The 57,671-nt window shown below is 44.6% G+C and carries 54 protein-coding genes (1 of these 54 running past the window's edge); 32 read left to right on the plus strand and 22 right to left on the minus strand.

Features of this window, described 5'->3' with window-relative positions; genetic code table 11:
* The 3 genes from OH455_RS11970 to OH455_RS11980 form a co-directional block, all read left to right on the plus strand.
* On the plus strand, nt 1-399 hold a 399-nt coding region (locus OH455_RS11970), incomplete at its 5' end, for a phytanoyl-CoA dioxygenase family protein (RefSeq protein WP_269981548.1).
* 16 nt (nt 400-415) lie between these two features.
* On the plus strand, nt 416-1,741 hold the full coding sequence (locus tag OH455_RS11975; RefSeq protein WP_269981549.1) for a serine hydroxymethyltransferase: 1,326 nt from the start codon (nt 416-418) through the stop codon (nt 1,739-1,741).
* Nucleotides 1,738-2,376: a LysE family translocator gene (locus tag OH455_RS11980; RefSeq protein ID WP_269981550.1), complete on the plus strand. Its 639-nt coding sequence runs from the start codon at nt 1,738-1,740 to the stop codon at nt 2,374-2,376. The genes OH455_RS11975 and OH455_RS11980 overlap by 4 nt, the downstream gene beginning before the upstream one ends.
* 132 nt (nt 2,377-2,508) lie before the next feature.
* Here the strand turns inward: OH455_RS11980 and OH455_RS11985 are convergent.
* Nucleotides 2,509-3,668 (minus strand): IS3 family transposase gene (locus tag OH455_RS11985; RefSeq protein ID WP_269981551.1). Its coding sequence is split into 2 segments (ribosomal slippage): nt 2,509-3,401 and nt 3,401-3,668, totalling 1,161 coding nucleotides; the frame shifts between segments, so codons are not numbered across the junction.
* Between the two features lie 508 nt (nt 3,669-4,176).
* Between OH455_RS11985 and OH455_RS11990 the strand changes: the two genes are divergently transcribed.
* The 9 genes from OH455_RS11990 to OH455_RS12030 all read left to right on the plus strand — a co-directional run bounded on the left by OH455_RS11990 (nt 4,177) and on the right by OH455_RS12030 (nt 11,322).
* On the plus strand, nt 4,177-5,220 hold the full coding sequence (locus tag OH455_RS11990) for an NAD(P)H-dependent flavin oxidoreductase (protein ID WP_269981552.1): 1,044 nt from the start codon (nt 4,177-4,179) through the stop codon (nt 5,218-5,220).
* 145 nt (nt 5,221-5,365) lie between these two features.
* Nucleotides 5,366-6,166 (plus strand): hypothetical protein, encoded by an 801-nt coding sequence (locus OH455_RS11995; RefSeq protein WP_045976405.1) that lies wholly within the window; start codon nt 5,366-5,368, stop codon nt 6,164-6,166.
* A gap of 185 nt (nt 6,167-6,351) precedes the next feature.
* Nucleotides 6,352-6,729, plus strand: a complete 378-nt coding sequence (locus OH455_RS12000; RefSeq protein ID WP_045976495.1) for a RidA family protein — start codon at nt 6,352-6,354, stop codon at nt 6,727-6,729.
* Between the two features lie 59 nt (nt 6,730-6,788).
* Entirely contained in the window at nt 6,789-7,235 is a 447-nt protein-coding gene (locus OH455_RS12005; RefSeq protein WP_052707927.1) for a hypothetical protein, read from the plus strand.
* Nucleotide 7,236: 1 nt separating this feature from the next.
* Nucleotides 7,237-7,851, plus strand: coding sequence for a LysE family translocator (locus OH455_RS12010; RefSeq protein WP_269981553.1), 615 nt, complete (start codon nt 7,237-7,239; stop codon nt 7,849-7,851).
* A 262-nt stretch (nt 7,852-8,113) separates the two neighbouring features.
* Complete coding sequence (locus OH455_RS12015; protein WP_269981554.1) at nt 8,114-9,742, plus strand: endonuclease; 1,629 nt, start codon at nt 8,114-8,116, stop codon at nt 9,740-9,742.
* Nucleotides 9,743-9,890: 148 nt separating this feature from the next.
* The gene (locus tag OH455_RS12020; protein WP_269981555.1) at nt 9,891-10,544 is read left to right on the plus strand and encodes a hypothetical protein; all 654 of its coding nucleotides are present in this window, start codon (nt 9,891-9,893) and stop codon (nt 10,542-10,544) included.
* On the plus strand, nt 10,537-10,866 hold the full coding sequence (locus OH455_RS12025) for a hypothetical protein (RefSeq protein WP_269981556.1): 330 nt from the start codon (nt 10,537-10,539) through the stop codon (nt 10,864-10,866). Before OH455_RS12020 ends, OH455_RS12025 begins: the two co-directional genes overlap by 8 nt.
* A gap of 15 nt (nt 10,867-10,881) precedes the next feature.
* Nucleotides 10,882-11,322: a hypothetical protein gene (locus OH455_RS12030; RefSeq protein ID WP_269981557.1), complete on the plus strand. Its 441-nt coding sequence runs from the start codon at nt 10,882-10,884 to the stop codon at nt 11,320-11,322.
* An 80-nt stretch (nt 11,323-11,402) separates the two neighbouring features.
* On the opposite strand, the gene OH455_RS12035 is transcribed toward OH455_RS12030, so the two are convergent.
* The 5 genes from OH455_RS12035 to OH455_RS12055 all read right to left on the minus strand — a co-directional run bounded on the left by OH455_RS12035 (nt 11,403) and on the right by OH455_RS12055 (nt 16,765).
* The gene (locus OH455_RS12035; protein WP_269981558.1) at nt 11,403-12,152 is read right to left on the minus strand and encodes a substrate-binding periplasmic protein; all 750 of its coding nucleotides are present in this window, start codon (nt 12,150-12,152) and stop codon (nt 11,403-11,405) included.
* Nucleotides 12,153-12,304: 152 nt separating this feature from the next.
* Nucleotides 12,305-13,984, minus strand: a complete 1,680-nt coding sequence (locus tag OH455_RS12040) for an RluA family pseudouridine synthase (RefSeq protein ID WP_269981559.1) — start codon at nt 13,982-13,984, stop codon at nt 12,305-12,307.
* A gap of 121 nt (nt 13,985-14,105) precedes the next feature.
* Complete coding sequence (locus OH455_RS12045) at nt 14,106-14,507, minus strand: hypothetical protein (protein WP_269981560.1); 402 nt, start codon at nt 14,505-14,507, stop codon at nt 14,106-14,108.
* 202 nt (nt 14,508-14,709) lie between these two features.
* The gene (gene fghA / locus OH455_RS12050) at nt 14,710-15,549 is read right to left on the minus strand and encodes an S-formylglutathione hydrolase (protein ID WP_269981561.1); all 840 of its coding nucleotides are present in this window, start codon (nt 15,547-15,549) and stop codon (nt 14,710-14,712) included.
* 67 nt (nt 15,550-15,616) lie between these two features.
* Entirely contained in the window at nt 15,617-16,765 is a 1,149-nt protein-coding gene (locus OH455_RS12055) for an S-(hydroxymethyl)glutathione dehydrogenase/class III alcohol dehydrogenase (protein WP_045976415.1), read from the minus strand.
* 193 nt (nt 16,766-16,958) lie between these two features.
* Between OH455_RS12055 and OH455_RS12060 the strand changes: the two genes are divergently transcribed.
* Nucleotides 16,959-17,843 (plus strand): LysR family transcriptional regulator, encoded by an 885-nt coding sequence (locus OH455_RS12060; RefSeq protein ID WP_269981562.1) that lies wholly within the window; start codon nt 16,959-16,961, stop codon nt 17,841-17,843.
* Here OH455_RS12060 and OH455_RS12065 read toward each other — a convergent pair.
* Complete coding sequence (locus tag OH455_RS12065; RefSeq protein ID WP_269981563.1) at nt 17,820-19,649, minus strand: MFS transporter; 1,830 nt, start codon at nt 19,647-19,649, stop codon at nt 17,820-17,822. The genes OH455_RS12060 and OH455_RS12065 overlap by 24 nt on opposite strands.
* 272 nt (nt 19,650-19,921) lie before the next feature.
* Between OH455_RS12065 and OH455_RS12070 the strand changes: the two genes are divergently transcribed.
* Nucleotides 19,922-21,034, plus strand: a complete 1,113-nt coding sequence (locus OH455_RS12070) for a DUF481 domain-containing protein (protein ID WP_269981564.1) — start codon at nt 19,922-19,924, stop codon at nt 21,032-21,034.
* 40 nt (nt 21,035-21,074) lie between these two features.
* Here OH455_RS12070 and OH455_RS12075 read toward each other — a convergent pair whose 3' ends face one another.
* Nucleotides 21,075-21,845: a siderophore-interacting protein gene (locus OH455_RS12075; protein ID WP_269981565.1), complete on the minus strand. Its 771-nt coding sequence runs from the start codon at nt 21,843-21,845 to the stop codon at nt 21,075-21,077.
* 96 nt (nt 21,846-21,941) lie between these two features.
* Nucleotides 21,942-22,526, minus strand: coding sequence for a LysE family translocator (locus tag OH455_RS12080; protein ID WP_269981566.1), 585 nt, complete (start codon nt 22,524-22,526; stop codon nt 21,942-21,944).
* A gap of 146 nt (nt 22,527-22,672) precedes the next feature.
* Here OH455_RS12080 and OH455_RS12085 point away from each other — a divergent pair, with 146 nt between their 5' ends.
* From OH455_RS12085 to OH455_RS12125, 9 genes are all read left to right on the plus strand, one after another.
* Nucleotides 22,673-23,113 (plus strand): Lrp/AsnC family transcriptional regulator, encoded by a 441-nt coding sequence (locus tag OH455_RS12085; protein WP_206371448.1) that lies wholly within the window; start codon nt 22,673-22,675, stop codon nt 23,111-23,113.
* A gap of 276 nt (nt 23,114-23,389) precedes the next feature.
* On the plus strand, nt 23,390-24,994 hold the full coding sequence (locus tag OH455_RS12090) for a methyl-accepting chemotaxis protein (RefSeq protein WP_269981567.1): 1,605 nt from the start codon (nt 23,390-23,392) through the stop codon (nt 24,992-24,994).
* 242 nt (nt 24,995-25,236) lie between these two features.
* Nucleotides 25,237-26,439: a hypothetical protein gene (locus OH455_RS12095; protein ID WP_269981568.1), complete on the plus strand. Its 1,203-nt coding sequence runs from the start codon at nt 25,237-25,239 to the stop codon at nt 26,437-26,439.
* A 230-nt stretch (nt 26,440-26,669) separates the two neighbouring features.
* Entirely contained in the window at nt 26,670-28,598 is a 1,929-nt protein-coding gene (thrS, locus tag OH455_RS12100) for a threonine--tRNA ligase (protein WP_045976424.1), read from the plus strand.
* A gap of 3 nt (nt 28,599-28,601) precedes the next feature.
* Nucleotides 28,602-29,153 (plus strand): translation initiation factor IF-3, encoded by a 552-nt coding sequence (gene infC, locus OH455_RS12105; RefSeq protein ID WP_071881323.1) that lies wholly within the window; start codon nt 28,602-28,604, stop codon nt 29,151-29,153.
* A 105-nt stretch (nt 29,154-29,258) separates the two neighbouring features.
* Nucleotides 29,259-29,453, plus strand: a complete 195-nt coding sequence (rpmI, locus tag OH455_RS12110; RefSeq protein ID WP_019275792.1) for a 50S ribosomal protein L35 — start codon at nt 29,259-29,261, stop codon at nt 29,451-29,453.
* A 41-nt stretch (nt 29,454-29,494) separates the two neighbouring features.
* A complete protein-coding gene (gene rplT / locus OH455_RS12115) occupies nt 29,495-29,848 on the plus strand; it encodes a 50S ribosomal protein L20 (protein WP_004401084.1) in 354 nt (117 codons plus the stop codon).
* A gap of 404 nt (nt 29,849-30,252) precedes the next feature.
* Nucleotides 30,253-30,984 (plus strand): substrate-binding periplasmic protein, encoded by a 732-nt coding sequence (locus OH455_RS12120; protein ID WP_206371451.1) that lies wholly within the window; start codon nt 30,253-30,255, stop codon nt 30,982-30,984.
* Nucleotides 30,985-31,082: 98 nt separating this feature from the next.
* A complete protein-coding gene (locus tag OH455_RS12125; protein WP_269981569.1) occupies nt 31,083-31,820 on the plus strand; it encodes a substrate-binding periplasmic protein in 738 nt (245 codons plus the stop codon).
* 145 nt (nt 31,821-31,965) lie between these two features.
* On the opposite strand, the gene OH455_RS12130 is transcribed toward OH455_RS12125, so the two are convergent.
* Nucleotides 31,966-32,334, minus strand: coding sequence for a cystatin family protein (locus OH455_RS12130; protein WP_269981570.1), 369 nt, complete (start codon nt 32,332-32,334; stop codon nt 31,966-31,968).
* Between the two features lie 335 nt (nt 32,335-32,669).
* Here OH455_RS12130 and OH455_RS12135 point away from each other — a divergent pair, with 335 nt between their 5' ends.
* The gene (locus tag OH455_RS12135) at nt 32,670-33,500 is read left to right on the plus strand and encodes a DUF6279 family lipoprotein (RefSeq protein ID WP_269981571.1); all 831 of its coding nucleotides are present in this window, start codon (nt 32,670-32,672) and stop codon (nt 33,498-33,500) included.
* A 113-nt stretch (nt 33,501-33,613) separates the two neighbouring features.
* Entirely contained in the window at nt 33,614-34,381 is a 768-nt protein-coding gene (locus OH455_RS12140) for a sulfite exporter TauE/SafE family protein (RefSeq protein ID WP_269981572.1), read from the plus strand.
* Between the two features lie 28 nt (nt 34,382-34,409).
* Here OH455_RS12140 and OH455_RS12145 read toward each other — a convergent pair whose 3' ends face one another.
* Entirely contained in the window at nt 34,410-34,568 is a 159-nt protein-coding gene (locus tag OH455_RS12145; RefSeq protein WP_269981573.1) for a hypothetical protein, read from the minus strand.
* A gap of 86 nt (nt 34,569-34,654) precedes the next feature.
* Nucleotides 34,655-36,175, minus strand: a complete 1,521-nt coding sequence (exaC, locus tag OH455_RS12150; protein WP_269981574.1) for an acetaldehyde dehydrogenase ExaC — start codon at nt 36,173-36,175, stop codon at nt 34,655-34,657.
* Between the two features lie 256 nt (nt 36,176-36,431).
* Between exaC and OH455_RS12155 the strand changes: the two genes are divergently transcribed.
* A complete protein-coding gene (locus OH455_RS12155; protein WP_269981575.1) occupies nt 36,432-38,195 on the plus strand; it encodes a sigma-54-dependent Fis family transcriptional regulator in 1,764 nt (587 codons plus the stop codon).
* Nucleotides 38,196-38,421: 226 nt separating this feature from the next.
* On the opposite strand, the gene OH455_RS12160 is transcribed toward OH455_RS12155, so the two are convergent.
* The 5 genes from OH455_RS12160 to OH455_RS12180 form a co-directional block, all read right to left on the minus strand.
* Nucleotides 38,422-38,559 carry a hypothetical protein gene (locus OH455_RS12160; protein WP_206371459.1) on the minus strand — a complete coding sequence of 46 codons (138 nt, stop codon included), beginning with the start codon at nt 38,557-38,559 and terminating at the stop codon, nt 38,422-38,424.
* A gap of 200 nt (nt 38,560-38,759) precedes the next feature.
* On the minus strand, nt 38,760-40,208 hold the full coding sequence (gene gnd / locus OH455_RS12165; protein WP_269981576.1) for a decarboxylating NADP(+)-dependent phosphogluconate dehydrogenase: 1,449 nt from the start codon (nt 40,206-40,208) through the stop codon (nt 38,760-38,762).
* A gap of 37 nt (nt 40,209-40,245) precedes the next feature.
* Nucleotides 40,246-40,962 (minus strand): 6-phosphogluconolactonase, encoded by a 717-nt coding sequence (gene pgl, locus OH455_RS12170; protein WP_269981577.1) that lies wholly within the window; start codon nt 40,960-40,962, stop codon nt 40,246-40,248.
* Nucleotides 40,959-42,461 carry a glucose-6-phosphate dehydrogenase gene (gene zwf, locus OH455_RS12175; protein WP_269981578.1) on the minus strand — a complete coding sequence of 501 codons (1,503 nt, stop codon included), beginning with the start codon at nt 42,459-42,461 and terminating at the stop codon, nt 40,959-40,961. The genes pgl and zwf overlap by 4 nt, the downstream gene beginning before the upstream one ends.
* Before the next feature lie 343 nt (nt 42,462-42,804).
* Complete coding sequence (locus tag OH455_RS12180; protein WP_269981579.1) at nt 42,805-45,681, minus strand: HD domain-containing phosphohydrolase; 2,877 nt, start codon at nt 45,679-45,681, stop codon at nt 42,805-42,807.
* Nucleotides 45,682-45,847: 166 nt separating this feature from the next.
* On the opposite strand from OH455_RS12180, the gene OH455_RS12185 reads away from it, so the two are divergent.
* From OH455_RS12185 to OH455_RS12195, 3 genes are all read left to right on the plus strand, one after another.
* Nucleotides 45,848-46,297, plus strand: coding sequence for an SRPBCC family protein (locus OH455_RS12185; RefSeq protein ID WP_269981580.1), 450 nt, complete (start codon nt 45,848-45,850; stop codon nt 46,295-46,297).
* A gap of 50 nt (nt 46,298-46,347) precedes the next feature.
* A complete protein-coding gene (locus OH455_RS12190) occupies nt 46,348-47,091 on the plus strand; it encodes a phosphatase (protein WP_269981581.1) in 744 nt (247 codons plus the stop codon).
* 79 nt (nt 47,092-47,170) lie between these two features.
* Nucleotides 47,171-47,554 carry a cytochrome b562 gene (locus OH455_RS12195; RefSeq protein ID WP_269981582.1) on the plus strand — a complete coding sequence of 128 codons (384 nt, stop codon included), beginning with the start codon at nt 47,171-47,173 and terminating at the stop codon, nt 47,552-47,554.
* Here OH455_RS12195 and OH455_RS12200 read toward each other — a convergent pair.
* The 4 genes from OH455_RS12200 to uhpT form a co-directional block, all read right to left on the minus strand.
* Nucleotides 47,551-48,870, minus strand: a complete 1,320-nt coding sequence (locus tag OH455_RS12200; RefSeq protein WP_269981583.1) for an MFS transporter — start codon at nt 48,868-48,870, stop codon at nt 47,551-47,553. The two genes, OH455_RS12195 and OH455_RS12200, sit on opposite strands and share 4 nt — an antisense overlap.
* Before the next feature lie 10 nt (nt 48,871-48,880).
* Entirely contained in the window at nt 48,881-50,392 is a 1,512-nt protein-coding gene (uhpB, locus tag OH455_RS12205) for a signal transduction histidine-protein kinase/phosphatase UhpB (protein WP_269981584.1), read from the minus strand.
* On the minus strand, nt 50,392-51,003 hold the full coding sequence (gene uhpA, locus OH455_RS12210; protein WP_269981585.1) for a transcriptional regulator UhpA: 612 nt from the start codon (nt 51,001-51,003) through the stop codon (nt 50,392-50,394). The genes uhpB and uhpA overlap by 1 nt, the downstream gene beginning before the upstream one ends.
* Before the next feature lie 145 nt (nt 51,004-51,148).
* On the minus strand, nt 51,149-52,540 hold the full coding sequence (gene uhpT / locus OH455_RS12215; RefSeq protein WP_269981586.1) for a hexose-6-phosphate:phosphate antiporter: 1,392 nt from the start codon (nt 52,538-52,540) through the stop codon (nt 51,149-51,151).
* Nucleotides 52,541-52,880: 340 nt separating this feature from the next.
* On the opposite strand from uhpT, the gene OH455_RS12220 reads away from it, so the two are divergent.
* Nucleotides 52,881-53,234: a hypothetical protein gene (locus tag OH455_RS12220; RefSeq protein ID WP_269981587.1), complete on the plus strand. Its 354-nt coding sequence runs from the start codon at nt 52,881-52,883 to the stop codon at nt 53,232-53,234.
* A 129-nt stretch (nt 53,235-53,363) separates the two neighbouring features.
* Nucleotides 53,364-54,818: a PepSY-associated TM helix domain-containing protein gene (locus OH455_RS12225; protein WP_269981588.1), complete on the plus strand. Its 1,455-nt coding sequence runs from the start codon at nt 53,364-53,366 to the stop codon at nt 54,816-54,818.
* A gap of 52 nt (nt 54,819-54,870) precedes the next feature.
* On the opposite strand, the gene pyrC is transcribed toward OH455_RS12225, so the two are convergent.
* Nucleotides 54,871-55,899 carry a dihydroorotase gene (pyrC, locus tag OH455_RS12230; RefSeq protein ID WP_269981589.1) on the minus strand — a complete coding sequence of 343 codons (1,029 nt, stop codon included), beginning with the start codon at nt 55,897-55,899 and terminating at the stop codon, nt 54,871-54,873.
* A 356-nt stretch (nt 55,900-56,255) separates the two neighbouring features.
* Here pyrC and OH455_RS12235 point away from each other — a divergent pair, with 356 nt between their 5' ends.
* On the plus strand, nt 56,256-57,671 hold the 5' portion of the coding sequence (locus tag OH455_RS12235) for a hybrid-cluster NAD(P)-dependent oxidoreductase (protein WP_269981590.1). The gene runs 402 nt beyond the window's last position; 1,416 of the gene's 1,818 nt are visible here — the first part of the coding sequence; the start codon lies at nt 56,256-56,258; its stop codon lies beyond the right edge, outside the window.

Below are 57,671 nucleotides of genomic sequence, written 5' to 3' on the forward strand. Positions count from 1 at the left end.
TTAGTGTTAGACGTTGATACCAGTAGGCTCTTTGAAAATTATCAAATTAGTGGAAAATCATTCGAGGATGTTAAAGCCTATGTTCGAGCTGAAATTAAAAAACTGCCTGCAAAAAAAACATTGGGTGTCGACGAGAGTCAAGAAGACATAGTGACGATCTCCATGAAAAAGGGAGAATTTGTTATTTTCACAGAAAGAACTATGCATGGCTCTCTTACTAATACATCTGCTAATGACCGCTTTGCTATTAATTTTAGAGTAACGACAACAGATACGGAGATTTACCCCTTTCGATATTTGGGCGACTTTATTGACGGTTCAAACATAGATATCACAAGACATTCGAGTTTACTGCTCTCTGGTAAGGACCTTTCCAACGCACGTAACATTTATACGTGAGAATGGTGGTTAGCAAGTGATTATCAACAAACAAATGCATGATGTGAACATTCTGAATGATGCTTCTGTCTTACTTGGGGGCTCGACTTCTAAAGAGCTCTATCAAAAATTAAGAGATCTTATAGAACAACACGATACCTTGAGAGTGAAGACCGGAATAAACCTTGTTGCAGCAGAAGGCCCTATGAGTTTACAAGCTCGGCGACTACTAAGTTGTGATTTGGGATCTAGAGCCTCAGGCGGTTCTATTGGACGAAATAACCGATTTTTTACAGGGCTTGATCAAGCCGATGAAATAGAAGCGCTTTGCATCGTATTGATTAAGGAATTATTTGAATGTAATCATGCAGATCCTAGGCTTTTAGGAGGACTCCATGCTAATACGGTTGTCTACGCAGTTCTCAAAAACTATTTCAAAATATCAGACATGTTTACCCTCAATACATTCTATGGCGGTAACTCTAGCAACCATAGCTTAGGCCCCCCAGGGATCTTAAACTACTGCATTTCAGACCTTCCCGTGGACCCGAATACCCTCGAAATTGACTTAAATGCCTTTGAAGACATAGCGAAGTTTAGACAACCGAAATTAGTGAGTTTAGGCGCAGGTCTCAACCTTTTTCCTTTCCCTGTAAAAGAGATAAAAGACATTATTTCTCGTTGGGGAGGGATGCTACTTTTTGATGGCTCACACCAAGCTGGGTTGATTGCTGGTGGCGTTTATCCAAATCCCCTATCTCTGGGAGCTGATATTTACACTGCATCGACAGGAAAGACATTTAGTGGTCCTCAGGGAGGAGTAATTTGTTGGAGTTTGGAAAAGTTCTCTTCTCCGGTTAATACAACCATATTCCCAATGTTAACTGGTTCACATCAACTTAATCGAATTGCTGCCTTGACGGTCTCATGCATAGAATTAAAAGAGTATGGCCTCGAATATATGGCTCAAGGAATACGAAATGCTAGGCAACTTGCTAGTTATTTACAGGCATACGGATTGGATGTGCTCTGCTCTGATAAGGGCTTTACTGAAACTCATCAAGTTGTAGTGAAATGGACTCAAGGAGAAGGTGCTCGTTCAGCATGCTATCGTCTAGCTGATGTTGGGATTTTTGCTAATGCAGTCCCACTTCCTGAAGACAGGGAGTTGTTATCGGGGATACGTTTTGGTGCAACAGAAATTACTCGATTAGGGATCACACAAAGTCAAATAGTTGTGTTAGCTGAGATAATCGCAGGCGTTCTACAAGGCAATTATAATTTGAAGGAGGCAAGAAATTTCGTATGTGATTTAGCTTCAACATTGTCTGACTTTAAATATAGCCTTGAGAGTGGACAATGATTTCAACTACAGAATGGTTTACCTACTTATTTGTTACGCTGTTATATGCGTTTATGCCTGGTCCTGCAATGCTTTATAGTATTGCTCAAGCAGTCTCAGGTGGCAAAAAAGTAGGAATTATGGCAGTTTTCGGCCTTCATGTAGGGGGCTATTTTCATGTGCTGTTAGCTGTATTAGGTTTGTCTTCAGTGCTTTTAGCTAATCCTTCTCTCTATTCCGCTATTCAAAAACTGGGCGCTCTCTATCTTATTTGGTTGGGCTTTCAACGTATCTATCTGACAAAAAAAATACACATTACTTCTTGTGAAAGCCATCTTACTTCTCCTAAAAGAACGTTCTTTGATAGTGTCGTTGTAGATGTTCTGAACCCTAAAGCCGCAATTTTTTATCTTGCTTTTCTTCCACAGTTTGTGAATGAAGCAGGAAGCGTTGCTGTTTGGCTCCAACTACTTATTTTGGGTGTTGTTACGAATTTAATGTTTAGTAGCGCTGATCTTTTAAGTGTTTTGATGGCGAGTCATCTGCAGAGAAAGTTTCAAGCAAGAAGCAACTGGGTCGATTTTGTCTCAAGGTGGTCTGGTAGTATTTTTATACTGCTAGGTGTGATGGCCTTGGTAAACTCCTCGCAAAATTAGGCAGGAGGGATGCACTTCTCTGATTTTTAACTCAAGTTGAGTTTTTAGGTTAGGTGGTAGCATCGCTTATTACTTAATTTGGTATTATCGGCCACTCATGTTTCGAGGAGCTCTAATAATATGGTGTAGTGGTCAACAAATTCCGGACACAGATTTAAGCCGATTCTCGGCATCCACTGGCGATATCCCATCATTTGTTTGATGGGGCCGTTGCCTATTGTAGTAGTCCATCAGGTAATAGCTGATGTCTCTCTTGGCCTGAATTTGGGTCATGTAACCAGTCGCTGGGACCCATTCGGTTTTTAAACTTCTAAATAGCCTTTCCATTGGAGCATTGTCCCAACAATTTCCACGACGGCTCATACTTTGAGTTATACGGTATCGCCAAAGCCTTTGACGGTATTTACGGCTGCTATATTGGCACCCTTGATCTGAGTGGAACATGACGTGGCTAGGTCGTCCTCGTTGCTCCCAAGCCATATCCAAGGCTTTACAAGTCAGATCAGCATTTGGTTTATCTGATAGTGCCCATCCCACTACGCGTCGACTAAATAGGTCTAGCACGACGGCCAGATAACTCCATTTTGAGCCTGACCAGATATAAGTAATATCGCCACACCAAACTTCATTGGGTCCAACAACGGAGAACTCACGCTTCAGCAGGTTCGGAATATCTGGTCGCTCTAACTTGGCTTGCTTATACCGATGCGAGCCTGGTTGTTTGCTCATCATCCCCGCTTCTTGCATAAGCTTTCGTACTTTGAATCGACCAACTTCGAAGCCCTCAGAGCGCAACATAGAAACAAGAGTTCGACTGCCAGCTGCGCCGCGACTCATGTTAAAGAGCTCCTTAATTCGGCTAGCTAACCGAATGCGATAGGCATCCGGCTTACGTTGCTTAAACTCGTAGTAACAGGAAGATGCGACATCGAACAACCCACAAAGTACTTTGACCGTTTCGTGCTCCCTCAACTGGTCAATTAGTGAGAACGTTCGAGTTCGTCCGACATTAAGAGAGCTGTAGCTTTTTTTAGTATGGATTTTTCTCTTTCTAAGCGATTAATCCTAGCTTCTAACTCTTGGATCTTCTGCTGTTCTGGCGTCAGAGCTTTAACCGTTGGTGTTTCTCCGCCACGCTCAATCTTTAGTTGTTCGACCCAGCGTCGTAAGGCTGTATCACCGATGTCTAGAGAGCGTGCCGCCTCAGATATTGAGTAACCTTGATCAAGAACCAAGCTTGCAGCTTCTACTTTGAATTCAGAAGAAAATGTACGTCGTTGTCGTTTTGTCATTGAACACCTCATGTATGGTGGAGACTTTACCACCTAATTTGGTGTCCGGGATCATTAAACCACTACATGGATTATACGCTTAAAGGAGCATGTCAGTGTGTGCACGTGACCTACGACTTTTATGCAAAACCTCTAATTCTCTTCAACTGAAGGGACAGCCACTCTCAGAAACGACAAGTCGTTGAGTGGTCGCATAGGCAGAGTATCTGTCCTGCCCACTTTCCTTCAAATCCACTTTCTTCACACTTTTTAAGGTCAATTCGGTACGAGTGCTATCGGTTGCTTATTCTGAGATCCTCACACTCATTGAGCATGGCTATGTTTGTTATATTTCATGCTTTTCAGTAGCTTGCTAAAGTGTCTGTCCCATCAACGTTTTGACGTTTCATCAACGTTTTGACGTTTCATCAACGTTTTGACGTTTCATCAACGTTTTGACGTTTCATCAACGTTTTGTAAGATAACCCCAACACTTGGCCTTACAACTCAAATTCAGTAAAGGATGACGATGAATAGAGATTTCAAACAACTTCTAGGTACCGAGCTGCCGATCATTCAGGCCCCTATGGCAGGAGTGCAAGGGAGTGCTCTTGCCATTGCGGTAAGTGAGGCTGGTGGATTAGGTTCACTCCCTTGCGGTATGCTGACTATTGAAGATATTGTCAGCGAAATGGAATTAATCAAGGCATCTACGAGTAAGCCTTTTAATCTCAACTTTTTCTGCCATGATCCTAAGCCTTACGATGAAGATCGCCAGATAATATGGCGAGACACACTTCAGCCTTACTTTGACGAGTTGGGACTACAAGTGGAGTCTTCTGCTAGTGGCAGTCGAGTGCCTTTTAGCCATGATATCGCTGATGCAATTGAACCCTTCTTACCTGAGTTCATTAGCTTTCATTTTGGTCTTCCAGACAAACACTTATTACAGCGTGTGAAACGCTGGGGAACCAAAGTTGTCTCATCGGCTACCACAGTAGAAGAAGCGCTTTGGCTGGAGTCACATGGTGTCGATGGCATTATTGCTCAAGGAGTAGAAGCGGGAGGGCACAGAGGCATGTTCCTATCCAGTGATATCTCGACCCAAATGGGGCTAGTACCACTGGTATCGCAAGTGGTTAATCGCGTCAAGGTCCCCGTTATTGCTGCGGGTGGGATGAGTGACCGCCATTCAGTATTGGCTTGCATGCAATTAGGTGCGTCGGCGGTACAGCTTGGTACGGCCTATCTGTTGTGCACGGAAGCTAATACATCAGAAGTTCACAAACAGGCAATACAGAGTACTAAGTCTTCGCATACCGCGTTAACGAACCTCTTTTCGGGTAAACCCGCCAGAGGGATTATGAACCGCGTTATGAGTGAACTGGGTTGTATGACAGCGCGAGCGCCAGAGTTTCCATACGCTTCAATAGAAATATCTCAATTGCGTCGCCGTGCCGAAAAGCAGGGTCTTGATGACTTTTCACCTCTATGGTGTGGTCAAAATACTCAAGGATGCAAACAGATTTCAGCGAGAGATCTCACATTGCAGCTAGCTGGCAAATCAGACTAGACACACTTGGCGTTTTACCAACAGTGTGCTGCTCCGTCTCAAGAAACGAAAATTCACACACACGTGATCTGGGCAAGCGATAGAAGTGGGCAAGCTTGCTGGTTGACTGGCTGTGGTTTGTCGCTGTTTTAACAAGGAACTTTTAATGAAAGAAGTAGCGTTAATAACATTACATGGAATGGGGAAGGTAAAACTAAATTATTATGATGAGCTAGAGAAAGCACTCAAAAAGGAACTGGGCTCTGAATGGGTGAAGGTGTCATTTCACAATGTTCAGTACGCGCCTATTTTACAGCAACCACAAGATGATCTGTGGAAAGCCATGATGTCAGAGCCGAGCAATGATTTACATGCCACACGATTGAGGCAGTTTTTTCTTTATGGGTTTGGCGATGCGGGTTCGCTCGAGCACAGCTCACACAGGCGAAAAGATAAGTATCTCGCTGTGCAAGAAGAAATCTTCAAAACGCTTGAATGCGCATATGCTGATATTGGCGAGAATGAAAACAGACCAGTGATCATTGTTGCTCATTCGCTCGGTTGCCAGGTTATCTCAAATTATTTATGGGACGCAGAACATGGTCTCAATATGTTTGAGAATTATGTTGATAGTGACAACAAAGAATCCTTCATGAAATTAAAAACTTGTGAGAACCTCATCACTACAGGGTGTAACATTCCTTTGTTTAATGCAGGATTGCAAGAGAGGCACTGTTTCACTAAGCCTCATCCTTCGTTCAGATGGGATAATTACTATGATCCAGATGATGTCCTTGGCTGGCCATTAAGGCAACTCGATGATTCATACCATGCTATCGTTGAGGATCACCCCATTAATGCTGGAAGTCTGATCGCATCATGGAACCCATTTAGCCATGGCCAATATTGGAGTGATAAAGACGTGATCAAACCGTTAGTCAGTATAATTCGATCAAAACTTAGCTGACTGGTTAAGCCAAACGTTGACACTCCCTTATTCTGGCGTTTTTTATATCAACTGCTGGCGATAGAGCGTTGGTATTTTTAGAGATTTAACTCACAACGCTGAGCGTGTTGAGTGTCAAAAGGTATGACGGTTTACCTATGTACTCATACTTTCCCTTTAAGCCAATCACTCAGGATTTTCTTTTTATGACACAAAAACTAAACTACGATTTTCTACCCGCAATTTCAGGGCCCTACGTCCATGCGGCCAAACACAATAAGACGCTATATATTTCTGGACTGACGGCCTTTGGTACTGAAGCACAAACGAGAGGTTTGGTGGAGCAAAGTGCTGAAGTCTTAAACCAGATTGGTCGGATACTGGATCATGAGCGGTGTACGAAGAGCGATTTAATTAAGCTGACGATTTTCGTCACTGACATCAATTTACTCCCTGCAATTCGTGAGCAGCTCTTTGTTTTCTATGCCGGACAACTGCCCGCCTGCTCACTGATTGAAGTCTCTAAACTGATTCATGCCGATTTGAAGATAGAGATCGAAGCCACAGTTGCGTTAAGTGATTAAGATTGTGTATTTAACGCCTGCTTAATCAGAAGTAATTCAAAGCTTAATAAGGATCTGAAATGAGCGAGAAGAGCAGCAGAGGAAACTTGAAATTGTATGCCCCTGAAAGCTACTGGGTGGCAACACCTGATGAGCGAGAACTCATTGTCAATGGATGTGGTACGTCTGGTTGGAAAGGAAAGTTAGTACCGGAAAGTTTATATGGGCTCTCAGTATCAGAAAGCTGCAACATTCATGACTGGATGTACCATCATGGTAAGGATATTAACGATAAAAACACAGCGGACAGAGTCTTTCTGAATAATATGATTCGTACTATCGAACATAAGGGCGGGTTCTGTCTTCTTCGCAAGCTTCGTTTACGCCGCGCAAGATTGTATTATCGTGCAGTAGAGAACTTTGGTGGCCCGGCATTTTGGGCGAATAAGAATAAACCAGAACAATTTAGACCTTCTCGTTATGCACATATGTCGAGCGTATGGACGAGTAAACTGGAACAAACATAATATGGAACTGCTGAAATTAGCCCTGTTTATCCCTACGTGCTTTGCTCTCAATATGACGCCAGGCCCAAATAATTTGTTGTCGATGAACAATGCTCGCTGTTACGGATTTAAAACTGCATTGGTCGCTGGGTTGGGACGCATTGTCGCTTTTGCTTGTATGATTGCACTGGCTGCGTCTGGATTGGCTGTTGTTCTCTATACCTCTGAAGTGTTGTTTTTTACAATCAAGCTAGTGGGCGCACTCTATCTACTATGGATTGCGTTTAACCTCTGGCGCTCTCAATCCAGCCCAGTGGCAGAGTTGGATAAGACTCGCAACCACTTTGGGCTCGTGAAGCAAGAGTTTGCGCTCGCCGCGGGCAATCCCAAAGCGATTCTAATCTTTACCGCGTTTTTGCCTCAGTTTGTTGATGTGACGGCGAACGTGGATCAGCAGTTCTTGACGTTAGGAGTGACGTTCTTAGCACTTGAACTGGCGGCGATCAGTCTCTATGCACTGTTCGGTCTCTATCTGAGACATTGGTTCTTGAGGCCTGAGATGGCGAAGCGATTTAATCGAGCATGTGCTGCCTTTCTTGCTGTTTCGGGGGCCAATTTGTTGATAAGCAGGCAGTAGCCACTTTTCCTGTCACCAACAATAAAACCATCTGCATTGTACAGGTGGTTTTATTGTTCTGTTTAAAAAAGGTTAGTCATACATTTTTTTGTGATTAACCTCTCAATTATTTTTATTGTTAAATCTGTTGGAATTGAGCGGAATATTAAACTTTCTTGAATTCTTATTGATTCTATTGCTTAAAATTGCGACTCAGGTTTTAGTAATTCAATGAATAAAACTTAATCTATATTTCGGACTTATAAAATAAAAAGGAAACAAGATGAGTTCTCCGTTGAATAAAAGCGTCTTACTGGCGTCTCTATTTCTAACCCCTACACTTGCTCTAGCTGAAATGACCAATGGTGATTTCGAACAATGGAGCAGTTCCTCTCCAAGAGGGTGGAACACAATAGACAGTGGCATCTCGGTGTCACAGGAAACCAGCATTGTCAAAAGTGGTAACAGTGCCGCAAAAGTGACGGTCAATACTGGTACCCAAAGCAATACGGACTTTCAGCAGTCTGTGAACGTGGTATCGGGGCAGACATATCGCTTCTCTGTGTCTGTTTACCATACTCAAGGCAATGTTAAAGCCCGCCTGTATGTGGATGGATACCAAAACTACAGCGTGCCTAGCCAAACGGGTCAGTGGCAGGACATTGCGTATTCGTATACGGCGAGTAGTACCAAGAGCATTAACGTTGGGCTGCGCTTCTATGATGAATCTGGTTTTGACGGTTCAGAGGTTGTCTACATAGATAACTTCCAGCCATTTGATGGTGCAGTAACGCCACCTCCAGCCACTTGTAGTCATCATGACCTTTCTTTCAAGCTGACGACTGACAGTTATGGTTCTGAAACAAGCTGGACGCTGAAAAACAGCAATAATCAGACGTTGTTCTCTGGCTCTAACTACGGCAATAACGCCAGCTATGAGAAGGCGATGTGTGTTGAGTCAGGGGCGTATGTGTTTGAAATCCTTGATTCCTATGGCGATGGTATCTGTTGTGGCTCTGGAAATGGGTCTTACACGCTAGCGTCTAACGGTCAAACACTGGCCTCTGGCGGAGAGTTTACCAACGCTTCCCAGCATGCCTTTACGCTTGGTAGTGGCAACCCTGATCCAGAGCCACCAGCCCCCGGTGACTACTACAAATCAGCCGAAGGTAAGACAGGATATGCGTTGAAAACGGCTCTCTACAACATCATCAATAACCATAATTCTCAAGGCTACTCTGCCGTCTGGAATTTGGTTAAAACCGCTGATATCGATAACTACTATGAGAAGGATGGAACGATTCTCGATATCTATTCGGAGAAGATCTCTGGCGGCGATTCGATTCAATTTACTAAAGTAACAGACCAATGTGGCCAGTATCGTAAAGAGGGCGATTGTTACAACCGCGAACACTCTTTCCCTAAGAGTTGGTTCGGCGGCAAAGTGGAGCCAATGAACTCAGATGGTCACCACTTGTACGCCACAGATGGTTATGTGAATGCAAAACGCAGCAACTGGCCATTCGGTGAAGTGGGCAGTGCCACTTACACGTCTTCGAACGGTTCAAAAGTCGGTTCTGCCGTGTCTAGCCTAGGGTACACTGGTACGGTGTTTGAACCGATTGATGCGTTCAAAGGTGATTTGGCCCGTACGTATTTCTACATGGCGACGCGCTACGAAAACGAGATCGCTAATTGGGAAGGGAACAGCGATAACTCTAACGCTGTGCTTAATGGTACTAACACGACAGTATTTGAACCTTGGGTGTTAGCGATGCTAAAACGCTGGCATGCCAATGACCCTGTCGATCAGAAGGAGATTGATCGCAACAACGCGGTGTACAATTTCCAAGGTAACCGCAACCCGTATGTTGACCACCCAGAATTTGTCAACATGGTCTGGGGAGACTAACCAAAATGCCCAAAAGGCCTAACGTATGTTAGGCCTTTTGGGTTTGTGCTCACAGAGCAAAAGGCAGCTAGTTTTTCGATAACATTGTTATTTGTTGATGGCTTTGATATAAAGCATTCCAAATTCTTATGCTTTAACGACAGTACACATGAAAAGGCTTTTGCTTGAAAGCTATTATTTCCTAAAAAACAATTTCAGCTCAATCTTCATTATTACTGCCCCTTTCATATTTCTGATGGCTGCACTCTCTGTGGCTCATGAGTTGAATCAAGAATCTCAAGTGTTTTTCGTTATGTATGTGGCTGTATTTATTTTTGCGCATGCTTACACATTTTGTAGATTGATTAAATACATGGCGGCAGTCGTTACCGGCGGTACTCGAGACTTATCTGTAACGCTTACCGAGTGTTTCAGACTTTCAATTCTGTACCTCGTGTATGGTACTGCTATTGTTTTAGGTCTTATTGCGTTGGTCATCCCCGGACTGTATTTAATAGCGAAATATGCTTTTGCCGACTTTGAGTTTGTTCTTAATAAGCGGTCGACTTTTCAGTCTATGAGCGAGAGTTGGAGTATCACATCCGATGTTGTATTAACACTGATACTGGGTGGCATCGCTATTAATGCGCCATTGTTTATACTGGAAGTTTTGATTGCGCTGTTAGAACCATCAAATTCGATAGCCTATTTTGTTTCTATAGGGTTTTCAGAAGTCCTTTCTTTGACTGGATTGATTTTTAGCAGCATTTTCCATTTCCGTGTCTATACGAAAGTACTTGAAGAAAGAGAAGCGAATGACTAAGCGTTTATTGAAATTAAGTTTACTATTTCTATGTGTAATTGGGCTGTTGGGGTGTCAATCCACCCGGGATTATGACTATCAAGGCCAATATGAATATAGCGAAGAAGATGGGCATTACATTTTGCTTCGTGAAGATAACTCATTTGAGCTTTTCCAAAAGGGAGTGCTAACGGTTGGGACATATAAGGTCAAACTAAGCACTATCAATCTCTATGTTGACGGAAAATGGCTTGCCCAAGGGAAAATAAGAAACGGCTACCTCACTGATTCACATGGTGAGAGGTGGGTTAAAAAAAGTAACAACGAATTATCAAACAAATAAAGGAACCAAAGCTCGATGGAAAACACTCTCCTGAATAGAGATGAACCAAAAGGTAAGCCAGTAAAGGCCATCATTGTTTCCATCCTAATTGATATCATTGGAACAACTGTACTAGCATTTGTTGCTATTTTGGGATACGCCGGTTATCTAGTCAAAACTGGCGGGAATGCCAATCAGCTTGCAGTTGCCCTGTTGCAATTAGATTCCCAATCTCCCGTTCTGTGGGTACTTCTCACCTTGGCTGGCTTGATATCCTGCTATGCAGGTTATTACTGCGCTAAAACGTCTCGAGTTAACATCTATAGGAATGTAGCGATTTCGGCGGTTATCGTGACGTGTATAACGGTATTTTTAAACGCTGGTACAGTTTCTACTGCTCATAGCTTTGGTTTATCCGTAGCAACGATTCTGTGCTATTTCGTTGGTGCCTATCTTTGGATCCGAAAGACGGCTTAATAGATATTGAATGAGTCAAAAAAGGGATGGCATTTGCCATCCCTTTATTGATATAACATCGTTGGCCTAGTCAACGGGCGTTATTTGTACTCGCCGCGAATCGACGCTTCCCGATACGCATCCAGTTTTCCTTCCGCTTTGAGTTTCGCCAGTCCTCGGTTGAAGGCATCGACCAGCTCTTGCGAACGAGGTGATTTTTTGGAAATGATCACGAAGTATTGTCTCGAAGACAGCGTTTTCTCATTAGGCTCAATTTTGTCGGTTAAATTGAGTTTAGTGATGGTCTCCATCCCCACATCCATATCTTCTAATACGATGTCGAGTCGGCCAGCGCTGAGTTTCTTGTAGTTGTTTTCAGCACTAGCGATGCGCTGTATATTGAGTTGACCTGCCTTTTCCATATCTTCGACACCATAGGCGTACCCAGTGACACCACCGATTTTGAAGTTCTTGAGGTCTTCTTTACTGCTCCAGCTTACTGGTTTACTTTTTTGTTGGAATAGCGCGGTACTTAATGTGATAACAGAGTCGGTGTAATTGAAAAACTGTTCCCTGTCAGGGTTTTTACTCCAAATCAGCGAGCCATCAAAATTCCCCGCTTTGGACTCTTCGAAGCCACGTTTCCAAGGCATATAAGTAAACTCAACCTGATAGCCTTCTGCTTCAAAGGCTTCTCTCACTATTTGAGTGATGAAACCTCCATCCTTAAGTGATTTGGATTGATATGGAGCCCATTCACCGTTGGCAAGTTTGACGGTGTTAGCTTGAGCTAGGGTGGCAAAGAGCAGAGAAACGGCCAGAGACAAAAAGGTTTTGGTTAAGCTGCGCATTTTTTCTTCCTTAAACATGCAAATAGATTCAATAAAAGAATAGTTGCTGATAAGGATATCACCAAAAAGTTTAAGGGCGATTGAGGCGATACTCGACTAGAAACCGCCATGTGGTGATTCAAAAAGCACCGTTTATGTGACTTTTATCAGGGTTAGAATTCGCTATCAGCTTCGAAAGTCATGGGTTGTTTGGTGTAAGGGTGTTCGATCTTTAATCGCTGTGCGTGTAAGTGCAATCTATCGGCACGTTGGCCATAGAGACCATCGCCAACCATAGGCAAATTAAGCCCGAGATGATGAGCACAGTGCACTCTGAGCTGATGGGTGCGACCAGTTTTGGGGTAAAGGTACAGCTTGGAGCGATTATCTCGCGTTTCAATTAGTTCCCAATAAGTTTCGGCAGGTTTCCCATGCTCAAAGCAGATGAGCTGTCTAGGGCGATCATCAGGATCGCCACGCATTGGCAACGTTATTTGGCCACTGGTTTGACTGACTGCTCCTTCAAGCAGCGCAATATAGCGCTTTTGCACTGAGCGTGAAATGAATTGTTTCTGTAGGCTCTTGTTCGCGCGCTTTGTCAGAGCAAAAACCAGCAGTCCTGATGTCGCCATATCCAGCCGATGAATCACGAAGGGGCCTTCAACATCTGGGTAGCGCTGTTGCAAGCGTGTGTATGCTGAGTCCTTGATGGTTTTTCCGGGCACTGATAGTAGCCCTGAAGGCTTGTTGACGACAACCATGGCTTCATCTTCAAATAAGATCTCAAGTTCTTTGTCTTCAGCCCAGTTTTCTTCGAGCGGATTGTCATCAACGTCCATCCCCTCGAGCATATGACCCAAAATGGGGAAGCACTTACTTTGGCACGAAGGGTAGAACTTTCCATGCTGGCGAACTTCTGATTTAGGCGACACACCCCACCAGAACTCGGCTAATGCGAGCGGCTTAAAACCATGTTTAAAGGCAAAGTGCAGCAGTTTTGGTGCAGCACATTCGCCAGCGCCTGCTGGTGGTACAGGGGCATTGGTCGGTTTGAAAATCGCATTGAGGGATTTCTCTTCCCCTCTGATATTTAGAAAGCGGTAGTTATCAAACAGCCTGTTTTGCAATGTGTTAGACAGGTTTTTGCGTTCCTCTTTCAATGCATTTAAGTTGATGTTTAATTCATCTAGTTCGTGTTGTAAAACGGCAATTTTGTCATCCCACTCCAGCTTGAGGTATTTGAGCACGTTTTTTTCCGCGACGCTTTGTTTCGCCAGTTCATCAAGCCTGTTTTGCAGTGCTTCTCCAGCGAATGAGGATTCAGCCAGTTTACGTTGTGCTTTGCGTTCAGCTCGGCCTGCAATCATTAACTCACGCTGTAACTGCTCTTGCTGCTGATACTCAGAGGTGAGTTGTTTTATCTTAGAAGTCAGCTCGGCAATGCGAGGGTTGCTTTTTAATTGATTGAACTTCTTATTCGCCGTCATGATTTCAGCGGTTTCTGCCCGAAAGAAACTCTCTTCTGCCAGCATATCGAAAACAGGTGGAACAAAGCCTGGGAGTATGTTCTTGTCTGCTATCTTGCCTGAAAAGGCTGAAAGATAACCGATCTTGCCCTCAAGTGACTCTACCAGCAGTACCCCAAACATTTTGCCTGTCCCGCTTTGGCTGCCATCGATGCCAAAGTTATGCTGCCAGTATGTTTGCTCAACTAGGTGCTGTTGCAATTCTTGTGCTGCTAGTTCGCACAGGGGATGCGGCTGATAGAAAAACGGGAAGGTAAACTTGTCGGGTAAGCGATATCCATCAATGGGGGCATTGAACGGAGTAAACAAATTTTCAGGTTGATGCATGTCAACTTACCATCGAGACGAATAAATAGGAGGCGAGATTGTACCTATTTGGGGTGTGATTACCAGTATGAAAGGGAAGGGGCTTCAGCCCAACTCGGGCTGGAGCCTAAACACGAAAAGACTATCGAATGTACTTAATGTTGGCGCTTATTAACCAGTGATGTGCGGTACCGTCCGTTTTGGTGATCCATAAGTCGCTATTGAAGGTTGTTACTCGGCCAGTGATGGTGATGTATAGTTTATTGTCGACAACACTTTCCACGCGAATAAAAGGATCAGACGTAACAAGAAAGGGCTGGGCCTCTTTTGCCGATTGCCCTTGAGCTAGCAGAAAATAATGATTGAGCTTGCCATCTTTGGGATCGGTAGATGTCGCTTTGTACCCGACCAGCTGAACACCTTCGGCGATGGGGCGGTTGACGATCTCTTGCCCAAGGCGAACATGTGTTGGGATAAAAACGTAAGCAAGGAGCAAGCTCAGAGCCGAAATGAATATGATGATTATAAGTTTGGCTTTAGACATGGTGTTATTCGCTACCTAATTTGAGGGGATAGTTTACCACAACTCCTACTAAGGAACGGACCGTCGACCGAGACGCTACTTTATTGTATTGATATCGATTGAACAAAACAGGCCAGCATTCGAAGTTTGTCGATATCGTTATTTGACCGGAAAAATCCCCACAACAGAAAGCATTGAGAGGATTTTCTTCGGTGAATAGTGTTTATTTGAACACGTGTTTCGCGTGGAACATCAGGTGTTCATCAATAAAACTAGCGATGAAATAGTAGCTGTGGTCATACCCGGTCTGCATGCGTAGCTCTAAATCGGAGCCGTGGGTTTCCGCTGTGGCTATCAGAGTTTCAGGCTTTAGCTGCTCAACAAGAAAGTTATCGGCATCACCTTGATCGACGAGAATAGGTAAAGGTGACTTGGCTAGTTTGAGAAGTTCGCTAGAGTCATATTCTTTCCAGCTTTCAAAGTCGTTCCCCAAATAAGCATTGAAGGCTTTCTGACCCCATGGGCATTGCATTGGATTACAAATTGGACTGAAGGCAGAAATTGACGTGAATTGCCCAGCGTTTTTCAGACCAATGGTGAGCGCGCCATGCCCACCCATGCTATGGCCAGAAATGGCTTTGACCGTAGAGATTGGGAAGTTAGCTTCGATTACCTTAGGGAGCTCTTGAGCGATGTAATCGTACATATGGTAGTGCGTAGACCATGGCTCTTGAGTTGCATTGAGGTAGAATCCCGCGCCTTTGCCCAGATCATAGCCTTCGTCGTCAGCAACGTCTTCACCACGTGGGCTGGTGTCAGGTGCCACGATTGCCATGCCAAGTTCGGCGGCCTTTTTAAACGCCCCTGCTTTTTGCATGAAGTTCTCATCGCTACAGGTCAACCCAGACAACCAGTACAACACGGGAACTGGAGACTCTTTGCTTGCATTTGGTGGGAGGAAGATAGCAAAACGCATCGTGCAATTTAGCACGGCAGAATCATGGGTATATTGCTTGTGCCAACCGCCTGCGACTTTATTCTGACTGATGTTGGATAAACTCATTGATATTCTCTCAGATAAAGTCGCCGCATCAGGTGATGTGGCGACTTATTAACGACTAAATCTAGGCTCACTGATCCATATGGATAACAGTACGGATGCTCTTACCTTCGTGCATTAGGTCAAAGGCTTCATTGACTGCGTCAAGGCCCATAGTGTGGGTAATGAATTCTTGAAGACCAAATTCACCCGCCATGTAGCGTTCAACAATCTCTGGAAGCTCAGAGCGACCCTTAACCCCACCAAACGCACTACCACGCCATACACGGCCAGTGACGAGTTGGAATGGACGAGTTGAGATCTCTTGGCCTGCGCCCGCAACACCGATGATTACCGACTCGCCCCAACCTTTGTGACAACATTCAAGCGCTTGACGCATAACATTGACGTTACCGATACACTCGAATGAGTAATCTACACCTCCATCGGTCATTTCAACAATGACTTCCTGAATTGGTTTCTCGAATTTCTGGGGGTTGATGACGTCTGTCGCGCCAAGTTGTTTTGCTAGGTCAAACTTACTCTCGTTGATATCGATGCCTATGATGCGGCTGGCACCAGCCATACGTGCACCAATGATTGCAGATAAGCCGATACCGCCTAGGCCGAAGATAGCAACCGTGTCGCCTTTTTGTACTTTAGCCGTGTTCAGTACTGCGCCCATACCAGTTGTGACACCACAACCTAGAAGACAGACTTCTTCAAGTGGTGCTTCTTTATTCACTTTTGCCAATGAGATTTCTGGAAGAACCGTGTACTCAGAGAAAGTGGAACAACCCATGTAGTGGAAAATGGTTTCACCGTTGATAGAGAAGCGGCTTGTACCATCTGGCATCAGGCCTTTACCCTGAGTTTCACGTACTGCCTGACATAGGTTAGTTTTACCTGAAGTACAGAATTTACACTCACCACACTCAGCAGTGTATAAGGGAATAACGTGGTCGCCAACTTCAACGCTGGTGACGCCTTCACCAACCATTTCAACAATACCGCCACCTTCGTGACCAAGAATGGAAGGGAAGATACCCTCAGGATCATCACCAGAAAGCGTAAAAGCATCAGTGTGACAAACACCAGTTGCAACGATGCGAATCAACACTTCACCTTTTTTAGGCAGTTGTACATCGACTTCTTCCATTTTTAGCGGTTCACCTGCAGCCCAAGCTACGGCTGCTTTTGATTTGATAAACTCTTGACCCGGTTTGATCTCTAGTGCCATTGGATTTTCCTTGATATTTAATTGTTTTTTATGACGTTGTAAGCGTAGACGAGGAAGTCTTCGCTCGCAGCTTCGTTTGCTAGAGGCTATTTTATATATTTCTTTAATGAAGATAATCCCGATTAAATGAAAATGATTTTTACATATTTGTAATAATGATAAACTTGCTGTCCGACTTTTTGGGAGAATTATTATGGCTAATTGGGATGGCGTGAGTGAATTTGTCGCTGTCGCAGAAACGCAGTCATTTACTACGGCAGCGAAGAGACTCGATACTTCTGTCGCACAGATCAGCAGGCGCGTTTCTGCGTTGGAAGAAAGACTTGCTGTTAAGCTGCTTAATCGTACAACTCGGAGAGTCTCTATAACTGAAGCGGGGCAGGTATATTACCAACAGTGCAAACATTTGGTTGAAGGACTAGAGTTAGCCGAGCTTGCCGTGACTCAAATGCAATCCACTCCCAAAGGGTTACTCAAAGTGACTGCACCGGTAACCTATGGTGAAACACACCTGGCACCACTATTGTTCGATTTTCTTGAGTCTTACCCTCAGGTTGACTTAGAGCTTAACTTAACAAACCAAAAAGTCGATTTGATTGAAATGGGAGTGGATGTGGCGATTAGGTTGGGTCGTTTACAGGATTCCAGCCTAGTAGCGAAACGATTATCTAGCCGTCAACTTTATGTATGCGGTAGCCCTGAGTATTTAGCACGCTATGGTGAACCGCATACTTTATCTGAACTGGAGAATCACCAATGTTTGGTTGGCTCTATTGATTATTGGCGCTTTAAAGAGAGCAAACGGGAAAAATCGCTGCGTGTTTCCGGACGTATTCATTGTAACTCTGGGTCGGCTTTGTTGGATGCGGCAAAGCGCGGGTTAGGTTTGGTACAACTGCCTGATTATTATGTGAGAGAAGGGCTGGATTGTGGTGAGCTGATTGAAGTATTGTCTGACTATCGTGACAACAGGGAAGGCATTTGGGCACTTTACCCTCAGAACAGAAACTTGTCCCCTAAAGTTCGACTTTTGATTGATTTTCTAGCGGATAAACTAGGAGGAAGCATGGGAGTCTAAATCTGCTTCCTGAATCGATTGCTCGACTATTTCCGCGATCTCTTCAGCTCGTTCTGGTGCGGTGTCTGAGACAGCATTGACCCATTCCTCGACGGATTCAGTCAGGTTACTTTCTTCGCGGTCAGCAGGCCGTAAATTGCTATTGGTTTCCACCAGATTTGCTACCAGTTCCTGACTAACTTCGACAAGCTTGTCAGGGTCATGCTCTGCGAGTGTTTCAATCACTTTGATTGGTGTATTGTCCATAGACTCGGTAATCGCCGCTAGGACAGACATCGCATTCTCGGGCTCTTTTTCCACCAACCATTCAACGAGTTCTTCTATCTGGTTATCGTCAGATTCCGCTAAACGCTTCGCTATGTCTACGGACAGCTCTGGATTGGTCAAAGTGATAGCTCTGAAAAGCAGAACAGTATCAATATTGTCGAGCTGCGCTGCTCGCTCCGCAATAGACACCGCCCATTCCGGTTGTTTGCTAGCAAGACGACGAATAAAAGTAATAGCATTGGATGGGTGTGATGCCGCTAGCGCTTCGACTTTCTCTAGAGCCTCTTGAACGTAAATCGAACTTTCCTGATATTCAGTTCGTGGGTCTAGGTCTCCGTGAATGGAGGCAGGGGTGTGCATAACAAAACTTTCCTGTTCTTCCACTGGTAGTGCCTCGCGGACTGACATTCGATAAATGGTAAATATGATCAGCCCTAAATCCACCATGATGAGAAACGTAAACAGTGCGCTATCACCTAGTCGCTCCATTAATACTGAAGCAGTGTAAGGGCCTATAATTGACCCGAGTGCGTAAACACACAGTAAGCCGGATAAAACTGAGACCAGTTGTGATTTTATCGCACGGTCAAACGTCTCTGAAATGCTTAGAGGATAAAGACAGGCGATCAACCCCATTGTCATTGCAACCAGAAGTAGTGGTGTGAATGTCCATTGCCATTCAATCGAAACGGGCAAAGCAAAGCTGACCACTGCGAGTGCAAAACAGCCTCCAAGTATGACTTTACGTCGCTCAAACCGGTCAGATAAATATCCCATGGGTAATTGCAGCAAGATGCCGCCAGCCGTGGCTGCCCCCATAAAAACGGAGAGCTGGAAGCCTGTAATACCAATGCCGTCGGCGTAAATGGGCAGCATGTTAGCAACGGTCGAGTATAGGATGCCACACACGAAACAGGTGACAAACCCTAGCGGAGAAAGCAGATAAATGGACTTGAGAGGGATGGAATCTGATTGCTCGATTTCTGGCTCGAACTGAGAAATGAACACCACAGGGGTAACAGAAATACTAAAAAGTACGCCGCATAGAATAAAAAGCGTGGTTTCATTTGGCGGAGCGATGGCGAGACCAAACTGACCGAGCGTAATCGCACTGAGGATAACGACTTGATTAACCGCGAGAATTTTTCCACGATTGGATTCAGTCGACACACTATTAAACCAAGTATCTAAAGTGGTTGTTGCACAAGCAATACAAAAGCCCATCACTGCACGCATTATTGCCCATATCCAGACGTCGGAATTCAATCCCATGATAAGAATCGCACTGGCTCCAAGACTGCCGCACATAGCAAAAGTTCGCACTAAGCCGATGTTGCGCAGAATGCGTTTGGCTAGGATCGCTCCCAGCAGAAATCCGACAGAGTACATGGAGAGGACGAAGCCAATCGACTGGATAGTGATATTAGCCTCTGTAAGCGAAACAGGGAGTAGGATACCGCTCAAGCCATGGCTACCCATCAGCAAAAATGAGCTGATGAAGAGTAGTGTTAGTGGTCTGAGTGTTGCTGCAATAGTCATAACCTTTGATTTAAAAGCAAAAAAAAGCTATTTACAAGCGAGTTGTAAATATATTGTTATCATTTGGTTTGTAGAGAGATCCTGATATCGGTTCGGTGGCTACTGGGTTGATGTGTCATGGCGAGATGAAATAGCTTCGTTTTTCTATGATCTTGCTTAAGCATCGTGGCCAATAACATTGACAATCGCTTGTCTCGCTTCTGACATTGAAATTCAGTTGTCTCATTATCTTGTGCGCATTGAGATGCGTTCCCACAGACAGAAAGGTGCAGATGAAACGTAAACTAACGGCTTTTTGTATAACCGCCGCAGTTGCCCAGCCTCATGTTGTTGCAGCGGAAGAGCTGGTCAAAGCGCTTAATAGTCAGACGGTTTACATCGACGCAAGCGATGACTGGATAAAGCTGAAGTCTGGCGAGGTACTGAAAGGTGAGTTGACAGGGACAGTAAAGAAGGAATCAAACTCTTACGATCAAGAAATCGAGTTCGACAGTGATGATCTTGGCGATCAGGAAATTGAACTCGAAGATGTATCTGTGCTTGAAACGGCAAGTTATTTCACTATTCGTACAGCTCAAGGTGATATTCACGATGGTTATCTGTCTATTCGAGACAACAAACTCTATCTAAAAAAAGGCGATCAGGAGCAGTCTTTCCCAGTAGCTCAAGTGGTTTCCATTTATCGAGGGGCTGAAAAGGACTCTGACTATTGGAACGCTGACTTGTTCCTTGGCCTAGATATTAGCAAAGGTAACACTGATGAGTTTTCAATGCTGGGTGAAGTCGAGGCTGAGCGAAATACGGTCGAATCTAGAACCAAGCTTAATGCACGTCATGAGGTGTCGGAATCCAACAAAGAAAAAACGGCTCAGAAGAGCCAGTTTGACGGCTCTTACGATATTTATATCAACAACCGACTTTTTTTCAGACCAATCAAGTTTTCAGCACTGAGTGACGAATTTCAAAACTTGGCATATCAAGTCAATGCTTCAATGCAAGTGGGCTATTTTTTTGTTGCTAACTCGGATGCAGAATGGGACGTATCGATTGGCCCAGGTATGCAATACAATGAGTTCTCGACCGTAGCAGCCGGAGAGGAAGACAGCGCCAGTAGTACGATTTTAACCTTGGAATCGAACTTTGAATATGAATTGACTAAGGACATCGATTTCAACTATACCTATAACCTTGACTGGGCAAGTAATGATGCGGGTGGCATGCGCCATAAAAATGATCTTGGGTTTGATATCGACGTGGTAGGTGACCTAGAGTTTAGTATCAAAGCTAGCTGGGAACACGTATCTCAAACCAAGGCAGATTCAGACGGTGTCGTACCAGAAAACGATGACTATAAAATCAATTTTGGTCTGAGTTATGAAATCTAATCAAACCAAAAAGCGAAGCTAGGTCGCTTCGCTTTTTTGATTATTGATTCTCGTCTGCGTCTTGCCGTTTGATGACTTTATGGCCGTCTTCTGATACGCCCTTTTTCCAATAGCTACTGATGTAGATATTTTCACGCTCTACTTCCTTTTCATTGCGGAAGTACTGTCTTAGTTGGCGCATTGAATCAAATTCACATGCACACCACACAGATGCTTCGCCTTCCAGCCAAGGCAAGCCTTGGATTTGTTCAGCAATAGACTGTGAGGCATCAAGCCAAATAATCTTGATGTTTTCTGGTGCATTAATCAGCTGGCGGTCTTGTTCTGAATCGACTTGAATAACCGCATAACCGATAGCCTGTTCAGGTAGACTTTGAATTTTAACGCTCAAAGCTGGCAAAGCGGTCATATCGGCGACCATAAAGAACCAGTCAGCCTCAAGGTTCATCGTAGAGATCGAACCAGGCCCCGCGATAGAAATGACATCACCAACCTGAGCGCTCATTGCCCAACGTGCGGCAAAACCACACTGCAAATCTTCCGTGATGTGGCGAACAAAGTCGACTTCAAGGGTACAGGATACAGGGTCAAACTGACGAATAGTGTAAGTTCGCATTACTGGACGTTGTTCTTCGCCTAGTTGAGTTAAATCGGTACCACCTTGTTGATTAAACAAGAGTTTGATGTAGCCGCCGATACAGTCGACTGGAAATTCAGCTAACTCGGAGCCATGCAACGTAATCCGTTGCATGTTTGGCGTAATAGTCTGTGTTGACTGGACGGTGAGTTGTTTTGCTGATGGCTTATTCATATTTCTACTCGATAACTATTCTCTTTCGCATTTAGACTAACAGCTCTTTCATCGGCGAGACAGTATCTTTAACAATATTTACATTGGAATGCCTGCTTACAGCATCGGTAAGGTTGAACCAACCAATAGTGCAGCCATCAGCATATTAAAACTTCTCACTCTTATATTGCTTGTTAACCAGCGCTGGAGCTCACGCCCAGCAATGATCCAGAAGCTTCCCGATGGGAAATTGACCAATAAGAAGGTGGAGGCGATGATAGACAGCTCCAGCCAACCGCCTCCGTTACTGTACAAAGTGACGGAGCTGAGTGCCATGGACCAACCTTTGGGGTTCACCCACTGAAAACTGGCAGCGGCCAAAAAAGTCATTGGCTTAAAGTTTTCGACGTCCTTTGCTTTGCCGCTCAGGGCGATTTTGATCGCCAGATAACCTAGGTATGTTAGGCTGACATACTTAAGAATTTGGTGAGTAACAGGGTAGGCTTCAAAAATACCAGTCAACCCAATACCGACCAACATCACCATGAAGGCAAACCCAAAAGCCACCCCTGACATATGGGGTAACGTTCGTTTATAGCCCACATTTGCGCCTGATGTCATCAGCATGATGTTGTTAGGTCCCGGAGTGAAGGTCGAGACAAAGGCAAAGAGCACCAGAGCGTTCAGTTGTTCTAATTCCATAATAATATCCCTTAATTTATTGGGTGGAAAAGATTGCTCAATTAAATAAATTGTCTGACCGGTCAAGTTCTATAATAGGTGGAATAGAACGCAATTTTGTGCTTTTATTCGAAGCGTAGGCGTAAATTGCACAATAGAGAGGCGTTATGGACAAGTTTGACGAAAGAATATTGCTTGAGCTTAAAAGTGACGGGAAAATAGCCAATGTGACACTTGCTGAAAGAATTGGTTTATCTGCTTCGGCGACATTAAGACGGGTACAAGAACTCGAACGGCAGGGGATGATTAAAGGCTACCGAGCTGTTCTTGACCGAACCCAGATGGGGGTTGGTTTTATCGCATATGTGTCGGTCGGGTTAGCGAGCCATCGTCGGCAAGCCCAGCTCGAGTTTGAGCAGCATGTTCGGTTTGTCGATCAAGTTGTTGAATGCCACAATATCACGGGTGCAAATGAATACTTGTTGCGGGTTGAAACCGAAGATCTAACCAGTTATAAAAAATTCCATGCCGATGTATTAGGTGAGTGCGCTCAGGTCAATGCAATTACGACTATGGTGGTCATGGATTCTCCAAAAGATCAAAGATAATTAAACAGGCGTATGATTTAATATTCTGAGTTGATTGTAAAACATATTGACAACAAGGAATGTCATCTATCTTTATGAAAGACTTGTTGTCTAAACAATGAAATAGATTCGACGTTCTATTTTAAATGTTGATGGGTAAAGACACTTTTAGTGTGCAGTACCTTTCTGATAAATAAGTATAAAATATCTATAAATTAGTCAAACCTGTCATTGTGCCGATAGTTATTAGTCTATAAAGAGCGATATTATATTAATTCCTCATAAGGGACCGAAACAGTGACTCCGCTCTTAAACAACATGTCTATTCGTGCTCAGGTTCTCTCCCCTGTCATACTGGCAGCGATTTTATTATTGCTCTCTTTTGGGGTGACCAACAATAATTTGGCCAATGTGCAGAAAAACTCAGCAGTGAATACTCAATCTTTGCTTTTCTATAAAGATACCTTATCCCAAATTAATGATGAAATTTACTCATTGCGTATACTGCCTATTGACGCCGATAACCAGATTCAAGTCGAAGAGAGGATAGCGCAGATAGAAGCTCATCTCTCCATGATGATGGAGCGAAAAACGTTTGCTGAGGATATTGAGAAGATCCGTGAAACCTTAGCTCGCTATGTCGCACTATCAACCCAATTCTTTGACGTCGTGAGGCAGGGGGAAAGTGGCACTGACGATGAACCACAGCAACAGACTTTCATTACTCAGCTCGGCGCTAATGTTGATGAGATGACAAAATTGCTCAAGGAGATGTCGAAAAAGATTGGACACTTCTCAGAGGTGATGACAGCAGAGAACCAGACTAACTACCAAGCAGTTCAAAAGACGGCATCCATCATGGTATTTACTCTGTTGGTCGTGTCTCTACTTTTAGCTTGGTGGTTGTCGGGCATTATTGTGAAGCCGATATTGACGCTGCGCATGGCGGTAAGCGATGTCGCGGAAGGCGATCTGAATGTGTCTTTAGACGTTAAGGGACGTAATGAAATTGCCCAATTGAGTCAAGATGTTAACAAAACAGTCAGTCGGTTACATTCGACCGTGCAAGCGCTGCGACAGATAAGTGAAGAAGTGTCTATTGCCTCCACACAATTGACTTCTGCTGTCGGCAAAACCGAAAACAATGCCCAGTTAGAGTTGAAGGAGATGGAGGATGTTGTGACCGCAATCGCTCAATTGACCGGCGCTTCTCAGCATTTAAGCGGTAATGTGCAATTAGCAGATACCACTGCTCAGCAAGCGGATCAATTGGCTCAGTCAGGGTTGAATGTGTTTCAACAAAGTCATCAAGTGAATCAACAGATGAGTAAATCGCTTGGCAATGCAGCAGAGGTGATACTCATACTGAAAAAAGAATCAGAAAATATTAATGTTGTGGTGGAGGTGATAAAGAATGTCTCAGAACAAACCAACTTATTAGCACTGAATGCCGCCATTGAGGCGGCGAGAGCTGGCGAACTTGGTCGCGGGTTCGCTGTAGTTGCAGATGAAGTTCGGATGCTGGCTGGGCGCACTCAGGAATCAACTACTAAGATTCAAAGCATCATAGAAGATATCCAGCACCAAGCTAATTTGGCCAACGAACGTATGCAGAGCAGCCTAGATTTGCTAGCCAGTAGTAACAGTCATTCACATCAAGTCAGTGAAGCTTTGATGGGCATAACGCAATCAGTGTCCGACATCAAGCAACTCAACCTGAAAGTTTCCACTGCGACTGAACAGAACTCTCTGGTGGCTCAGAATATTAACGATAACATTACAACGATGCTATCTCTGGTTTGCGAAAACGTAGAAGCAACGAGCCAAAGTACTAACGCTAGCACGACCTTATCTAAATTGGTGGAGAAACAGAAAACTAAACTCGAATTCTTTAAGCTTTAAATGTGTTGTCTATTGGCTTTATTTGCGATTGAGTGGGAAGTAATGATTTCACGTATGGTTTATTTTGTGATTATGTGTTTTTTGAATATAATGTAATTATTGAATGATTTCTATTGTGTTAAATTTGAATGAATGTTTATAAATAACAGTAATAGGCCTTCAATACTAAGAGAAATATGATTTTTTCTTGACCAAGAAAACCATCGTTCTAGTATTAGCGGTTACTATGGATAGGACGGTAAATGAAGATGAAATATATATGGGTACTGTTGTTGTCGCTATTTTTATCGGCTTGCGGTGGCGATGATGGGGATGGTGGCAGTGACAGTGGTGAAACGACTCAACCATCCAGTTCGGCCTCAACGTTAACTTATCGCTCGTCAAATCAGGGGCGTGCCTTGATTAATGTAAATGGACTCAGAGAAACCACATTAACTATAGAGAACAATGGCTCAGAGCAATTGGATCTAACGGTAGAAACGTCTGGATTGGCAGTGGGATTTTCGGTGACGGATAATCAATGTCAGGGAGTAGAACTCGCCGCGTCGCAGACATGCCAAATGACAGTTCAATATCTAAGAGATGAAAACTCTCAGGGTAGTATTACCGTCAGTGGTGTCGCTCAAAGTGATGGTCGTCGGACGGTATTGGATTTGCCAGTTTTTGGTATTAAAGATCCATTCGATGCAAATACCGATCAATACATTGGGCACATTAATACCAGTGACTTTTGTAACGCTATTAGCCTTTCTCTAATGGGGTGCGATTTATATAAGTTGGGTGAAGTAACGTCACCAGCTTCGGGTTCTTGGCACTCAGGAGCTGGGTCCTACACTTTCGCATTTAACGGGCCATTGATACAGACATACTACCCTGATTCTTTTCTTTTTATGACTCCATTGGTTGCGCGGCGTTCCTGTACTGCAGGAGAGTTTTATTATGTCGCTCAGTATGGCTTCACGACGTCAGGAACAATCAATACATCCAGTAATCAAGATAATGTCTTTATCAAGTATCATCCACTGATGTCAGATGGCATAGCCAATGGTGTTACAGGGCACACAGTTAATTTTTCTGGTCGGCTAAGTCTCACCACCAATCAGAATGACCAGTTTGCGGGCAATATCGCTCAGTCAGCTCATGACAGCGTTTGGTCCGGGCCAAGTAATGTACCAGCGTTACAGCAACTGCTTAATACAAATAGTAACGCCTATGTTAGCTCATCCTATACAGATACCAATAGTGGGCGAACTATATACGCTGTCAACAGCCTACTAAATAGGGATTATCTGCGAGCTTTACTGGAGTATTTACAACTGAACCCCGACCCACATGAAATTGATACCCCTTCAGATGCCCCTGGTTTGCAAGACCCTGTTTTTCAGGCCAGCGTGCTTCAGTATCGGCAAATGGTTGCTCAGCATTGTCAGACTGGCTTCAACTGATTTATTTTGCTGACGATTTTGAGTGATATTCAGTTGCTGGTGTCTTTTTAGCTCAGAATGTTTTAGTATGCCCAACTTGGTTCATTGAGAGGTTCATCTGTATTTGTACCTAAAAGTGAGCCAAGTTTGTATGCCTACATCTTTATGTTTTTTATAACTGTTTGTTATATAAAGATATTTCTACAATCAAGTGTTGCTTGGTGTGCAACACCACTGTAAAGGATAGTTAAATGCCTATTATTACTCTTCCTGACGGCAGTCAGCGTCAATTTGACAACCCTGTTTCTACTCTTGATGTCGCACAATCTATCGGTCCTGGTCTTGCTAAAGCAACCATCGCTGGTCGTGTTGATGGTAACCGTGTTGATGCTTGTGATCTTATCGAACAAGATGCGAGCCTAGAAATCATCACAGTTAAAGATGAAGTAGATGGTCTAGAAATCGTTCGCCACTCATGTGCTCACCTACTTGGTCACGCGATCAAGCAGCTTTTCCCGGAAGCGAAAATGGCGATTGGTCCAACTATCGATAATGGTTTCTACTACGATATCGACCTTGAGCACTCTCTAACGCAAGAAGATCTAGAAAAGATTGAAAAGCGTATGAAAGAGCTTGCTAAGACCAAATACCAAGTCATCAAGAAAAAGGTTAGCTGGCAGGAAGCTCGCGATGCATTTGAAGCTCGCGGTGAAACATACAAGATGGAAATCCTAGACGAGAACGTTTCTCGTGATGATCGTCCAGGTCTTTACCATCATGAAGAATACATCGATATGTGTCGTGGTCCACACGTACCACATATGGGTTTCTGTCAGCACTTCACGCTACTTAACGTAGCAGGTGCTTACTGGCGTGGTAACAGTGACAACAAGATGCTACAACGTATCTACGGTACTGCTTTCCATGACAAAAAAGCGCTTAAAGCGCACCTTACTCGCTTAGAAGAAGCAGCGAAGCGTGACCACCGTAAAATCGGTAAGCAGCTAGACCTATTCCACATGCAGCAAGAAGCTCCGGGTATGGTCTTCTGGCATCACAACGGCTGGTCTATCTTCCGAGATCTTGAAGTATTCGTTCGTGAAAAACTGACTGAATACGGCTATCAGGAAGTTAAAGGTCCACTAATCATGGACCGTGTTTTATGGGAACGCTCTGGGCACTGGGACAAGTACGCAGAAGCCATGTTTACAACGGCTTCTGAAAACCGTGACTATGCACTTAAGCCAATGAATTGTCCTGGCCACGTTCAGATCTTCAACCAAGGACTTAAGTCTTACCGTGATCTACCGCTACGTATGGCGGAATTTGGCTCTTGTCACCGAAACGAACCTTCTGGTGCGCTACACGGTATCATGCGTGTTCGGGGCTTTACTCAGGATGATGCGCATATTTTCTGTACTGAAAGTCAGATTCAAGACGAAGTCACTAGCTGTATCAAGATGGTTTACGATACATATCAGACATTTGGTTTTGATAATATCGTCGTTAAACTATCTACTCGCCCAGAAAAGCGTGTGGGTTCAGATGAAATCTGGGATCAGTCTGAAGAAGCGTTGAAACAGTCTCTTGAAGCGATGGATATTCCATACGAGATTCAAGAAGGCGAGGGTGCTTTCTACGGCCCTAAAATTGAATTTACGCTGCACGACTGCTTAGACCGTGCATGGCAGTGTGGTACGGTTCAGCTAGACTTCAACCTACCAGGTCGTTTGGGTGCGACCTACGTCGATGAAAACAACGAACGTCAAGTTCCTGTCATGATTCATCGCGCTATCCTAGGTTCATTAGAACGATTCATTGGTATTCTGATTGAAGAATATTTCGGTTTCTTCCCGACTTGGCTGTCTCCGGAGCAAGCAGTAATTATGAATATTACTGATAAGCAATCGGATTATGCTCAGGAAGTGGCCCAAAAACTACAAAAATGTGGAATTAGAGCTAAAGCGGACTTGAGAAATGAGAAGATAGGCTTTAAAATCCGCGAACACACTTTGAAGCGTGTACCGTATATGCTGGTTTGTGGCGACCAAGAGATGGAAGCCGGAGAGATTGCAGTACGTACTCGTAAAGGTAAGGATCTCGGCAAGTTTAAAGTGGATGACTTTATTTCTTACATCCAAGACGAGATCTCAAGCCGTAAGCTCAATCTGGAGGAATAAACTATTAAAGGCGGAAGACGCGGCCAAGTACCGGCCAAACAAAATGCTCATCGTTTAAACGGTGAAATTCGTGGCGTTCGTGAAGTTCGTTTGACTGGCGCTGATGGTGAATCAGTTGGCGTTGTTTCTATTCAAGAAGCGGTTGCAGCAGCTGAAGAAGCGGGTATGGACTTGGTAGAAATTAGTCCAAACGCTGAGCCACCAGTATGTCGAGTAATGGACTACGGTAAATTCCTCTTTGAGAAGAGCAAGTCTGCTAAAGAGCAGAAGAAGAAGCAAAAACAGGTTCAGATTAAGGAAGTTAAATTCCGTCCTGGAACTGATATTGGAGACTATCAGGTAAAACTACGCAACCTGACGCGTTTCCTTGAAGAAGGCAACAAAGTGAAGGTAACAATTCGCTTCCGTGGCCGAGAAATGGCACACCAAGAGATCGGTGTTGATGTTCTAAATCGTCTTAAGGAAGACACTGTTGATTTAGCAGTAGTGGAATCTTTCCCTAAGAAGATCGAAGGGCGTCAGATGATCATGGTGCTTGCCCCTAAGAAGAAGTAATTAACGGCTTACAAGTAATTAAACCCTGCCGTTTTTCAAAGCGGCGGGGCTTTATTCGCCCTGATTACATGTTTATTAAACTACTACAATGCGGAGTTATTCATCATGCCTAAGATGAAAACCAACAAAGGTGCTGCTAAGCGTTTCAAGAAAACTGCTGGTGGTATTAAGTTTAAGCACGCTACTAAACGTCACATCCTGACTAAGCGTACTACTAAGAACAAGCGTCAACTACGTCCAAACGCAATCCTTCCAAAATGTGAAGTGGCTGCAGTTGTTCGTATGATGCCATACGCTTAATTCTTTTTAGTTTATTTATCGTTTAGTTTAGGAGAAGCATAATGCCTCGCGTAAAACGTGGTGTACAAGCTCGTGCACGTCATAAGAAAGTTCTAAAACAAGCTAAAGGTTACTACGGTGCACGTTCACGTGTTTACCGCGTAGCTTTCCAAGCAGTTACTAAAGCTGGTCAATACGCTTACCGTGACCGTCGCAACAAGAAGCGTCAATTCCGTCAACTATGGATTGCACGTATCAACGCGGCATCTCGTCAAAATGGTCTATCTTACAGCCGTTTCATCAATGGTCTTAAGAAAGCATCTATCGAGATCGATCGTAAGATCCTTGCTGACATCGCGGTATTCGACAAGGCTGCATTCGCAGTTCTAGTTGAGAAAGCGAAAGCTGCTCTTTAATTAGAGTTAGTGATTAGGATTAAGAAAAGGAGGGCTTCGGCTCTCCTTTTTTGTTGCTATCATTCCCACACTTCATTCAATATCGCCAATCCCGTCGGTATTACTGTTCATCCATCGACAAGATGTTTTAATGTTGCCTATTTTCCCCCAATCAGTGATAGCTATATTTAACTCCCCAGACTGAATCTGGTTGATTGAGCGCAGATATTGCTACGACCTAGACAGAATTTGGTGGGTAAAGTCCTTACTCGTTTAATACCTATGTCGCTACTCGAACGCATCAATGGGTGGGTCTAGGTAGGCGTTCTGATCAAGCAACGAGGTGAGAGCCACACCATACCAGTCGAACAATCTTACGCAACATCGACTACACTCTCTAGAAGTGTATTTGACGAGATCAGATCATGATTGTGCGAATTATTATTGGGTTTACATTGTACTTATTGTTTGCCCAAGTAACGGTAAGTGCGAAGGTCGTCTGGGCTATTCAGGACGAGTGGCCACCCTATGTGATTGATTCACATGATGTCAAAGGGCTGGCACATGAGATTGTAGAAGAAGCGTTTGCTGTGCAAGGCTACAATATGAAGTATACGATTAAGCCATGGAGCCGTGCCTTACGAGAAGTGGCAACCCAACGCTATGATATTGCACTCACGGTGTGGAAAAGCAGTGAGCGATTGGAGTACCTCTACTATAGTGATGCTTACTTAACCAACTCACTGATTTTTGTGACGCTTAAGAGCAATACGTTCGATTACGACAATTTAAAAAGTCTGAATGGTAAACGAATAGGTGTCATTCGGGGTTATGCCTACGATGATGCTTTTATGCATTCTAATGACTTTGACCGTTTAGATGCAGACAATTTAGCGACTAACGTTAAGAAACTTAAAACCGGAAGAATTGATGCGCTAGTGGCAGACAAGATCTTTTTTCGCTGGTTTGTAAGGAATAGCGACATGGAGATTGATGAGTTTGCTCTTATTGAGAATCCGTTAGCTGCAAATCCCTTATACATAGCGACGAGTCGCGATCACCCCAAAAAAGAGCAGATTATTTCGGCTTTTAATTCAGGTCTGAAAGTGCTCCAACAGTCGGGGCGGATCTCCGCCATTTTTGAAAAGTACGAATAGTGTGCATTTCCAACCTGAATACGATTAGGGTGACATTATGGGCCGAAACAAAATGTCGCAACATCATCCACTCATACTGGTCTTTGAGGAACTTTGTCATGTACTTTAAGTGGTCACACTTCACCCTTACCTTGTTGTTGTTTTGGAGCCAGACGGTGACGGCTACCACATTGAAAGTATCTCAGGATTTGTGGCCACCTTACATTATGAATTCTGTGCAAGGCAGTGGTGTTGCCCATGATATTGTTGCCGATGCATTGCTGTCAGCCGGATACGAGCTAGAGTTCTCAATAAAGCCTTGGACTAGGGTACTCAAGGAGACCATGACTGGTCAAAATGACGTTATTGTTTCCCTATGGAAAACTGAAAAGAGAGAAAAATACCTTCTCTTTAGCGAGCCTTATACGAATAATGATATGGTCTTTATCTCTCGCAGCGAGGCACCATTTGAGTATCAATCAACCGATAGTTTGCGAGGAATGAGAATTGCACTAATTAATGATTATGCATACGCCAACAACTTGCGAGAGTACAAAGATATCATTCCTGTCCACACCTTAGATTTACCCAATAGCATCCGCTACCTAATGGCTAACAAAGTCGATGTGCTCGTGGCTGACGAAGCGGTGGGAAGGTGGACAGCCCATGGAATGAGGATACCAAAAGATAAACTCTACTTTAGTAAAGCCTATTTTGACTCAACCCCACTCCACGCTGCGGTTAGAAAAGATCACCCCGAAGCAGAAAAGATCATCTCGATTCTAAATAACTACTTTAAGAATCATGCGGAAGGTAAACTGGAAGCTCTGCACGTACTGTATGGATTAAAGGACTAAGTTGCAAGATAGAAAATGGGTCTCACTTTATGAGTTCATCTGCATAACAAGAGGCTGAGTAAAGCCTCGCCCCATCCATCTGTTTATTGTTCACTGCAAGCGGAGTCGATATATGACTCTCTAATATGCGGTCCGTACCGTAGTGTTATGGGCAGAGAGGCCCAGGCTTGGCAATTCGTTCAATCATATAGTCACCCCGAAGGTTACGATTGACCATCGCATGCCACGTTGCGCCGTTTTCGAGCGTAAATTCAATAGCATAGTTTATCCCACTGACCACTTGAGTTTTTACTTGGTTGATTTGCTTGACTGATGACTCGTTGTTCATTTGACCAAGAATGGTATCCATCGCTCTCATGACTTCAGGCGTTATGCCTGAGGGGGACCATCCACCAGGTAACCCTTTTTCCATGCACGCTGGACTTTTAGCCTGTTCTTGCTCAGGCTGCGATTGTTTAGCACAGCCTACAAGTACCAGCACAGATATGACTGACGAAGCAAAAATTCTGTTCATTATAATTATACCTTGATGTTAAGAGTGTAAGCGAAGCTTAGGTCAATCTATTACTAGAGTGAGTGGCTTCAATCATAGAGATTTAGATGTTCTACAAGTTAAATTTAGGTCAGAGTTGAGGATGAGGAAAGGGATTGCCGCTTCTCAGCATAGCAAAACGCAGTACTGAGGTGATATACGCTTTGTTCCAGTGGTTTCTATGGAATTTCAGCCAGCTAAAGGGTGTTTAAAATTCTGGTATTTAATTTGCTGGTCATTAAATAAGTACACACTCTCTTCAGGTGTGAGAGCTACACTTACAATGTCCTCAACAGTGTTGGGCAGAGGAATGGATAATGAAAAAATGGGGTTTGTTAACTACGCTCTGTTTTGCTTTAACTGGCTGTAGTACCAAGTTTGTGTATAACAATATGGATTGGTTGTTGGTTGAGTATCTGGAAGATTTTGTTGAATTGAATGACGAGCAAGAAGAGCTAGTCAGTGAAAAAATTGAAGTGCTTAGTGATTGGCATCGACGAGAAGAAATTCCCAATTACATTCAGCATTTAGATCAGCTCATTGCGCTTGACCCTAAATCGTTTACTGAAGAAGACTTAAAGCAGCAAGAAGTGCAATTCCAGAACCATACTCAAAGACTGGTCAGTCAGATAGCGCCAGAAATGTTTGCTTTAGCCAGTGAGCTGTCGGATGAACAAGCGGAAGAACTGATGAACAATATTCGTGTTCGACATACACGTTATAAAAAGAAATATCAGAAGCTCTCTGAAGACGAAATTCGTGAAAACTATGAAGAAAAGATCACTGAGAATTTTGATGATTGGCTGGGTTCTGTGACGCCAGAACAAGAAAGAATGATCTGGGAATGGACCTCTCAACTCTATGTAACCTCATATGACTGGATTGATCATCAAACCAAAATGCGAGTTGAAGTGAATGCTTTACTGACTAATCGCATGCAGGTGGAATACTTTAAACCCCGTTTCCAGCAGCTGATGTTTAACCCTGCCAGCTTCTATTCTACAGAGCTTGAAGAAAAAATTGGTCACAACAAAGCGATAGCAAACAAATATCTGGTTAGAATTATTAACTCAGTAACAGACAAGCAAACCGCTCATTATCGCCAAGAGCTACGAGATTGGAGAAGCGTTGCAATGGATATTCAATAGCCGATTTGTGCGGTAGAAGCTTGGTGAAGTACGCGAATTTAGTCGTCACTTTAGTTTACCTCTCTCATCAACACCGTTACATTAGTCTGACAACTCCCAACTGAATCAAAAAGATGGAATGGATTCTATTGTTTGTAGCCGGAGTGCTTGGCGGAATTCTTAACAGCGTTGCCGGTGGTGGAAGTTTTATCACATTTCCGAGTTTACTGTTTGTTGGTGTGTCTCCTGTTGTAGCCAATGCAACCAACACTTTTGCCGCCTGTGCTGGTTACGTCAGTGGTGCTTATGGGTTTCGACAAGACATAGCTAAACACCCTAAACCCATTTTGTTTACCGTCATCCTTAGCTTAGTCGGTGGCGCTTTAGGGGCTTACTTACTATTAAGTGTTTCTGAATCTCTGTTTCTAGAAGCTATTCCTTGGTTGTTATTATTTGCGACGGTGCTGTTCTTATTCGGCAGTACAATCAGCGAGTGGCCTAGAAAACTGATTCGTACTGGCTCTTTAAAGCCAGTTTGGTTGAACATCATACTATCCGTGGTTTTGGTGTTGGTCTCTGCCTATGGGGGCTTCTTTAATGCTGGGCTAGGGGTTATCGTATTGAGTTACTTGGTTCTTGCTGGGTACAAAGACATTAATCAAATGAATGGCCTCAAGCTTTTGGTGTCATCGTGTGTTTCGCTGACAGCCATCTTAGTGTTTGTTGTGGAGGGTTCTATTGACTGGCCCAAAGGTTTTATCGTGATGCTGGGGACATTGTCGGGGGGCTACGCTGCTGCACGGGTGTCACGTGACGTGCCTCAGCGATATGTCAAAGGCTTTGTGGCAGTATCGAGCATTTTGATGACCACATATTTCTTCTACGATGTTTATTGGGCGTGAATGAGATGATAGATCATGGTGAGTCATGCTATGTCTCAGCAATAACCATATAAGCCATCGTGAAATTCTGAGCTTGCTTGAAGTTTAGGTAAGGTGTTATTGAATATTTGATACGCTGAGCTTCAATACCGAAATACATGCCAGCTTTGTTCACCGTTTCAGTGGTCGCTTTGATCGCCAGTGACATGTTGTTTTGGAATGACAAGCGTAAAAAAAGCGATAAATACGAACAAGCCTGACAGCAAAAAGAGCGCCCTAAGGCGCTCTTCGTGTTTAGAAGAAACCGAGTGGGTTAACATCGTAGCTGATAAGTAAGTTTTTGGTGTTCTGGTAGTGGTCTAGCATCATCTTGTGGGTTTCACGGCCAATACCTGACTTCTTATAGCCACCGAAAGCAGCGTGTGCAGGGTAGGCGTGGTAACAGTTCACCCAAATACGACCCGCTTCGATGTTGCGACCCATGCGGTAGGCGAGATTAGCATCTCGCGTCCAAACACCTGCGCCTAAGCCGTATTCAGTATCGTTCGCAATAGCCAGTGCTTCAGCTTCGTCCTTAAACTTAGTAATAGCGATCACTGGGCCAAAGATCTCCTCCTGGAAGACGCGCATCTTATTGTTACCCTCAAGAAGTGTTGGTTGAATGTAGTAACCCGACTCGATGCCGTCTTTTTGCTGAGCAACTTCACCACCAAAAACTACTTTCGCGCCTTCTTGGCGACCTATTTCTAGGTAGCTCAGGATCTTGTCAAATTGTTCCTGAGAAGCTTGTGCACCCACCTGAGTGTCAGTATCGAGCGGGTTACCTTGCTGGATGCTCTTTGCGCGTTCGGCCACTTTGGCGATGAACTTGTCATAAACAGACTCATGCACTAACACGCGTGAAGGGCAGGTACAGACTTCGCCTTGGTTGAAGAAGGCCAATAGCGTACCTTCAATACACTTCTCCAAGTACTCGTCTTCATGGTCGAATATGTCTGGGAAATAGATGTTAGGCGACTTACCGCCCAGTTCCACTGTTGAAGGAATCAGGTTATCGGCTGCACATTTAAGAATGTGGTTTCCGACTTGTGTTGAGCCCGTGAAAGCGATTTTGGCAATACGGTTACTGGTGGCGAGCGCTTGACCCGCTTCACTACCAAATCCATTGACGACGTTTACCACGCCTGCTGGAATCAGATCACCGATCTTTTCCATCAAAAGCAAGATAGAAGTTGGGGTTTGCTCAGCAGGTTTCAAAATCACACAACAACCTGCCGCGAGCGCTGGAGCCAGTTTCCATGCGGCCATCAGCATAGGGAAGTTCCATGGAATGATCTGGCCGACAACACCAATAGGTTCAGGGAAATGGTAGCTCGCGGTATTCACATCAAGCTCGGCTGCGCTGCCTTCTTGAGCGCGGATACAGCCCGCAAAGTAGCGGAAATGGTCGACTACAAGAGGAAGATCTGCCGCAAGAGTTTCACGCACTGGTTTGCCGTTTTCCCATGTTTCAGCTACTGCTAATTCTTCAAGGTGCTGCTCAATGCGATCGGCAATCTTGAGGAGAATATTGGAACGCTCTGTTACGCTCGTGGCTGCCCAACTTGCTCTGACATTATGAGCCGCATCAAGTGCCAGGTTGATATCTGCCTCACCTGAACGAGCCACTTTACAGTAAGCTTGCCCATTGACTGGTGAAGTGTTGTCAAAGTATTCGCCAGACACAGGCTTCACCCATTCTCCACCAATGTAGTTGTCGTAATGGGTTTTGAAGTTAACCACAGAATCCTGACTGCCTGGTTGTGCGTAAATCATAGAAATATCCTTATTATTTTCTCGTTCAAGTTATTTTTGAAGCTGCCACTAACCGGTGAACACTTCAGTTACCATTCATCTAACTAACGCAAATCACAGACCAATTGTTAAAAACTTGTTGTGACTTTGTTCTGGCGCTAGAGTGTTTAAGGCTTAGACTGTGTTGTTTTAAACGCATGGAGATGGAATTGGGTGTTAACAAAATGTTCACCTGTTCCAAAATGGCACACCCCAAATGCTCAAGAGTGGAACAGGTATGGAACTACAAACCCATCAACCAGACAGTTGGCTCATGTCCTCATGGCAGAGAAGTACTAATGCGGGCCTCAAACAGGTAAAGAAACCTGAAGACATTAATGTGTCTAATGCGCTGCTTAAAGAGCGACGTTATAAAGCTCAAGGCGTGATTGAGGCTGTGGAGCAGTGCGCTTTGCCTTTGTTTAATCAAGTTCTTTCTCGAACAGATAGCCGGTTGATTTTGACGGATGATGAAGGGGTCATTCTTGCGAGTTGGGGGCAGGAAAGATTCCGAGAAAAGTTGATGTCGATAGCGCTGGATTCAGGCAGTTGCTGGCAGGAAAGGCTGAAAGGGACGAATGCGATTGGAACGGCACTGTTCGAAAAGAAAGCAGTGTCTATTATTGGGGAGCAGCACTTTATCAAACAGCATCGCTTCATTAGTTGCTCGGCGAGCCCGTTATTTAACCATCGTGGTGAGCTGGTTGGTATTCTCGATATAACCAGTGAGCAAAGCAAACATGATGTGACTACGCAGCTGTTGGTCCAGAACATGGTGCAGCTGATTGAAAACTACCTGTTGACGCAAATCCCTGAGGGAGTATTGCAAATCAACCTTGCGCACAATGAATCAGTTTTGAAGAGTGGCTGGCAAGGCATAGTGATTGCTGATGAAAATGGTCAGGTGGTGGCACACAATCAGGTCGCCACTCAATTTATCCCTAAGGCAGCACTTGTTGGAGAGCATGTCGAGAGCCTTCTCAAGCAACCAGAGCAGAGCCCGCAGTTCGTCTTCGAAAAACGGACCTTAGGCCAGAAGCCAGTCCAGAAAAAATGGCTCAGCGTATCGAGTGAACTTCACTATGGTGATCACCAAGTTGAACAAGCGTGGCAACAGGCAAATAAAGTGTTGGGCTGTGATATTAGTCTGTTAATTCTCGGAGAAACTGGGGTTGGTAAAGGCGAATTCGTCAAAGCGCTACACAAACACAGTGCTCGATGTAAACAGTCGCTTGTCACCGTTAATTGCGGGGCACTACCTAAAGATTTAATTGAATCCGAGCTATTTGGTCATGCGTCTGGAGCGTTCACTGGAGCGAGTAAGCACGGCTACTCAGGGCGGATTAGACAAGCGGATAAAGGTATCTTATTTCTGGATGAAATCGGAGAAATGCCGCTTGATGCGCAGTGCCGTTTGCTGTCTGTCCTGCAAGACAAAGTGGTTATGCCTGTGGGTTCGGCTCAATCCTATCAAGTGGACATTCAGGTGATTGCCGCAACGCATCAGGATTTAAACCAACTGGTCGCCCAGGGGCGCTTTAGGCAGGATCTTTACTATCGATTGAATGGCTTAGTGATCACTTTACCTTCACTATATCAGCGCGAGGACAAAGCGGCGCTGATCCGTGCTATTCACGCAAAACACCAACAAAACTCTCAGCAAATCTCGGCGTCGCTAATGCCGTTATTGCTCAATTATCGTTGGCCAGGCAATCTGAGAGAGTTGGATAACCTTCTTAAAGTCACAAGCTTGATTGCTAGTGATGTGGAAGAAATCAGTATTGAGCATGTGCCTACTCACTTTGCCCAGCCATTGTTAGAAAACACTCTGGTAGAAAGTGAAGTGGTAGAACAGGATTTGAAATCAACGCTTGATAGCACATTGGTCGACACCTACCATGCACACAATGGCAATGTCAGCAAGGTGTCCCGAGTATTGAGAATCAGCCGGAACACCGTTTATCGAAAGCTCAAAGCATTGGGGGTTATCAAAGCAAAATGAGAGACGAGCGTGGGCATTATGATTGGACATTCATGCCAGTGAAACGAGCTCATTGACGCAGGTATATTGACGGCATTTGATGATTCGTCATCTGCACTTTACCTCCTGATTATGTAGCTTCAATGGAGTCGCGAGAGTACATCGCTGATCTTCTTAAATACGGTACAAGACAAAAGTAAAAAAAGAGCGCCCCAGAAGGCGCTTTTTATATAGTGAAACCTAGCCTTTACAGTCCGCCTTGTTGCTGCGCCTGTTTTACTAATGCCTGACGTTGAGCTTCCTTAGTTTTTACCACTTCACTTTCCTTTTCCGCTTTGCTTTCTTCAATAGAAGGAACAAAGACAAAGTACTTATTAATAGTCATCTCAAGAACCTCAATTTAGATTGTTATAAACCGTCCAGGTTAAGCTATTCACCAATGCCGCGTTAAAGGTTCACGCGACTCCTTGTGGTAGGTTTCAAAAAATAGAGGATGTCAGCTAGGCTAACATCCTCCATAACGTATTAATTGTAGTAGGAGTGTGGGGTATTATAAAATACCGTACTAATCCCCTTTAAACTGATTTATACGTCGTAAGTCGTCGACGCTGTGTCACCGCCTGTACCAGTCCAGTTCGTGTGGAAGAACTCACCACGTGGACGGTCAGTACGCTCGTAAGTGTGAGCACCGAAGTAGTCACGTTGAGCTTGGAGTAGGTTAGCTGGTAGACGCGCTGTAGTGTAACCGTCTAGGAACGACAAGGCCGAGATGGTACAAGGCATTGGGATGCCAGCTTCTAGCGACTTAGCCGCGACTTTGCGCCATGCGCTGAGGCTGTTTTGTAGAATGCCTTTAAAGTAGTCATCTGAACCTAGGAATGCGATATCTGGGTTCGCTTCGTACGCATCACGGATGTTACCTAGGAAAGCAGAGCGGATGATACAACCACCACGCCACATTAGAGCGACATTACCGTAGTTTAGGTCCCAAGCGTTCTCGTTAGATGCTTCGCGCATTAGCATAAAGCCTTGAGCGTAAGAGATGATCTTAGAAGCCAGTAGAGCTTGACGAAGTGCATCAACCCACTCTTGCTTGTCACCTTCAACTGGTGTGATTGTCTTGCCGAATAGAGATTCAGCTTCAACACGTTGGTCTTTAAGAGCAGATAGGCAACGAGAGAATACAGACTCAGAGATCAGCGTCAGTGGAATACCTAGGTCTAGCGCGTTGATACCTGTCCATTTACCAGTACCTTTTTGGCCAGCAGTATCTAGGATCTTCTCTACTAGTGGTTCACCGTCTTGATCTTTGTAACCAAGGATGTCCGCTGTGATTTCGACTAGGTAGCTGTCTAGCTCAGTCTTGTTCCAGTCAGCGAAGACTGCTTGCATCTCGTCAGCAGACATACCAAGGCCATCTTTCATGAACTGGTATGCTTCAGTGATCAGCTGCATGTCGCCGTATTCGATGCCGTTGTGAACCATCTTAACGAAGTGGCCAGCACCGTCGTTACCAACCCAGTCACAACAAGGTTCGCCAGCGTCAGTTTTTGCAGAGATACCTTGGAAGATAGGCTTAACCGCTTCCCAAGCTTCCGCTGCGCCACCTGGCATGATAGAAGGACCAAAACGCGCGCCTTCTTCGCCACCAGAAACACCCGAACCGATGAAGTGGATGCCTTTCTCACGAAGAGCAGCCACACGACGGTTTGTGTCTGGGTAGTTAGTGTTACCACCATCGATGATGATGTCGCCTTTGTCTAACAGAGGCACAAGTGCTTCGATGAACTTGTCAACGACGTCGCCCGCGCGAACCATTAGCATCACTTTACGTGGCGCCTCTAGCTTCTCAACTAGCTCTTCTAGAGAGTACGCACCGAAGATGTTAGTGCCTTTTGCTGGGCCCTCTAGGAATTCGTCTACTTTCGCAGCAGTACGGTTGTGAGCAACCACTTTAAAGCCGTGATCGTTCATGTTCAGGATAAGGTTTTGACCCATTACTGCTAGGCCAATGACACCGATATCACCTTTCATTATTTCTCTCCAATTTCTCTAAAAATGGACGCTCGCATTACGCGATTTTTGCTGCTGCGTCTGAATCTAAGTACCACTCGGTCTCGCCAGCTTTAGACTGGATTTTCGCCGCTGGATACGGCAGCTCGCTTGCCGGAGTAGTATGAATTTCGTTTACGATTCCAACTTTGCCTGCACCAAGTACAAGATAGCTGATACGCTTAGCGGCTTCTAAAACTTTCGCTGTTTTAGAAACACGAATCTGGCCTGATTCAGGGTGAGAAGCCAATACTGATAGGTTCTCATCTTGATAGTCAGTTTGGCCTGGGAACAGTGATGCTGTGTGGCCATCTGCACCAACGCCTAGCAGAATCCAATCGAAAACAGGTGTGCCGTTTTCAGTCGGAATTACATCTGCCATCTCTTGTGCGAATCGCTCAGCTTCCGCTTTTGGTTCTTCTTCGCCACGGATGCGATGGATGTTTTCAGCTGGTAGGTTCACTTGGCTAAATAGCAATGTGTTCGCTTCACCGTAGTTGCTTTCTGTATCGTCAGGTGCCACACAGCGCTCGTCACCCCACCAGAAGTGCAGGTTGTTCCACTGGATGGATGTAGCGTATTTGTCGGTTGATAGTAGCTTAAACAGCATTTTAGGTGTGCTACCACCAGACAGTGAAATATGAACAGGTCGACCTAGTTCGCTGAACGCTTTCATGTCGTTCGCTAAGCTTTCTACCACCTGTTCTGCTGTTGGGAAGATCTTATGGTTGATCATAGTTCGCAGTAGTCCGTGTCTGTTAGGTTTTTACATGGGAAGCGCCAAGCGCGGTCAGCGCGTTGAAGTAGATCGTCTGCTTCTTTTGGCCCCCATGTACCACAGGCGTAACCAAATAGCGCTTGTGGGTCTTGTTTGAAATCGAGTATTGGCTGAACGTACTTCCAGCAAGCTTCTACGGCATCAGTACGCGCGAATAGAGTAGCATCGCCATTCAAAGCATCAAGTAGTAAACGCTCATACGCAGTCAGCATCTGAGTCTCTTCCAAATCATTGTAAGAGAAGTTCATCTTCACTTCTTTAGCTTTAAAGCCAGCACCTGGTTCTTTAAGGCCAAAACTCATCTGAATGCCTTCGTCCGGTTGGATACGAATGATGAGTTTGTTTTCAGGTGCGTTCTGACCAAACACTGGGTGCGGTGTGTTCTTAAAGTGGATAACCACTTCTGTTACGCGTGTCGGCAGTCGCTTTCCAGTACGAACGTAGAATGGTACCCCGTTCCAACGCCAGTTGTTGATGTAGGCTTTTAGACCAATGTAGGTTTCAGTACGTGAATCTTCGGCGACACCGTTTTCTTCACGGTAGCCCAGTAAGTGCTCTCCGCGAACTTCAGATGCGGTGTATTGGCCGAGAACAAGGTCTTTACGCAGAGATTCTTCGTCTAGAGGTTTCAAACACTGTAGAACTTTAACCACTTCGTCACGCATTGAATCGGCGTTGATTTGTGCTGGTGGCTCCATCCCAACCATAGCAAGAACCTGTAGTAGGTGGTTTTGGAACATGTCACGTACCGCACCAGAGCCATCGTAATAGCCGCCACGCTCTTCAACACCGAGGAATTCAGCACCGGTGATCTCAACGTATTCAATAAAGTTGCGATTCCAAAGCGGCTCAAACATCGCATTTGAGAAACGCAGAACCAGTAGATTCTGTACAGTTTCTTTACCAAGGTAATGGTCGATACGGTAGATTTGGTGCTCTTGGAAGTGTTCGTGAATCTCTTTATCGAGCTTTTGAGCAGACTCAAGATCGTAGCCGAACGGCTTTTCGATGATGAGTCGTTTCCAACCATCCTCTTCGTTACTTAGACCATGTGTAGCAAGGCTAGCAGGAATGATACTGTATAGGCTTGGTGGAGTAGCTAAGTAGAATAGTGTGTTACGTTGCTCGAAGTGGTACTGTTCGGACAGTTGGTCAAGACGGGTAACCAGTTTGCTGTAGTCTGCGGTATCAGAGGTGTTGATCGCTTGGTAGTGCAAGTGATTAATGAATGCATCTAGCGTTGCAGGCTCAGTTTTTTCCATTTCCTGAAGTGAGTACTTCAATTTCTCGCGGTAAGACTCGTCGCTGTATTCCGTGCGGCTGACACCTAGAATGGCGAAGTTTTGTGGAAGCTGCTTACTCGCATAAAGGTGGTATAAAGCAGGGATTAACTTACGATACGTTAAGTCTCCCGAAGCACCAAAAATAACGATGCTGCTGTTTTCTGGTATTACCATCATCTTTCCCTTAGAAACGAGGTAGTTATCATGTGCCGTCAATGCTGGCCTTTGGAAGTGCCAACCCTATCAACGGGACTTCAAAATTGATAATCGGTGATGCCTATTACTTTGATAGCCAAAACCTTAATCTTCTTGAGCTATAGAGATAAATCTCAGTTCGGCAGCGTATTGTCTATGAGTATTTGATATACATCAACCTTTGTGAAGGCAATCGATTAAATATTGACTAGCCAAATAGTCAGATTATTGATTTTTATAGGTTTATAGAGAGGTTGGATAGATGAGTATAAATGGAGTTAAAACTCTATTTGTTTACATGATTGAAACGTTTTATACGGATCTAGAATGAAATCCTCAGGTGCTCTTTGATGGTTTGAATATGCGTTTCTCTTTCGACAGGAACGATTTGCTGAGGCGTTAAGAACATCTCAGCGTATTTCTGATCAATTTCGTATTCTAAGAAGAGTAAGTAAAGCTTAGGATCGATATGACCTGAAGTGGCCATGTGGGTCATGATGTTAAGTGATTCCTCTAGGTTCTTCGCTTTTTTATAAGGTCTGTCACTGGAAGTGAGTGCTTCAAATATATCCGCAATGGCCATAACTCTGGCCGGGATAGAAAGTTGGTCTTCATTCAACCCTCTTGGGTACCCTTTACCATCCAAGCGTTCATGGTGTCCACCTGCAATTTCTGGGATATTTTTCAAATGTTCAGGGTAAGGAAGGCAGCCAAGCATCGCAATCGTCTGGATGATGTGATCGTTGATGATGAAGCGTTCTTCATTATTCAGGGTTCCGTAGCGAATGGAGAGGTTGTATAGTTCGCCACGATTGTATTTGAGGTCGCTTGGTTGCAGCACGAAACTCTCTTTCCAGACATCTTGTGGGCTTTCGCCCTGTTCCCATGGTATTTGGTGGACTTGTTTGTCGCTCAGTAAAGGCTCCATTACGGGCAATGTTTCAGTTCTACCAGCGCGTTGTTTTTCTACCCAAGATACACCAGCTTGATCATCCAAAGTTCTCTTCCACTGTCTTTTTGCTATGTTATTGAGCCGTTCAATGGCAGATTGTTCCATTTGCTCACTACCGATATTACACAGAGCGATAAACTGAAATTCTTCATCTAACGTTTTGTGTGTGTCTTGCAGGGTGCGTTTTAATTCGGGCGCGCTACCTCCTTGGTAAAGCCCTTGCCAGTATTCCACTTCAGCTTGTGCTTTGAGCAATTCAAAACGCATTCGGACTTCATGGATGCGATCGTAAATGGTTTCTAGTTTTGTTGCTTTATCTATCACGTATTCCGGTGTGGTTATCTTGCCACAGTCGTGCAGCCATGCCGCTAGGTGAAGTTCTTCCCACTTTTCCTTGTTCATCTTAAACTGAGGGAAGTGGATGTTGTCATCTTGTGCGACCTGAGTGAGCATTTTTGTTAATTCAGGTACACGTTGGCAATGGCTACCTGTGTAGGGGGATTTAGTATCTATTGCGGAAGCCATCAATTCGATGAATGCGTTTAGCATATCTTTTTGTTGCTGCATCTGATCGATGTTTTCTTTGGCGATTTCAGCAAAGCTCAGCAGTTCTTTGAGGAAGGCATGTTTGTCGCATTGTCCTTTAGTGATGTTTCGTTCATACCCAAGCAGTAAAATACCAACTAAACGTTTTTCTTTGTTGAGTAGTGGGAAAAAGTAGACGTCAGAATTATAGAAACGTTCTTTATATCGGTTGAGGACATTGTCACTTCGATTGAGGTGTACAATCTCACCTCGGTGTAAGTCGGTTTTTAACCAAGCCGTTTCAGACAGGAATTCATTTAACTCGATTTTAAATGGAATAATGGCATGGTTTGCCGAAACTTCAAACGCATTCTGCTTTTCTGCATACGTATAGAGAACGATGGTCTCTGCTTTCGTGACAAGGTAACTTTGATGAGTGATGGTTTTGGCTAAAACAGAAAAGTCCTGATTGCTGGCTGTCTCTCGCAATAACCTCAGTAAGTCGTGCAATGTGTGTTCCATGAGTTCGATCGATTCGGTCAAATTAGCGACTTCTCTGATGGCACTCCTGGGGTAACGAGTTTTCTTAAAATCAAAGCGCGTGATGTTATCAGTCAATAATACCAAGTTGTGCAAAGGGGTGGCGAGTTTGTTAGCGACAAGCCAAACGACCAAAAAGCTCAGTGCCAGCATAACAATGGCTACTATGATTTGCCTGTCCCGCATCGACAGTAGATTTACTAATAGATCGTCTTGTGGTGTCGCCTCCGCGAGTAAAAGGCGCACATGCTCGTTAAGGACAACGGGGGTTAGCGTTACCGACCAGTCTTGACCCTCTTGGACAAAAGCTTCGTAAAGTGTTTGGCTACTATGCCGGTTGAGGATTGGTGCGAATAAGCTCTGTTCAAGCTGTTGCCGTATTTGGCCGTTTTCTTGAGTTAAGTCAATACTAGTTTGATGCTGAGCTAGAACCCTAAACTGGTTATCAAACAGAACCAATTTGGTATTGTTGGAGAAGCCAATTTCACCAATCTGCTCAGATAGTGAAGACAAAGTGAAATCTGCCGCAACGACTTTGCCTCCATCCGAGGAACGGCGAGATAAAGTCACCCCGTTGGTTTTTAGAAAGTAAAAAAAGTAGGGTTCGGTGAGTCGTATATCACCATCAGGGTCGGCATTCACAAACCAAGGCCTGACCCTTGGATCAAATTCATTGTCATTGGTTTTTTTGTAGCCGACGCGCTGATGGTTTCCATCCAGGTAGTGGAACTCATTGAAACCGTCAGTTTTGGTGAAGTTGATCATCATGCTTGCTTTGGGCGGTGCGCCAAATCTTTTGCGTGACTTATTGTCACGCAGTGGACGAATCATAGTGAACTCACCCTCTTCGTTAGCATAGAAAAGTGCAACAAGACCCTGATTTCTTTGGAAAATAAGTTCTAATGATGAAAGGAACTGCTCCGCCTTATCAGGGGCTTGGCGTTCACTGATGATGGAGCTAAGTGCCATGAAATCGAGCGTAGTGAGGATGGGGCCCGTACTTACTTTGAACGTCGACTCTAATTTACGACTATTTTCGCTGCTCAGCTCTTTGGCACTGACGGTAAGCAACTGTTGGGAGTGGTGATAGCTTATCGCAATGAGTACCGCACCAACCAAAGAGGTCAGTACTAGAAACAAGCTCGTAATATGGATGCTCAACGAATAGTGACGTTTCTTCATTTCATGCCCACTAGTGAAATACTTAATAAGTATTGGTCAATATATGAATCATGCAAAAGTTGTGGTGGATTGTATGGCGGCTCAGTTGATAGTTAGCGGATTTATAAAGGAATAGGCCATTGAATCGACTATGATTATCAGAGGTATCGTAAAGGGAATAAACAGGATGTTGACTTTAAACTATCAGATCGAAGTGGCGTCAACGCCACGAATCATCTGGAAAGTGCTCACTGAACCAGAACTGTACTCACAATGGGCAACTGCCTTTTCACCTCAGTCTCAGTTTGAAGGTGAGTGGTTAGAAGGGAATCATATCGCTTTTTTTGATCCCGAACTCGGTGGAACAAGGGCGCTTGTTGACCGGGTAGAAAAGCACAAAGTGATTGAATATCATCATATTGCTATTTTTAATCCGGAACATATTCAAGACATAGATAGTGATGCAGCACAAAAGTGGATAGGCAGTAAAGAAAGCTATCAGATTACCCCTCTGGAAAACTCAGTTTTGCTTAAAGTGACAATTGAAACTCATCCAGATTTTGTCAGCATGTTTAATGTTGGATGGGGGAAAGCGTTGCCTATGATCAAAGTAATCTGCGAGCAACAGAATCCGTAAACGGTTAACATTATGGCTGGACGACGTTGAAATTGAGGTAAATTGTCTTTATGAAGCTTGTTGTTGATACTCATACCCATACTTATGCCAGTGGCCATGCTTATAGTACGCTTATTGAGAATGCTAAGCTGGCAAAAATGAACGGTCTGGAGATGTTTTGTACCACTGATCACGCAGAATCTATGCCCGGTGCGCCGCATTACTGGTTTTTTTCAAACCAACGGGTTTTGCCTCGATTTATTGAAGGTGTTGCTGTGATTCGGGGTATTGAATCCAATATACTCAACATTCAAGGTGAAGTGGATATTCATCCCTCGTCACAAAAAAACCTTGATTGGGCAATCGCAAGTTTCCATGAAGCAGTATTTCGTCCTGCGAGTGAGAAAGAACATACTGAAGCGCTTATCAATACCATACGCAGTGGTCGAATCGATGCGCTGGGCCACTTGGGCAACCCAAACTTCGATTTTGACTATCAATCGGTTCTTGCGTGTGCCAAAGATAATAACGTTGCCATCGAAATTAATAACACCACACTAAAAGGTAATAGCAGGGTGGGGAGTGTTGAACGCTGCTATGAGATTGCACAAATCGGCAAGGAATTGGGCGTGTACTTTACCACAGGAAGTGATGCACATTTCTGTCATGAGGTCGGTAACCTTAGTTTGGTATCCAAGCTGATGGATGATGTTGGCATCGACAGTGCTCAGGTTATCACGTATTCTGTTCGTCAATTCCTTGATTTTCTTGAACTGCGTGGTCGAGTCCCTATCGAGGAGTACATCAATTTATAAGTTGATACAATTTCTATCTCAGGTGTGTTGAGTGAATTCAGTACACTTATCTCTACTATTTCAAGATAAGAACAAGACAATGAAACAGTTAATTCCGGCTCTGTTACTGATGGTATCAGCACAGGCCTTTGCGTCAGATTTCGATCTGAAGGCAACAATGAAGCAAATGAAAGTTGAATTTAAACACGCTGCTGACGCGACTGAAATTACGGACATGAAAGCAGCAGTGTCTAACCTGTCAAACCTCGTTGAACAATCGAAGCGTGGAGATTACCCACCAGAAAAGTTTGATACCTATCTTGAAGGTTTTAATAAGCTTTCAGGTGCTTTGGAGCAGATAGAAGCTGAATTGGATGCGGGTGATATGACGTCAGCGAAGGAATCCCTTCGTGAGGTCGATGATCTTCGCATTGAATATCACGATAAACGCAACCCAAGTATCTGGAGTAAGTTATTCGGCTAACTTAATGTTTTATTTGGACTGTTACCAAATTGTGCCTGTAAGAAAGGTAGGAGTAACAGTCCGATAACGGCAGCACAGATCGAGATGGTGACGAAGAAACCAGTCCAGTGAAATTGTTCCATTATCATGGCCATTGGGTATCCGGCCAGTGCGGCTCCCATATAAGCAAATAGCCCAACGAAGCCTGTTGCAGCACCTGCTGAGTCTTTGTGCGAACATTCTGCCGCAGCCATACCAATCAGCATTTGGGGACCAAATACAAAGAATCCAATCACAAAAAAGCCTGCTGCTTGAAACGCAAAATTAGTCACTGGCATTAGCCACAAAGCGGCGACTGACAAAAAGACTCCCATCGCAAAAATTAGGTTCATCGGGCCACGATTTCCACCGAATAACTTGTCTGAGCCCCAGCCAGCCACCAGAGAGCCGATAAAACCGCCGATTTCAAACAAGGACAAAGCAGCATTTGCGTTGATCAAATCGAAGTTATGTTGTTCAGTAAGGTAAAGGTTACCCCAATCATTCACCGCTGTTCGTACGATGTAAACCAGCACATAGCTAAACGCCAGCAACCAAATGTATTTGTTGTTCAGGACGTAGGTACGCAATATTTGGTGAGATTTGAGGCCAATACCATCGTTCTCTTGTGCCAGCTCCAGCTTGTCGTTTTTCCATCGACCTATGGTGGGTAACCCCATGGTGATAGGTTTGTCTCTGAGTCTCCAACAAAGGAAAAGTCCGATGATGACACCAATCACCCCTGGGACAATAAAACCTTCTCGCCAGCTGTAATGCAGGACCATGTAACTGACCACAAGAGGGATTAACGCGCCACCAACGTTATGAGCGGTATTCCAGATTGCCCAAAAGAAACCACGTTCTGAGCGTGAATACCATGTAGTCAGCAGCTTTGAACAGGAAGGCCACCCCCAACCCTGAAACCAAGCATTCAGAACCCAAAGTGTGAAAAGTGCGTAGAGTGAACTGGATAAACCGAACATAATGTTAATGATGCCAGTTGCAATTAAACCAAGTCCCATGAAATAGCGAGGATTGGAGCGATCCGAGACGATTCCGGAAATAAACTTAGATAAACCGTAGGTCAAATAGAAGAAGGTGCCCATTAAACCTATGTCACCTTTGTCTAAGCCTAGGTCTGTGATCAAAGCGGGCGTGGCGTAATTAAATGTCTTACGGGTAAAGTAAAAACCAGCATAGCCGAGATACATGCCGACCATGATGTGCAGTCGCCAGTAATGGTAAGTTGAGTTTACCTCTTGGGAACTGCGATTAGGTGCATCGATAAAATCGGACATATGCTAAACCTCAAATCCCTGGTAGCTCGACATGGATAGCAGTCCCATGTTGTTCTGACTCATGCTGGCTATAGCTGCGAATATTAAACCTGCCACCGAGTGCTTGCACTCGCTCTTGCATACCTTTTAAGCCAAAGCCTTTTTGGCTGTCCTGCAGTTTGAATCCAATGCCGTTATCTTGGATGTTCAGTTCGACGTTCTCACCCAGCTTGATATCTATTTCTAAACAGCTTGCCTGAGCGTACTTTTTCGCATTGTTGAGGGCTTCTTGACATATTCGATACAAAGTGGCGCTGGTCGCATCGCTAAGCGCTGATACATCCTTGCCTTGCAGCTGGAATGTGACATCAACGCCTTGCTGCTCAAATTCCATTTCACGAACCAACTGCTTAAGTGCGTCGATCAGGTCAAGGTCGTCTAGTGCTTTGGGCCTGAGCCGAGTCAAGAGCCCTTTGGTCGTGTCATAAACGTTCAGCGATAGAGATTCGATAGTGGTGGCGCAGTTAGCGCTCATCTCTGAGTTTTCAACGCGCTTAATGATGCTAGCTTGAGTGCGGATGGCTGTAATATTCTGTCCAATTTCGTCGTGTAGCTCGCGTGCGACTTCTTGACGGACGGATTCCTCGGCTTTCACCAATTGACGTGACAAGTTTTGGTTGCGGCTTAGCTCGAAGCGTAACTTTTGGTTTAGATCTCGCTGACGTTGAACGGCCATACCGAGCAATATCCCTGTTAGGGTCTGCGCGGTAATGGACAGCAGAAGGTCGGTGATTTCAATTTGAGAAACCCCACTGCGTGCTGCGATCAAAGCAATACTATTAAGCAGCGTACCAAGCATAGCGCCTTGCCAGCCGTAGCGATAAGCGAGCAGAACAATTGGAATAGCCAGGCAGAATGGCGCAAAGCGGCGCAATTCGTCGGGAAGCCCAATTTGCATGGCTATGCTGACAGAGAATAGAGCGACAAACAGAATAATCGGCTTGATCTTGAACTGAATTGGTTGAGTGATTACGTTGGAAGTGAGTGGTAGCCAGGTACTCTGAAACAAGTAGTTCCAGACAAGGTAACACGTTGGTACTAGCATAAGTCCACCCGTGATACTGACCAACCATACTAAGCTCAGTGGGTCTGCGTGGTTACTTACGGCTACAACGTTGATCAATGACGTCAATATGATTGCAGAGGCTTGCACTATTAAGCGCTGAGATTGGCTACCATAGTTGAAACGCATAGCCAATGCTGTAACGGGAATGCTGGCCATACTGGCAGCTATCACGGTGAGCCATTGAGGTTGCTCCAATAGTAACGCGAGGCAGACAGTGAGTAGCCATTCTGCCGTGTAAATCGCGGGCCAGTGTTTTTTGGCGGTGTGTAATGTTACGCCCAGTCTAAGAGCGAAGGGAAAAAAGAGTATCGCCAACTCGGCGTCATTGACAAAGTAATAGGAAATGACCCAAAGACAAAACCAGCTACATAGGGTGATAAACCAAGCACAAGCAGAAGTGATTAGATAGTTACGCATCAGAGCGGAATTTCCTGACTGAACAGCTTAGCCAGTTCAACGTTGTTTTTGACCGCGAGTTTATCCATAGCGTTGGCGCGATGGACATGAACCGTCTTATGGCTCAAGCCGAGTTGATTGGCTACTAGCTTGACATCCATACCCGCTGCGAGCAATTCACAGACTTGCTTTTCTCGTTTGGTTAGCTGGCTCAATGTAGCGGTTGTTGCTTTAGGCGAGGCTAATTTCAATGCGATTTCTGGTGTTAAATAACAGCCGCCAGTGGCCGCTGTTCGCACCGCTTGAACCAGCTCGTCGGGGTTGCATCTTTTCGTTAAATAACCAAGAGCCCCTGCTTCCAGTGCTTTTTCTACCATTGCAGGAGAGTCATGGACACTTAGCATCACGCAGGCGATCCCCGAAGGGATAGACTCCAGTAGAGTGAGGCCACTTTCATCTGGCATAGAAATATCGACAATGCACACATGAGCGTCACTGCCGGGCAAGCCTTGTTTGGCATCGGACACAGAACTGAATTCCCCCACGATGTTAATGTCACTTTCCAAGCTTAGCAGCTGGGAAAAACCGGATCGAACGATGATGTGATCATCAACGAGAGCAACATTTATCATGGCAATTATCCAAGCAAGGTAGAATCAGGGGTAAGTTACCGTTAAGTTTGCCAATAGGCAAATAGCGTTTGGAACTAAAAAAGCGCTATCTATATCTCTCTGAATCAGGCAAAGCAGAGAGTATTAGATAGCGCTAAGGGGGGTATTAAGCGTTGACTTGAGCGAGCTGCTTTTTAGCTTTACGAATTTTCTTCTCTTCAGCTATCGCTACGAAAGCAAGTAAGCCGATACAGATAGCTGCAGAAGTATCCAGAGCAGCAAAAGTACCTTGCCAACCTGTCAGACCAAAAATAGGTGTACCATCTGCAATCATACCCAGTCCAAGTTTCGCGAAACTATCGCCGATAAGATACGCAAACGTCCCTTTAACGCCGTCAGCGACACTGATTGCTTTCTTCGGTACAAAGCCAACAGCTGCTACACCTATCAGTAATTGAGGACCAAAAACGAGAAAGCCTAATACAAATAGTGAAGCGAGGTACATGAACTCACTGGTGGCGTGTTGGTAGAACTCAAGTGATACGATAATCAAACCTAGTGATACACAAGCAACCAGGGCACGGCGACCGTTAGCTAAGTCTGACAAGTAACCCCACATTAATGTACCAACTAGGGCGCCTACTTCGAATAGGGTGAAACCAGAAATTGCTGTTTCTTTCGATAGACCAAGCTCTTGGTATGCATAAACCGTTGACCATTGGTCGATACCAATGCGCACGATATAAAGGAAAATGTTGGCGAAACACAGCAGCCAGATCACTTTGTTTTTCAGGACATATTCAACAAAGATTTCTCGCTTCGACATTTGCTGCTCTTCTGCGGCGTTGTCCTCTTCGCTGACAACCTCATCGAACAACTCTTCTACTTTACCCAAACCATAGGCTTCTGGAGAATCGTTACCAAAGCGCATACCGATAAAACCAACAATCAGCGCGATGATAGATGGGAAGATGAACATGCCGATCACGTGACCATCGAATAGGTAATTCGCCCCGAATAGAGCAACACCTGCAGCGCCCGCACCGCCAACGTTGTGAGACATGTTCCACAGGCCAAGGTATGAACCGCGTTTGTTGCGAGGTGTCCACTTGGTGATAGTGGAATAGCTAGAAGGGCCACCGGTACTCTGGAAGAAACCACTCAAAGCATAGAATGCGACCATTAGGAAAAGGCTGATACTACCACCACCCATGCTCATACTGAAACCCAGCATAGCCAAGCCAGAGAGGATGAGCATGAAAGGCAGAAACTGTTTGGTGTTTTTGCCATCAGCATAATAAGACACCACAGTCTTGCCTATGCCATAAGTAATCGAGAAGCCAAGACCGATCAAGCCAAGCTCTGTCATTGACAGGCCATAAGTGGAGATCATATCGTTCTGTGCAATATTAAAGTTCTTGCGGATCAGGTACATGGTCATGTAGCCAATGAATACGACAAGGTAAGATTGCAAGAAGGGTTTAAACCACATTTTGCGGCGTACTTCGACTGGCAAGTCCAATGTCGGTTTACGCACTTGTTCTAGAAATTTCAACATAGTGAATCCTTAGAGCCCAGCTTAGCCCTTTGGGCGAAGCAAATAATAAATTTGGTTGACTTAGCTGATGGACAATCAGAGTTAAATCGATGGCGCTAAGTGTATTCACCGTGATACGTTGTGGCTTGAGAGATGCTCTTAGGTGAGTTAGGAATATTTCCTAGATCGAACTAGCTAGTGAGTGTTTCGTGAATAACGTCACATGATTTGCTGAATGCGTTTCGGTTAGTTATTGTTCCTTTTATCGAAAAGTTATGACTAAGCTTATATTTTGCGGCGTAAATGGCTGAGTTTGTTAACTTCACGTTATATAGTGACAGCTAATAAATCGAGAGTGATCATGTTACGCGCAACGAATTTTAACCGGATGATGTTATTGGCGAGTGCCCTGAGTTGGCTGCTCGTTTCTCTGATGCCGGTCATAAATGCGCACGGCTCCAACGCCGGAGTTTGGGCTACCTTATGTACCATCAATGGTTTCGAACTGGTTCAGGTCGAAGAAGGTAAGCCGGAAACTCAGCACGGTAAGCCTTGTCCATTCAGTCACTTTTCTTCTTTCCACCAGGATTCACTTCCAACACCACTTTACTTTACACGACAGTCGTATGTGAGTGATGAAGCCTATGCTTTTTTGGCTCTAAGCGTTCGCTATCAGCTCGCACTCCCGCGTGCGCCGCCTTTGTCTATTGTTTGATGTAAAAATAAAATTATTAAATAAGGCATAGTGCCTCACTGTAAAGTCTACGTTCAGCAAACACCATTGAATGTTCAATTCGGATTGAATCCGAAGGGTTCTGCTGCGCGCAATAAAAAGGAAATTGTAATGTTGGGTAGTCAAACTCAGACTTCGCCTAAGGAATCTTCACGTCTATCTTCAGACAAAACTCGAATCAAATCACGCTATTTCATAACATGGCGCTGGCACTTCTATGCTGGTCTTTATGTTATCCCTTTTATGTTGATGCTCAGCCTGACAGGACTTGTAATGTTGTTTGATGATGACATCGAACAAGCCCGATACCGAGATCAAATGATCGTCATGCCGGAAACTTCAAAAGTTCCGGTCTCGCATCAACTAGAGAACGTCCAAGCCAGTTACCCTTCTGGGCAGGTGACCCAGTATATTCCTGCCGCTAAGGCGAACTTGGTTAACAAGTTCAGTGTGCGTCTCGAAGATGGAGTTTCGGTGTTTGTCACTGTGAATCCCTATAGTGGTCAGGTATTAGGTGAAATAGATCGCAGTGACAGTTGGTATCAGCTTGCGAACGAAATCCACGGAACTTTACTCATTGGTCAATGGGGGGATTACTTAATCGAAATCTCTGCTAGCTTGAGTATCTTACTTTTGGTGACGGGCATTTATTTGTGGTTACCGAGAGACAATGCAAGCAGAGCCGGATTTCTGAGACTGCGGCTTACATCGGGTATACGTATTTTGATGCGGGACTTGCATGCTAACTTGGGTGGTATGTTGTCCGTTGTGTTGCTGTTTTTTATCATTTCAGGTTTGGCTTGGGCTGGTGTTTGGGGCAGCAAGCTGGTTCAGGCATGGAATACGTTTCCCACTTACTACACTTGGGGTGATAAGCCTGAGTCGCAACTGACCCACGCTGATCTCAACCATGGTAGTGAGAAAGAAATGCCATGGAGCCTAGAACAGGCTCCGTTACCTGAATCTACGGGGCATGTACATGGAAGTGATGGTCACACGTATCATGAACCTAACTTGTATGATGCCCGTCAGAGCATTGGTATAGATTCAATAGTTGAGCAAGCACAACACCTTGGTTTTAATCAGTTTAAGCTCTTTTTACCTCAGTCTGAAACGGGTGTTTATACGCTAGCAGCGAATTCTATGGCGGGTGACATTAGCGATCCGAGAAAAGACAAAACCACTCATATAGACCAGTACACAGGTGAAGTGTTAGTGGATGTGACATGGGAAGACTACAGTCTGTTCGCTAAATTTATGGCCGCAGGCGTGTCTTTGCACCAAGGGGATGTCAGTGTGGTTAACAAGATACTCAATGTTGTGTTTTGTGTGTCGTTCATCGCTATTTCCATCACTGGTATTGTGATGTGGTGGGTCAGAAGGCCGTCAGGCAAGACTCGAGTCGGTATACCGCCTCGCTTTGAAAGTGATGGTATCTGGAAGGTAGGGGCGGTTACACTCGCTATGGTTGCCATCTTTTTCCCGCTAGCAGCGGTGACTATTGTTCTCTTTGGTGTGATTGATTGGTTTGTTTTCCGTCAGAAAATGGAAACGTCAGCAGACTAGTACAGCAACAAAAAAGGCCACCTATTGGTGGCCTCATTCACGTATGATTATGCTATTTTACTGACCAGTCGATGGTCTCACCTGCACGAATGGGTACGACAATATCCTGACCAAAGGGCATCGACTCCGCCACTGCCCACTCTTCTTTAGTGAGCGTCACGGTATCTGAGTTACGTGGTAGGCCATAGAAGTCAGGGCCATTGTGGCTCGCAAATGCTTCAAGATTATCTAGCTTACCCTCGAGTTCAAAAACTTCTGCATAAAGCTCTAGCGCGGCGTGAGCGGTGTATGAACCTGCACAACCACATGCTGCTTCCTTCATACCCTTAGCATGGGGAGCGGAATCTGTACCTAGAAAAAACTTTTTGTTACCGCTGGTTGCTGCTTCAATCAGTGCTTTTTGGTGGGTGTTGCGCTTAAGAATCGGTAGACAGTAGAAGTGAGGTTTTATTCCACCGACCAACATGTGGTTGCGGTTATACATAAGGTGGTGAGCCGTGATGGTGGCTGCAACATTATCATTGGCGTTTTTGACGAAAGCTGCCGCATCCGCTGTTGTGATGTGTTCAAGGACGATCTTCAATTCCGGGAAGTCGTTGACGATGGGAGCCAAAACGGTATCGAGAAACTCTTTCTCACGGTCAAAAATATCGACATCATGGGTAGTGACTTCCCCATGGACCAGAAGCAGCATGCCAACTTCTTGCATTGCTTCAAGCACATGATAGATGTTTGAAGCAGACGTCACACCTGAATCTGAGTTGGTTGTTGCACCTGCAGGATAGAGCTTCGCCGCAACCACTTTACCTGATGCTTTGGCCTTGCGAATTTCATCGGGTGATGTGTTATCTGTCAGATACAGTGCCATCAAGGGCTCAAATTGTTCGCTTGGCTTTTCTGCCATGATGCGCTCACGATAAGCGAGTGCCATTTCAGTGTCGGTAACTGGTGGGACTGTGTTTGGCATGATTAGCGCTCGACCATTGTAGCGGCTAATGTCGCGGACGGTATCTGTTAGAACATCACCATCGCGTAAGTGAACGTGCCAGTCGTCGGGACGAGTGATCGTAAGTGTTGTCATTATTGCTCCCACCATAATTTGAGTTGTCTGATTGGAGCCTAAGCATCAACGAAAAACTGTGAAGGCAAACGCTTACGCTTAGGCGACAGGATGATAGAGCAAAGCGCTGGTTAATGCATCTGTTTTTTATCTCATACGCCTTATTGAGGAAGAAAAGGGTAAGTCGTGAATTCAGAAACAGTGCGGGCTTACATTTCGATATACAAAACAACAATGTTGCAATTACCATACTTGAGATAATCGCAGATTGAATGATATCAAGCAGTAAATTTTCTGCTCTCAATGGGTATCTTCATGAAACATCTCGCTAAAGAGTCGGGTATAATCTCAGTAAACAACGAAGTTCAGGAATCGCAATGCCAGCTCCAACTCTTTCTCAGATAAACGTGTATCCAGTGAAATCATTAGGTGGGATTACACAATCCTCTTCGTGGGTAGAGAAGCAAGGCCTGATGTTTGACCGCCGTTTCATGCTTGCTTTGTCCGATGGCTCCATGGTGACAGCTCGCAAGTATCCACAGATGGTTAAAGTCCAATCTAGCATAACGCCAGATGGCTTAATTTTTGTCGCGGATGGCAAATCGCCACTTCGCCTAAGGTACTCAGATTTCAAAATGCAGGAAGCTCCTGCTCAGGTATGGAAAGATAACTTCACTGCTTATACTACAACGGACGAGGCGGACGATTGGTTTAGTGAAGTATTACAACAGAGAGTCGAGTTGTTGTTTTCAGGCGAGCAATCAAACCGAGTGCGAGAAAAAGTTGGGCACAACGTAAGCTTTGCCGACGGTTACCCAATGCTGGTAATTGGTCAGGGATCTTTAGATGAACTCAACCGTCGAAGTCCTGAACGTCACTCTATGGACCAGTTTCGTGCAAACTTAATCGTATCTACAAATCAAGTATTTGAGGAAGACAGCTGGAAACGAATTCGTATCGGTGAGGTAGAGTTTGAAGCGGTCAAAGCTTGTGAACGCTGCATCCTGACAACGGTTGACGTCGATAAAGGTGAATTTAGAGCCAGTAAAGAGCCACTTAATACATTATCTCAGTTTCGCGCCAACGAGCGAGGTGGTGTTTTCTTCGGTCAAAACCTAGTCGCTAAGAACGAAGGTATGGTTCGTCAGGGAGATGTTGTTGAAATTCTCGAATACAAAGAGAAAGAATTCTATCCAGACAACACTCCGCAACAATTGACGATGACATGCGTAGAACGCGAGGAAATTGCTCGTGACTTTGTCACATTTTGGTTAGAACCAGAATATGGTACTGCTCCAGCGTATCAACCCGGCCAGCATTTACCGATTTCAGTTGATATTGATGGTGAAAAATTTGCACGTCGTTATACGCTTTCTTCCAGTCCTTCAAGGCCTAGCCGGTTAGCCATTTCTGTCAAGCGTATTGACGGTGGGCAAGTATCTAATTGGCTTAACGACAACCTGAAAGTCGGTGATACGTTAGCTTGTGAAAACCCCGATGGCAGTTTCCATCTTGGAAATAAACACGATCAACCTATTTTACTTTTATCTGCGGGAAGCGGTGTGACGCCAATGTTGTCCATGCTGAGATACTTATCTGATCATGACCAAGCGGATGATGTCATCTTTTATCATCAATGCCGTAGTGTTGAAGATATCCCATGTAAAGAAGAGTTGGATCGCTATAAACGTAAACACCCTAGTTTGAGAGTGTTGATTTCGCTGTCTCAGCCTCCTCTTGACTGGTTTGGTTTAAAAGGTCGCTTAACGACCGCTCACTTAAAGCAGATTGAA

It is taken from the genome of Vibrio sp. T11.5 (assembly GCF_027587155.1).
Taxonomy (GTDB): Bacteria; Pseudomonadota; Gammaproteobacteria; order Enterobacterales; family Vibrionaceae; genus Vibrio; species Vibrio neptunius.

Excerpts from the sequence above, each read along its gene's own strand:
- OH455_RS11980 (WP_269981550.1), top strand. The coding sequence starts at position 1,738 with ATGATTTCAACTACAGAATGGTTTACCTACTTATTTGTTACGCTGTTA.
- OH455_RS11990 (WP_269981552.1), top strand. The coding sequence starts at position 4,177 with ATGAATAGAGATTTCAAACAACTTCTAGGTACCGAGCTGCCGATCATT.
- OH455_RS11995 (WP_045976405.1), top strand. The coding sequence starts at position 5,366 with ATGAAAGAAGTAGCGTTAATAACATTACATGGAATGGGGAAGGTAAAA.
- OH455_RS12000 (WP_045976495.1), top strand. The coding sequence starts at position 6,352 with ATGACACAAAAACTAAACTACGATTTTCTACCCGCAATTTCAGGGCCC.
- OH455_RS12005 (WP_052707927.1), top strand. The coding sequence starts at position 6,789 with ATGAGCGAGAAGAGCAGCAGAGGAAACTTGAAATTGTATGCCCCTGAA.
- OH455_RS12010 (WP_269981553.1), top strand. The coding sequence starts at position 7,237 with ATGGAACTGCTGAAATTAGCCCTGTTTATCCCTACGTGCTTTGCTCTC.
- OH455_RS12015 (WP_269981554.1), top strand. The coding sequence starts at position 8,114 with ATGAGTTCTCCGTTGAATAAAAGCGTCTTACTGGCGTCTCTATTTCTA.
- OH455_RS12020 (WP_269981555.1), top strand. The coding sequence starts at position 9,891 with ATGAAAAGGCTTTTGCTTGAAAGCTATTATTTCCTAAAAAACAATTTC.
- OH455_RS12025 (WP_269981556.1), top strand. The coding sequence starts at position 10,537 with ATGACTAAGCGTTTATTGAAATTAAGTTTACTATTTCTATGTGTAATT.
- OH455_RS12030 (WP_269981557.1), top strand. The coding sequence starts at position 10,882 with ATGGAAAACACTCTCCTGAATAGAGATGAACCAAAAGGTAAGCCAGTA.
- OH455_RS12035 (WP_269981558.1), bottom strand. The coding sequence starts at position 12,152 with ATGCGCAGCTTAACCAAAACCTTTTTGTCTCTGGCCGTTTCTCTGCTC.
- OH455_RS12040 (WP_269981559.1), bottom strand. The coding sequence starts at position 13,984 with ATGCATCAACCTGAAAATTTGTTTACTCCGTTCAATGCCCCCATTGAT.
- OH455_RS12045 (WP_269981560.1), bottom strand. The coding sequence starts at position 14,507 with ATGTCTAAAGCCAAACTTATAATCATCATATTCATTTCGGCTCTGAGC.
- fghA (WP_269981561.1), bottom strand. The coding sequence starts at position 15,549 with ATGAGTTTATCCAACATCAGTCAGAATAAAGTCGCAGGCGGTTGGCAC.
- OH455_RS12055 (WP_045976415.1), bottom strand. The coding sequence starts at position 16,765 with ATGGCACTAGAGATCAAACCGGGTCAAGAGTTTATCAAATCAAAAGCA.
- OH455_RS12060 (WP_269981562.1), top strand. The coding sequence starts at position 16,959 with ATGGCTAATTGGGATGGCGTGAGTGAATTTGTCGCTGTCGCAGAAACG.
- OH455_RS12065 (WP_269981563.1), bottom strand. The coding sequence starts at position 19,649 with ATGACTATTGCAGCAACACTCAGACCACTAACACTACTCTTCATCAGC.
- OH455_RS12070 (WP_269981564.1), top strand. The coding sequence starts at position 19,922 with ATGAAACGTAAACTAACGGCTTTTTGTATAACCGCCGCAGTTGCCCAG.
- OH455_RS12075 (WP_269981565.1), bottom strand. The coding sequence starts at position 21,845 with ATGAATAAGCCATCAGCAAAACAACTCACCGTCCAGTCAACACAGACT.
- OH455_RS12080 (WP_269981566.1), bottom strand. The coding sequence starts at position 22,526 with ATGGAATTAGAACAACTGAACGCTCTGGTGCTCTTTGCCTTTGTCTCG.
- OH455_RS12085 (WP_206371448.1), top strand. The coding sequence starts at position 22,673 with ATGGACAAGTTTGACGAAAGAATATTGCTTGAGCTTAAAAGTGACGGG.
- OH455_RS12095 (WP_269981568.1), top strand. The coding sequence starts at position 25,237 with ATGAAGATGAAATATATATGGGTACTGTTGTTGTCGCTATTTTTATCG.
- thrS (WP_045976424.1), top strand. The coding sequence starts at position 26,670 with ATGCCTATTATTACTCTTCCTGACGGCAGTCAGCGTCAATTTGACAAC.
- rpmI (WP_019275792.1), top strand. The coding sequence starts at position 29,259 with ATGCCTAAGATGAAAACCAACAAAGGTGCTGCTAAGCGTTTCAAGAAA.
- rplT (WP_004401084.1), top strand. The coding sequence starts at position 29,495 with ATGCCTCGCGTAAAACGTGGTGTACAAGCTCGTGCACGTCATAAGAAA.
- OH455_RS12120 (WP_206371451.1), top strand. The coding sequence starts at position 30,253 with ATGATTGTGCGAATTATTATTGGGTTTACATTGTACTTATTGTTTGCC.
- OH455_RS12125 (WP_269981569.1), top strand. The coding sequence starts at position 31,083 with ATGTACTTTAAGTGGTCACACTTCACCCTTACCTTGTTGTTGTTTTGG.
- OH455_RS12130 (WP_269981570.1), bottom strand. The coding sequence starts at position 32,334 with ATGAACAGAATTTTTGCTTCGTCAGTCATATCTGTGCTGGTACTTGTA.
- OH455_RS12135 (WP_269981571.1), top strand. The coding sequence starts at position 32,670 with ATGAAAAAATGGGGTTTGTTAACTACGCTCTGTTTTGCTTTAACTGGC.
- OH455_RS12140 (WP_269981572.1), top strand. The coding sequence starts at position 33,614 with ATGGAATGGATTCTATTGTTTGTAGCCGGAGTGCTTGGCGGAATTCTT.
- OH455_RS12145 (WP_269981573.1), bottom strand. The coding sequence starts at position 34,568 with ATGTCACTGGCGATCAAAGCGACCACTGAAACGGTGAACAAAGCTGGC.
- exaC (WP_269981574.1), bottom strand. The coding sequence starts at position 36,175 with ATGATTTACGCACAACCAGGCAGTCAGGATTCTGTGGTTAACTTCAAA.
- OH455_RS12155 (WP_269981575.1), top strand. The coding sequence starts at position 36,432 with ATGGAACTACAAACCCATCAACCAGACAGTTGGCTCATGTCCTCATGG.
- OH455_RS12160 (WP_206371459.1), bottom strand. The coding sequence starts at position 38,559 with ATGACTATTAATAAGTACTTTGTCTTTGTTCCTTCTATTGAAGAAAGC.
- gnd (WP_269981576.1), bottom strand. The coding sequence starts at position 40,208 with ATGAAAGGTGATATCGGTGTCATTGGCCTAGCAGTAATGGGTCAAAAC.
- pgl (WP_269981577.1), bottom strand. The coding sequence starts at position 40,962 with ATGATCAACCATAAGATCTTCCCAACAGCAGAACAGGTGGTAGAAAGC.
- zwf (WP_269981578.1), bottom strand. The coding sequence starts at position 42,461 with ATGGTAATACCAGAAAACAGCAGCATCGTTATTTTTGGTGCTTCGGGA.
- OH455_RS12180 (WP_269981579.1), bottom strand. The coding sequence starts at position 45,681 with ATGAAGAAACGTCACTATTCGTTGAGCATCCATATTACGAGCTTGTTT.
- OH455_RS12185 (WP_269981580.1), top strand. The coding sequence starts at position 45,848 with ATGTTGACTTTAAACTATCAGATCGAAGTGGCGTCAACGCCACGAATC.
- OH455_RS12190 (WP_269981581.1), top strand. The coding sequence starts at position 46,348 with ATGAAGCTTGTTGTTGATACTCATACCCATACTTATGCCAGTGGCCAT.
- OH455_RS12195 (WP_269981582.1), top strand. The coding sequence starts at position 47,171 with ATGAAACAGTTAATTCCGGCTCTGTTACTGATGGTATCAGCACAGGCC.
- OH455_RS12200 (WP_269981583.1), bottom strand. The coding sequence starts at position 48,870 with ATGTCCGATTTTATCGATGCACCTAATCGCAGTTCCCAAGAGGTAAAC.
- uhpB (WP_269981584.1), bottom strand. The coding sequence starts at position 50,392 with ATGCGTAACTATCTAATCACTTCTGCTTGTGCTTGGTTTATCACCCTA.
- uhpA (WP_269981585.1), bottom strand. The coding sequence starts at position 51,003 with ATGATAAATGTTGCTCTCGTTGATGATCACATCATCGTTCGATCCGGT.
- uhpT (WP_269981586.1), bottom strand. The coding sequence starts at position 52,540 with ATGTTGAAATTTCTAGAACAAGTGCGTAAACCGACATTGGACTTGCCA.
- OH455_RS12220 (WP_269981587.1), top strand. The coding sequence starts at position 52,881 with ATGTTACGCGCAACGAATTTTAACCGGATGATGTTATTGGCGAGTGCC.
- OH455_RS12225 (WP_269981588.1), top strand. The coding sequence starts at position 53,364 with ATGTTGGGTAGTCAAACTCAGACTTCGCCTAAGGAATCTTCACGTCTA.
- pyrC (WP_269981589.1), bottom strand. The coding sequence starts at position 55,899 with ATGACAACACTTACGATCACTCGTCCCGACGACTGGCACGTTCACTTA.